Origin of the sequence: Arenibacter certesii DSM 19833 (genome assembly GCF_000429545.1) — a bacterium.
GTDB classification, from domain to species: Bacteria; Bacteroidota; Bacteroidia; order Flavobacteriales; family Flavobacteriaceae; genus Arenibacter; species Arenibacter certesii.
Genome location: NZ_AUCB01000003.1, coordinates 173,015 through 230,685 on the forward strand (window position 1 = coordinate 173,015; position 57,671 = coordinate 230,685).

47 protein-coding genes (2 of these 47 running past the window's edge) are annotated in these 57,671 nt (G+C 38.5%); 20 read left to right on the forward strand and 27 right to left on the reverse strand.

Features of this window, described 5'->3' with window-relative positions; translation table 11 throughout:
- The 13 genes from G466_RS0100710 to G466_RS0100770 form a co-directional block, all read right to left on the reverse strand.
- Positions 1-989, reverse strand: partial view of an efflux RND transporter periplasmic adaptor subunit gene (locus G466_RS0100710; protein ID WP_026811900.1) — the 5' portion only. 121 nt of this gene lie to the left of the window's left edge; only the first 989 of its 1,110 coding nucleotides appear in the window; its start codon is at positions 987-989; the stop codon falls past the left edge of the window.
- Positions 986-1,489: a GbsR/MarR family transcriptional regulator gene (locus tag G466_RS0100715; protein WP_026811901.1), complete on the reverse strand. Its 504-nt coding sequence runs from the start codon at positions 1,487-1,489 to the stop codon at positions 986-988. The genes G466_RS0100710 and G466_RS0100715 overlap by 4 nt, the downstream gene beginning before the upstream one ends.
- A 116-nt stretch (positions 1,490-1,605) precedes the next feature.
- On the reverse strand, positions 1,606-2,001 hold the full coding sequence (locus tag G466_RS0100720; protein WP_026811902.1) for a hypothetical protein: 396 nt from the start codon (positions 1,999-2,001) through the stop codon (positions 1,606-1,608).
- 47 nt (positions 2,002-2,048) lie between these two features.
- A complete protein-coding gene (gene pheS, locus G466_RS0100725) occupies positions 2,049-3,068 on the reverse strand; it encodes a phenylalanine--tRNA ligase subunit alpha (RefSeq protein ID WP_026811903.1) in 1,020 nt (339 codons plus the stop codon).
- A 240-nt stretch (positions 3,069-3,308) separates the two neighbouring features.
- Entirely contained in the window at positions 3,309-3,938 is a 630-nt protein-coding gene (locus G466_RS0100730; RefSeq protein WP_026811904.1) for a carbonic anhydrase, read from the reverse strand.
- Positions 3,939-4,183: 245 nt separating this feature from the next.
- Positions 4,184-4,942 (reverse strand): tetratricopeptide repeat protein, encoded by a 759-nt coding sequence (locus G466_RS0100735; RefSeq protein ID WP_026811905.1) that lies wholly within the window; start codon positions 4,940-4,942, stop codon positions 4,184-4,186.
- Positions 4,943-4,945: 3 nt separating this feature from the next.
- On the reverse strand, positions 4,946-6,697 hold the full coding sequence (locus G466_RS0100740) for a BatD family protein (protein WP_051315474.1): 1,752 nt from the start codon (positions 6,695-6,697) through the stop codon (positions 4,946-4,948).
- Between the two features lie 47 nt (positions 6,698-6,744).
- Positions 6,745-7,599: a tetratricopeptide repeat protein gene (locus G466_RS0100745; RefSeq protein ID WP_026811907.1), complete on the reverse strand. Its 855-nt coding sequence runs from the start codon at positions 7,597-7,599 to the stop codon at positions 6,745-6,747.
- Between the two features lie 10 nt (positions 7,600-7,609).
- Positions 7,610-8,650, reverse strand: coding sequence for a VWA domain-containing protein (locus G466_RS0100750; RefSeq protein ID WP_026811908.1), 1,041 nt, complete (start codon positions 8,648-8,650; stop codon positions 7,610-7,612).
- 53 nt (positions 8,651-8,703) lie between these two features.
- Complete coding sequence (locus tag G466_RS0100755; protein WP_026811909.1) at positions 8,704-9,702, reverse strand: vWA domain-containing protein; 999 nt, start codon at positions 9,700-9,702, stop codon at positions 8,704-8,706.
- A complete protein-coding gene (locus tag G466_RS0100760; RefSeq protein WP_051315475.1) occupies positions 9,703-11,361 on the reverse strand; it encodes a BatD family protein in 1,659 nt (552 codons plus the stop codon). It lies immediately after the preceding gene.
- Positions 11,362-11,366: 5 nt separating this feature from the next.
- The gene (locus G466_RS0100765) at positions 11,367-12,233 is read right to left on the reverse strand and encodes a DUF58 domain-containing protein (protein ID WP_026811911.1); all 867 of its coding nucleotides are present in this window, start codon (positions 12,231-12,233) and stop codon (positions 11,367-11,369) included.
- 71 nt (positions 12,234-12,304) lie between these two features.
- A complete protein-coding gene (locus G466_RS0100770) occupies positions 12,305-13,306 on the reverse strand; it encodes an AAA family ATPase (RefSeq protein WP_026811912.1) in 1,002 nt (333 codons plus the stop codon).
- Between the two features lie 376 nt (positions 13,307-13,682).
- On the opposite strand from G466_RS0100770, the gene G466_RS0100775 reads away from it, so the two are divergent.
- Together G466_RS0100775 and G466_RS0100780 are read left to right on the forward strand one after the other, a co-directional pair.
- Positions 13,683-14,453, forward strand: coding sequence for an SDR family NAD(P)-dependent oxidoreductase (locus G466_RS0100775; RefSeq protein WP_034234307.1), 771 nt, complete (start codon positions 13,683-13,685; stop codon positions 14,451-14,453).
- Positions 14,450-15,586, forward strand: coding sequence for an ATP-binding protein (locus tag G466_RS0100780; RefSeq protein WP_026811914.1), 1,137 nt, complete (start codon positions 14,450-14,452; stop codon positions 15,584-15,586). The genes G466_RS0100775 and G466_RS0100780 overlap by 4 nt, the downstream gene beginning before the upstream one ends.
- 9 nt (positions 15,587-15,595) lie before the next feature.
- Here the strand turns inward: G466_RS0100780 and G466_RS0100785 are convergent, their stop codons facing one another.
- The gene (locus G466_RS0100785; protein WP_026811915.1) at positions 15,596-16,546 is read right to left on the reverse strand and encodes a carbohydrate kinase family protein; all 951 of its coding nucleotides are present in this window, start codon (positions 16,544-16,546) and stop codon (positions 15,596-15,598) included.
- Positions 16,547-16,637: 91 nt separating this feature from the next.
- Positions 16,638-19,190, reverse strand: a complete 2,553-nt coding sequence (locus G466_RS0100790; protein ID WP_026811916.1) for an adenosylcobalamin-dependent ribonucleoside-diphosphate reductase — start codon at positions 19,188-19,190, stop codon at positions 16,638-16,640.
- Between the two features lie 500 nt (positions 19,191-19,690).
- Here G466_RS0100790 and G466_RS0100795 point away from each other — a divergent pair, with 500 nt between their 5' ends.
- Entirely contained in the window at positions 19,691-20,416 is a 726-nt protein-coding gene (locus G466_RS0100795) for a metallophosphoesterase family protein (RefSeq protein WP_026811917.1), read from the forward strand.
- Between the two features lie 67 nt (positions 20,417-20,483).
- Positions 20,484-21,494, forward strand: coding sequence for an acyl-ACP desaturase (locus G466_RS0100800; RefSeq protein WP_026811918.1), 1,011 nt, complete (start codon positions 20,484-20,486; stop codon positions 21,492-21,494).
- Between the two features lie 681 nt (positions 21,495-22,175).
- Here G466_RS0100800 and amaB read toward each other — a convergent pair.
- The 3 genes from amaB to G466_RS0100815 form a co-directional block, all read right to left on the reverse strand.
- On the reverse strand, positions 22,176-23,729 hold the full coding sequence (amaB, locus tag G466_RS0100805; RefSeq protein ID WP_026811919.1) for an L-piperidine-6-carboxylate dehydrogenase: 1,554 nt from the start codon (positions 23,727-23,729) through the stop codon (positions 22,176-22,178).
- A gap of 103 nt (positions 23,730-23,832) precedes the next feature.
- Positions 23,833-24,378: a 3-hydroxyanthranilate 3,4-dioxygenase gene (locus tag G466_RS0100810; RefSeq protein WP_026811920.1), complete on the reverse strand. Its 546-nt coding sequence runs from the start codon at positions 24,376-24,378 to the stop codon at positions 23,833-23,835.
- A gap of 167 nt (positions 24,379-24,545) precedes the next feature.
- Positions 24,546-25,016, reverse strand: coding sequence for a CAP domain-containing protein (locus tag G466_RS0100815; protein WP_026811921.1), 471 nt, complete (start codon positions 25,014-25,016; stop codon positions 24,546-24,548).
- A gap of 335 nt (positions 25,017-25,351) precedes the next feature.
- On the opposite strand from G466_RS0100815, the gene G466_RS0100820 reads away from it, so the two are divergent.
- A complete protein-coding gene (locus G466_RS0100820; RefSeq protein WP_026811922.1) occupies positions 25,352-30,862 on the forward strand; it encodes an alpha-2-macroglobulin family protein in 5,511 nt (1,836 codons plus the stop codon).
- Positions 30,863-30,953: 91 nt separating this feature from the next.
- Entirely contained in the window at positions 30,954-31,499 is a 546-nt protein-coding gene (locus G466_RS21220; RefSeq protein ID WP_051315476.1) for a DUF5004 domain-containing protein, read from the forward strand.
- A 127-nt stretch (positions 31,500-31,626) separates the two neighbouring features.
- Here G466_RS21220 and G466_RS0100830 read toward each other — a convergent pair whose 3' ends face one another.
- A complete protein-coding gene (locus G466_RS0100830; protein ID WP_026811923.1) occupies positions 31,627-32,163 on the reverse strand; it encodes a CvpA family protein in 537 nt (178 codons plus the stop codon).
- A 107-nt stretch (positions 32,164-32,270) separates the two neighbouring features.
- Between G466_RS0100830 and G466_RS0100835 the strand changes: the two genes are divergently transcribed.
- The 3 genes from G466_RS0100835 to G466_RS0100845 all read left to right on the forward strand — a co-directional run bounded on the left by G466_RS0100835 (position 32,271) and on the right by G466_RS0100845 (position 36,908).
- Positions 32,271-32,627, forward strand: a complete 357-nt coding sequence (locus G466_RS0100835) for a hypothetical protein (protein WP_026811924.1) — start codon at positions 32,271-32,273, stop codon at positions 32,625-32,627.
- A 142-nt stretch (positions 32,628-32,769) separates the two neighbouring features.
- Positions 32,770-35,148: a penicillin-binding protein 1C gene (pbpC, locus tag G466_RS0100840; RefSeq protein WP_084418661.1), complete on the forward strand. Its 2,379-nt coding sequence runs from the start codon at positions 32,770-32,772 to the stop codon at positions 35,146-35,148.
- 92 nt (positions 35,149-35,240) lie between these two features.
- Entirely contained in the window at positions 35,241-36,908 is a 1,668-nt protein-coding gene (locus tag G466_RS0100845; protein ID WP_026811926.1) for a glycerol-3-phosphate dehydrogenase/oxidase, read from the forward strand.
- A 51-nt stretch (positions 36,909-36,959) separates the two neighbouring features.
- Here G466_RS0100845 and G466_RS0100850 read toward each other — a convergent pair whose 3' ends face one another.
- Positions 36,960-37,961, reverse strand: a complete 1,002-nt coding sequence (locus G466_RS0100850; RefSeq protein WP_026811927.1) for an NAD(P)H-dependent glycerol-3-phosphate dehydrogenase — start codon at positions 37,959-37,961, stop codon at positions 36,960-36,962.
- A 380-nt stretch (positions 37,962-38,341) separates the two neighbouring features.
- Here G466_RS0100850 and G466_RS0100855 point away from each other — a divergent pair, with 380 nt between their 5' ends.
- From G466_RS0100855 to G466_RS0100865, 3 genes are all read left to right on the forward strand, one after another.
- The gene (locus G466_RS0100855) at positions 38,342-39,265 is read left to right on the forward strand and encodes a hypothetical protein (RefSeq protein ID WP_026811928.1); all 924 of its coding nucleotides are present in this window, start codon (positions 38,342-38,344) and stop codon (positions 39,263-39,265) included.
- 328 nt (positions 39,266-39,593) lie between these two features.
- Positions 39,594-40,562 (forward strand): phytanoyl-CoA dioxygenase family protein, encoded by a 969-nt coding sequence (locus G466_RS0100860; protein ID WP_026811929.1) that lies wholly within the window; start codon positions 39,594-39,596, stop codon positions 40,560-40,562.
- An 82-nt stretch (positions 40,563-40,644) separates the two neighbouring features.
- Positions 40,645-42,180, forward strand: coding sequence for a SulP family inorganic anion transporter (locus tag G466_RS0100865; RefSeq protein ID WP_026811930.1), 1,536 nt, complete (start codon positions 40,645-40,647; stop codon positions 42,178-42,180).
- Positions 42,181-42,699: 519 nt separating this feature from the next.
- Here the strand turns inward: G466_RS0100865 and G466_RS0100870 are convergent.
- The 3 genes from G466_RS0100870 to G466_RS0100880 are packed head-to-tail and all read right to left on the reverse strand — an operon-like array spanning position 42,700 to position 45,168.
- Entirely contained in the window at positions 42,700-43,179 is a 480-nt protein-coding gene (locus G466_RS0100870) for a c-type cytochrome (protein ID WP_026811931.1), read from the reverse strand.
- Positions 43,180-43,222: 43 nt separating this feature from the next.
- Complete coding sequence (locus tag G466_RS0100875) at positions 43,223-44,185, reverse strand: YheT family hydrolase (RefSeq protein WP_026811932.1); 963 nt, start codon at positions 44,183-44,185, stop codon at positions 43,223-43,225.
- Between the two features lie 8 nt (positions 44,186-44,193).
- Positions 44,194-45,168 (reverse strand): NAD(P)H-dependent flavin oxidoreductase, encoded by a 975-nt coding sequence (locus G466_RS0100880; protein WP_026811933.1) that lies wholly within the window; start codon positions 45,166-45,168, stop codon positions 44,194-44,196.
- A gap of 140 nt (positions 45,169-45,308) precedes the next feature.
- On the opposite strand from G466_RS0100880, the gene G466_RS0100885 reads away from it, so the two are divergent.
- Entirely contained in the window at positions 45,309-45,785 is a 477-nt protein-coding gene (locus G466_RS0100885) for an acyl-CoA thioesterase (RefSeq protein WP_026811934.1), read from the forward strand.
- On the opposite strand, the gene G466_RS0100890 is transcribed toward G466_RS0100885, so the two are convergent.
- The gene (locus G466_RS0100890) at positions 45,769-46,662 is read right to left on the reverse strand and encodes a DMT family transporter (protein WP_026811935.1); all 894 of its coding nucleotides are present in this window, start codon (positions 46,660-46,662) and stop codon (positions 45,769-45,771) included. The two genes, G466_RS0100885 and G466_RS0100890, sit on opposite strands and share 17 nt — an antisense overlap.
- On the reverse strand, positions 46,659-47,012 hold the full coding sequence (locus G466_RS0100895) for an arsenate reductase family protein (RefSeq protein ID WP_026811936.1): 354 nt from the start codon (positions 47,010-47,012) through the stop codon (positions 46,659-46,661). The genes G466_RS0100890 and G466_RS0100895 overlap by 4 nt, the downstream gene beginning before the upstream one ends.
- 103 nt (positions 47,013-47,115) lie before the next feature.
- On the opposite strand from G466_RS0100895, the gene G466_RS0100900 reads away from it, so the two are divergent.
- On the forward strand, positions 47,116-47,595 hold the full coding sequence (locus G466_RS0100900; protein ID WP_026811937.1) for a DinB family protein: 480 nt from the start codon (positions 47,116-47,118) through the stop codon (positions 47,593-47,595).
- Here the strand turns inward: G466_RS0100900 and G466_RS0100905 are convergent.
- Positions 47,592-48,335 (reverse strand): DUF3298 and DUF4163 domain-containing protein, encoded by a 744-nt coding sequence (locus tag G466_RS0100905; RefSeq protein WP_026811938.1) that lies wholly within the window; start codon positions 48,333-48,335, stop codon positions 47,592-47,594. The genes G466_RS0100900 and G466_RS0100905 overlap by 4 nt on opposite strands.
- 90 nt (positions 48,336-48,425) lie before the next feature.
- On the opposite strand from G466_RS0100905, the gene G466_RS0100910 reads away from it, so the two are divergent.
- The 4 genes from G466_RS0100910 (at position 48,426) to G466_RS0100925 (ending at position 54,345) form a co-directional block, all read left to right on the forward strand.
- Positions 48,426-49,583 (forward strand): cystathionine gamma-synthase, encoded by a 1,158-nt coding sequence (locus tag G466_RS0100910; protein WP_026811939.1) that lies wholly within the window; start codon positions 48,426-48,428, stop codon positions 49,581-49,583.
- A 104-nt stretch (positions 49,584-49,687) separates the two neighbouring features.
- A complete protein-coding gene (gdhA, locus tag G466_RS0100915; RefSeq protein ID WP_026811940.1) occupies positions 49,688-51,037 on the forward strand; it encodes an NADP-specific glutamate dehydrogenase in 1,350 nt (449 codons plus the stop codon).
- Between the two features lie 178 nt (positions 51,038-51,215).
- Entirely contained in the window at positions 51,216-51,935 is a 720-nt protein-coding gene (gene recO / locus G466_RS0100920) for a DNA repair protein RecO (RefSeq protein ID WP_026811941.1), read from the forward strand.
- Positions 51,919-54,345 carry a TonB-dependent receptor gene (locus G466_RS0100925; protein WP_026811942.1) on the forward strand — a complete coding sequence of 809 codons (2,427 nt, stop codon included), beginning with the start codon at positions 51,919-51,921 and terminating at the stop codon, positions 54,343-54,345. Before recO ends, G466_RS0100925 begins: the two co-directional genes overlap by 17 nt.
- Positions 54,346-54,378: 33 nt before the next feature.
- Here the strand turns inward: G466_RS0100925 and G466_RS21225 are convergent, their stop codons facing one another.
- Positions 54,379-54,720, reverse strand: coding sequence for a hypothetical protein (locus tag G466_RS21225; protein ID WP_034234311.1), 342 nt, complete (start codon positions 54,718-54,720; stop codon positions 54,379-54,381).
- 499 nt (positions 54,721-55,219) lie between these two features.
- On the opposite strand from G466_RS21225, the gene G466_RS0100935 reads away from it, so the two are divergent.
- Complete coding sequence (locus tag G466_RS0100935; RefSeq protein ID WP_026811943.1) at positions 55,220-56,164, forward strand: DUF4382 domain-containing protein; 945 nt, start codon at positions 55,220-55,222, stop codon at positions 56,162-56,164.
- Between the two features lie 249 nt (positions 56,165-56,413).
- Positions 56,414-57,671, forward strand: the 5' portion of a protein-coding gene (gene ileS, locus G466_RS0100945) for an isoleucine--tRNA ligase (protein WP_026811944.1). 2,144 nt of this gene lie beyond the right edge of the window; 1,258 of the gene's 3,402 nt are visible here — the first part of the coding sequence; the start codon lies at positions 56,414-56,416; the stop codon falls past the right edge of the window.

Consider the following 57,671-nt stretch of genomic DNA (forward strand, 5'->3'; position numbering starts at 1 on the left):
AGTCCTTCTATGGCCGATATACCATTTACTGCAGCCGTAAGGGTGATAGACTTTGGTACTAAGGAATCGCCTTGTACTAGGTATACAAATTTTTTCCCTTGTTGTTCATAGGTTGATAAGGTAGGGATCACTAAAACATCGTTCAATTTGTTAGGTAGAATAATGCTACCGCTACTACCGTTTCTTAATAGCCCTTGTGGATTGGGGAAAGTTGCTCTAAATGTTACTGTTCCGGTATTAGTGTTGATCTCACCACTAATAGTCTCTATTTTTCCTTTATGTTCATATATAGAGCCATCTGCAAGAATTAATTGCACGTCCGACATGTTTTTCGCTTTCTCTTCCATAGTATTTCCTTCAACGTCTCTTAGAAAGCTAATAAGGTCTTTTTCGTTCATGGAGAAAAATGCATAAACCCGTTCTATACTAGAAACGGTGGTCAATGGCACAGCATCTTGGGCACTCACCAGATTTCCTTTTCTAAATGGTATTGAACCCACAACTCCATCTACTGGACTTTTTATTTGGGCATAACCAATATTGGCGGCTATACTTTGATAATTACTTTTGGCCTGTTCTAGGTTGGCCTTAGCGGTTTCTAGTTGGACACTGCTAATAATATTTTTTTCTACCAAAGGACGTAATTTATTCAACTCTACCTGAGCAGAATTTATTCTTGCCTTTGCGGCACCAGCATCCTGAGTTAGGGATTGGGTTTCCAAAGTAAACATTAACTGCCCCTTTTTTACCTCCTGTCCTTCGTCTACTAAAACCTCCTGAATATAACCAGCAACCTTGGCGCGAACCTTACTATTTACCATCCCCTCTATACTGGCTGGATATTTGGTGAAATTGTCTACCGATCTTCTTTCTACCTTTATGGTAGGGTAAGGGGCAGCAGAGGCAGCCTGTATAGGTTGTTCCTTTTCTCCACAACCAATAAATAAGGTAATGCTAAGGATTATGGGTGCAATTAATAATTTTTTCATTTGGAATTGGAGTTAACGGTAATTTTTAAATTTTCTTTGAGTTGGTTCAAATTTTCAATAAAATATTCAGCAAGCTTTGCATACGTTTTAGTATAGTGTAGGCCCGGCATATCCTCCTGGGAGTTGGAGTTAATTTTAAGCAGGTTTTTTTTAAATTTATAAACCTTTAGATGCATCTCTTTCTCTGTCTCCCATTGCTCAATTTTCTTGTCTAATTGTTCGAAAATATCATTGGGAGATATTTTAAAATAGCGTTTACGGTCCCCAGGTTTAGTAAAGTAGATAATTCGCCCAGTGGCTTGTAACAGTTGTAAGTTAGTAGAGATAGAACTTTTACTGGCAAAAAGGCCCTCAACAAAGTCATCAAAAGAAATGCCTTCTTGATCGGTAAGAATCAACATAGCGAAGATTCTGGCAGCTAGGGGAGGTAATATTTTGTTGTTTTCAAAATATACGCCAAGCTCCTCAATTAATTGATTTTTCTCTAGGTCGGTTGCCAAACTTGTAAATTCAAAAGTAATTTTACAAACTTAGCATTGGTTCTGAATAAAGAGAACCGCTAAAGCGTTAATTATTAGTTAAAAATGAGGAAGCGTCTCAGGCAAGGTCTTGGAAATTATTTTGCCAGTACGCCATCAACTTCCATTACGGGCAAAGAGGTGAAATTATTTTCTTTTATCGTGTTCTTCTCAAAAACAAACCTTTTTTCGTAAAGTTTATTGTCCGCGAAATAGGTGACAAAAAATTCGTTGTTAAAGGCGAGTATCCCTTCTTGCAACATCTCTATTTTTTTAATCGCTTTAGCAGGGATATCTCCTAAACCATGTCTCATTGTGGAGGTTTTATGATCTCCTTCATAACCTGTAGATACTGCGATTACGGCTTCAATTGAGGTCTCTCGATCGTTTATAATGTATGCATTCCAGTTTTTTACCAAGAATTCTTCATTCCACTCATGTACTACTGCTACGTATACCTTTTTAGAAACTGGAATTTCTATGTCCTTTTTCACTATTAAATGCGTTTTAAATTAGATGATCTCTACGTGAGTCCTTAAAATTAAAGGGCGCTTTTAAATTGCTCCAAAAATCGCAAGTCGTTCTCACTCAATAATCGAATGTCCGAAATTTGGTGCAATAAGAGGGCAATACGGTCTATTCCCATGCCAAAGGCAAATCCGGAGAACTCATTGGCATCTATTCCACAATTAGTAAGGACATTTGGATCTACCATACCACATCCCATAATCTCTAACCAACCTGTACCTTTGGTCATCCTATAATCTGCTTCTGTTTCCAAGCCCCAATAAACATCTACTTCAGCGCTGGGTTCCGTGAAAGGAAAATAGGAGGGACGAAGTCGGATTTCAGATTTTCCAAAGAGTTCCGTGGTAAAGAATTGTAGGGTCTGCTTTAAATCAGCAAAAGAGACGTCCTTGTCTATGTAAAGACCTTCTATCTGATGGAAGAAACAGTGAGATCTTGCCGATATGGCCTCATTTCTATATACTCTACCTGGAGAGATGGTCCTTATTGGAGGTTTGTTGTTCTCCATGTACCTCACCTGTACCGAAGAGGTATGGGTGCGCAACAAAATATCTGGAGCGGTCTGTATAAAAAAGGTGTCCTGCATATCCCTTGCCGGGTGGTATTCCGGAAGGTTCAATGCTGTAAAGTTGTGCCAGTCGTCTTCTATTTCTGGTCCTTCGGAAACATTAAACCCAATTCTGGAAAATATATCAATTATCTGATTTTTAACGATGGAAATGGGGTGTCTAGAGCCTAAATTAAGTGGTTCTCCGGGACGAGTAAGATCGCCATAAACCCCATGGGCTAGCTTTTCATCCTCTAAAGCTTGCTTTAAAGTGGTTACCTTTTCAGTAACTACCGCCTTAAGTTGATTCACAATCTGTCCAAACTCCTTTTTCTGGTCGTTAGGAACATTTTTAAAATCTGAGAAAAAATGATTGAACAGTCCCTTTTTTCCTAAGTATTTTATTCTAAACGACTCAATGGCATCCTTATCGGAGGAAGTGAATTTTTCTACTTCCGAAATATGTTCCTTTATCTGATTTATCATGGCAATGGTATGGCTTGGATTCTCCTCAAAAATTGAACCGCAAATTTAAAACTTTTATACCAAGCCACGAATAGATTTTATCTAAATATATTCTCCGAGGAACCTCGGGGAACATTAAGCACCTATTTAAATAGAAGTACCCAATAGAAATTGGTGGATTAGTTTGACTTTATTTATGGCTAGAGTAGTTTATGCTTTGAAGGGTAAGTCCTTATAATGCCCTTTTTATCAAGTCGATTATTAATCTAGTCGATAGATTTCCATAATGTTATTTAGAATACCCTTAAAATCTATCTTTAAGTCTATCAGTTTCCCCGTTTTTATATCAAAAACCCAACCGTGTACAATTAGATTACGATCTCTATAGGCCCTTTGTACCGCTGCAGTCTTAATAAGGTTAATACATTGCTCCTGTACATTTAACTCCACTAAACGATTGTATTTATCCTCTTCGTTTTCAATAGCGTTCAATTCATTTCTGTGTTGCCTATAAACATCCCTAATATTTCTTAGCCATGGGTTTAGAATACCAAGGTCTGCTGACTGCATAGCCGCTTTAACGCCCCCACAGGCATAATGGCCACAAACAACAATATTGTTGACCTTAAGGTGGTCTACTGCATAGTTTACCACGGACATAACATTGAGGTCTATACTGATTACCATATTGGCAATATTTCTGTGTACAAAGACTTCGCCAGGTCCCAAGCCCATCAATTCCTCGGTAGTCACCCTACTGTCCGAACATCCTATATAAAGAATATCAGGTTTTTGACCTCTTTCCAAATCATTAAAGAATTCTGGGTTGCCTTCCAGTTTATCCTTAATCCATTGTTCGTTGTTTTTGAAGACTTTATCTAGGCTATCCATCTGTTGCTTTTAATACGGAGGTAAAATACCAACTGCGACTAATCGCCAATTGAAAATAGGTATAATCCGATTGCGATTTCTGGATCGCAAGATAATTATAAAATAATAGGGAAATCTACCTTTGTATCCAATTTTCGGTAAAATTTTAATCCATTCGTATTAAAATTTAGATCCATAAGATTAAAAAATCAGTGGTGAATATGGTGATATAAATGCTTAATACGGCTTTTAAGTTTGGATAAGCACTAGAAATCCTTTAGTTCCCTGATCTCTGTGGATAAGACCCAGCCTGTTTTACCGTCTGCTATTTCAATTTTTTTCCATCCGTCTAATTGATCAACTACTTCCACCTTTGTCCCAGCATGTAAATTAAATATTGCCTGACTCCTGTTATTGGGTTCAGATTTAATTGGCGCTTGTTCCACATATATTATGGCAGGTTTTTCAGAATTAAACCTTTTGTACTGAACATAGGCTAGCGTAGCTGCAATGAGGGTGAAAATAAGAAATATAAGGCTACTGATAAATGCGATTCGCTTTTGGGTAGCAAATCTAAAATAATAAAAAGCAATATAAAGACCTACAAATAAGAACATAAACGCAATGCTCAAATATGCCCATTGATCAAAGGTCAGGTAGCCTGTAACTTTATGGTAGAATTTAGCCACCGTTGTTTGGGGTAGAGGTTCAATGGCATCCAAGGTCATGTTTCTGGCAAAAGACAAGTTATTTAAAACGTCTTGGTCCGATGGATTTAACAACAAGGCTTTTTCGTAATAATAAATACTTGGAGCAATATCGTTAAGTTTATAATAGGTGTTGCCCAAATTAAAGTACAAGGCTGCAGAATGCTCTCCGTTTTCTAGAATCTTTAAGTAGTTTTCCCTTGCATCTTCATATTCCCCAGCATTATAAAAAGTGGTGGCCTTTTCAAATAGTTGTTGGTTTTGGGAGTGTCCCAAAACGCCAATTATCAAGAAAAGAACTGCTAATACACGTACCATGACTTAAATTTGTTTGTCTAATTGTGAAATTACCTCACTGGCTTTATCGTAATCTTGTTGCATCTGCACCTCGGAAAAAGGACTGTATCTGGCCATTTCACAATTTTCTAACAGCCCAATAAAGCCGTCATTTGTATGATCATCAACATTTTTTTCTTTTAGTAGCATGGCAATTTTATCCTTGCTAAACTCCGAAGTTTCTATCTTCAGTTTTGCTTTTAGATAATTATGCAGTGCTTTTTCCAAGGCTACGTAAAAAGAATCTTTGGAACCGAGGGCTTTCCTAGAAGCTGAAAGATATTTTCTCGCCAATCTATTGGCTCTTTTTATCCTATTACCTTCTACATCGCTTGCTATAGCTTCACGTTTTTTACCAAAAACAATTGCCAAAGGTATTAGTAGTAAGGGTAGGAGCCACCACAAATAAAATGCCGTAGAACCAAAAAAGTAGTTAGTGCTTATAGCAGTTAAGTTGGAGTTTAATTTGTTAAAAACAAATTGGTCCGCAGTTGCTACAACAAGCTGTTTACTGCTGTCACTACTGGTAGCGCTAGGTCCTATAGCACTTAACGCGCCACTGGTAGGTCCCTCCAAGACATTGATCATAGCCTCTTTGGAATTTAGGGTGTGGTATTTTTCCGTTTTTGGATTAAAATAACTGAATGTTAAGCTGGGGATTGGATATTTCCCCCTATATGTGGGCACTACGGTATAACTGTTTTCTACCTTTCCCTCCATTCCTGAAAGAGTGGTCCGTACGCTTTCTTTATACTCAGGATCATAGACCTCTAAGGAGCTGGGAAGATGAAGTTTTGGAATTTCAAATAATTTTAAATTTCCTTTTCCGTTGATGCTTACTACTGCTTGTAGCGATTCGGAAGCGTTTAAATGGGTTTTACTCGGGGTTACAAAAAAGTCAAACTCCCCTACAGCACCACTAAAGCCTGCTGGCTTGCCTTCTGTAGGAAGGGCTTTTACACGGAGGGTCCTTTTACCTGCGGAAACCGTTTTGTTGGCCGGTGCCATAACTCTCCCCCCAAAAAAATCGCGTTTATTAGTAGGTATTTGAAGGCTTACGTCCAAAGAAAGGGGCTCTAGTTCTAATTCGCCTGTTCTTTGGGGATATAGTACGACTCTCTTTAAAATTACGGACCTATACGGTTTACCATTGTAGGTGGTGTTCTCAATGGTATATTTAGTAACAGGAATGTCTTGACTCCAAAAGTTGTTGTACTTTGGATTGTCTAATGCCCTAAAATTGGTTACGTCTATATTTGGGCTAGCATAAAGTTTGTACACCACAGAAACAGCTTCATTTAAGTAGGGGCTGCTCTTAGAAACTTCTGCCACCAAATGCAGACTTTCATCCGCAACATCATCCACCGTTTTTTCACCATCAGGTCGGTCTACTGCTGCTGTTACCTCTACTTCCTGTGGTAAGGATTTATAAGTGGTTCCCTTTATATCGATGGTAGCCTGATTAATAGTGAATTTCCCCCTTGCTGTGGGTGCCAGGGTATAACTATAGGTCTTGGAGAAGCTCCTTACTCCATTCACCCAAGACGAGCTTATAGACTGCGAAGGTCCCATAAGAATCCTAAATCCGTTAAAATCTGGTGGATTAAAATTATCCCCATCCCTGTTCATAGTAAAATCTACCCGTATCCTTTCGTTAATACCTAGCTTGTCCTTGCTGAGTACCATTTCAAAAGTCACAGATTCATCATCGTTCTGGGCATTAAGTGTAATGGCCATGAACAATAGAACTATAAATGTTATGTATCTTTTTAAATGCACGGTTATTACCAATCTTTTTCGTTCTTAACTTTTGGTCCCTTTATCTTTTGGGCATCTATTTTCTCTTGAACTTTCTTTTCTTCGTTCTGCATGGCCTCTAGTAAACTTCTCACCTGTTGTGGAGATAATTGGTTGGGCCTTGGCTGTTGTTGTTCTTCTTGATCTCCATCTTGGGGCTGCTCATCTTTTTTATCGCCTTCTCCCTCTTTCTCATCTTCTTTCTCTTGATCGCCCTGATCTCCTTCTTCCTGATCTTGATTCTTATTGTCTTCCTGGTCCCCTTTATCCTCTTGGTCTTGTTCGCCTTCCTGCTTGTCTTGGTTCTGATCCTGTTGATCTTGTTTATCCTGGTTGTCCTCTTGGTCCTGGTCGTCCTTATCTGGGTTATTTTTCTGCTCTTCCTGTTGCTTTTTCAGCATCTCTTTGGCCAAAGCAAAATTATACCTGGTCTCCTCATCGGTGGGGTCGTTCCTCAACGCTTCTTTATACGCTTCTACCGCCTTCTCATATTCGTTACTCTTCATAAATACATTTCCTAAATTATGGAATGCCTTATGTTTTTCTGATTTGCTAGTAGCGCTCTCAGCGGACTGCTTATACCTCCCAAAAGCTTCGCTATATGTTTTGTTCTCATAATAAGCGTTCCCCAAATTATAGGGGGCGATGTTGTTATCTGCATTTTCGGAAATTGCTTTTCTATATTTAGCCTCAGCATTCACAAAATCCTGCTCATCCAATTTTTTATTGCCCTCCCAAGTGTAGGTTGCCGACTTTTTTATTGCCTTTTGAGTTTCTTTATCCATTTCTTGGGCATGGCCAAGATAACCGAACAATAATATGATGCATACAATCCTTTTCATTTTCTTAGATTTATTGCTCCTTCTCATTAAATAAGTTCAACTTTTTCAGCCACTTAGTTTTTCGGTCCAGGACAAAGATGTCTAAAAATATAAATAAAAGTCCCGCCCCCAAAAACCATTGGAACTGATCTTTAAATTCTGCGAACTGTTTGGCTTCAAACTCCGTCTTATCTATCCTATTTAACTGATCTCTTATAAACGCAACGGCTTGTTCTGTGTTTTCCCCGTTTATGTATTCCCCGTTTCCATCGTTGGCAATATCTTGCAAGGTCTGTTCGTTCATTTTTGTAATGACTACTTCTCCTTCACGGTCTCTTAAAAAGCTTTCTACAACGCCATTTTTCTTTATTGGGATGGGTCCACCTTTTGTACTTCCAACCCCTATGGTGAAGATCCTAATATTTTCATCGGTTGCCTCTTCTATACTTTGAGAAATATCCCCTTCCGAGTGATCTTCCCCATCGGAAATTATAAAAAGCACCCTATTGGTTTCACCATCATCATAGTAATTAGTGGCCAACTTAACGGCTTGGTCAATTGCAGTCCCTTGTGAGGAAAGCATATCGGTATTCATGTTTTGCAAGAACATTTTTGCCGCTCCATAATCTGTGGTCAATGGCAATTGGGGATACGCCTGCCCAGCATAAGCAATAATCCCAATACGGTCGCTTGCCAGTTGGTTTATGATTTCGGAAACTAGGCGTTTTGCCTTATCAAGTCTATTTGGTGCAATATCCTCTGCCAGCATACTTTTAGAGACGTCTACGGCAAATACAATATCTAGCCCCTCCCTTTTAACCGTTTCTAACTTAGTGCCCATTTTTGGATTAACTAACGCAAGGGTCAAAAAGGTGATTCCCAATAGCAGAAGTACCAATTTTAAGGTGGACTTAAAGGTAGATCTCTCTGGAGTTAATCTTTTTAATAGCGTAAGATCTGAAAATTTTTTTTGCGTTCTCCTTTTCCAGATTTGAAATAAAACAAATAGCACGATCATCACCGGGATGATGAATAACAGGTATAAATATGTTTTCTCGTCTAATTGAATCATTTTAATTTCTTCATTTATTACAGCTAGTAAACTTAGTTTTTTAACTTATGGGGCTATATAAAACTTCTGAACAGGGTGATTCTGGTCAACCATTCTATCAATAGCAATACCCCTGCCAAATAAACCCAAGGCCTAAATTTTTCTTCGTACTTATAATATTTAAATTCTTCTATGTCAGTTTTTTCTAATTTGTTGATTTCATCATAAATCGCCTCTAGCTTTTTGTTGTCAGTAGCTCTAAAATATTTGCCGCCCGTTGTTTCTGCTATCGATTGTAATAGGGCTTCGTCTATTTCCACGGCTTCCATGGCATATCTGAAGGAACCGTCTGCATTATAGGCAACGGGGGATAAAGCGTTACCGTTAGTTCCAATGGCAATGGTGTACGTTTTAATTCCAAACTCTACCGCAAGTTCTGCAGCGGTCTGTGGTTCAATAAAACCTGAATTATTAACTCCGTCGGTTAGTAAAATGATAACCTTACTTAAAGCTTTGCTATCTTTTAGACGGTTTACTGCGGTTGCAAGACCTAATCCTATTGCAGTTCCATCATCCACTTGTCCATAAGTGATTTCCTTTAAAGCATTTTGCACAATGGCCTTGTCACTTGTAATGGGAGTTTTGGTATAGCTTTCTCCAGCATATACTACTAATCCTATTCGGTCATTGGGTCTTTGGTCAATAAACTCTGCAGCTACTTTTTTAAGGGCAACCAGCCTATTGGGTTTAAGGTCCTGGGCCAACATACTGGACGAAACATCTATAGACATTACAATATCTATACCTTGCGTTGTCTTGGTTCTGGTAGAGATATCTTCTGTCTGTGGTCTGGCCATAGCTACAATAATAGCGGCCAATGCCAATAGGCGAAGTGCAAATAACAGTGGTTTTAATTTTGGTAACACGCTCTTTGTAGGGAATCCCTTTATGCTCGATATTCTTAGTGAAGCGACTTCTTCTTTTCTTTTAAAGAAATACCAAAGCATTGCCACTGGCAGTAATACTAAGAGCCAGAAAAACTGTGGGTTCGCAAAGGAAATATTCTCTAACATTTATAAAGTCGTTTTTACTTCAACTGAGTTTAAAATCCTATCTACAATCTTATCGGCATAGGGGTCATCTGCAAGCCAGCTAAGGATAAGGTTTTGTTGAAATCCCTTACCGCCAAAAAAGAGAACCACATAATTCCCTGTAACCAATTCTTCCGATTCTGGTACAGCAAATTTTCCACTCCCATAGAGTTTCACTCCTTTTACCCCCGTAAGAGTAGTAAATTCTTCCTGTTTGGTAGTGATATTCTTGGCGCCTTGGGCCTCAAAATTTTGTAATATTTGTTCTGATGATTTTACATAGTCGGGCTCCTCTGGTTGTGATAATAAGATAGAGGTGGTTGCTATAGTAAACAGTCCTTTATTGCTCCTATAGGCAAAAGCTTGCATTTCTTTGATAGCTGCCTGTGACTCTGGCGGGAGCTTTATGGCCTGACGTAAAAGTACTTCTGGTGTCTGTACACTAACAGGAGGAAATCCGTAATCACTTTGTACCCAATTTCCTTCCAGTAATTTTTTTGTAGGATGTCCCATTACTGTATCCTTAACATAATCAAACCCATAATAACCTACGGCAGCTACCCCAGTAAATAATAGCAGGAGTACGGCGGCCAAGGAGGTGAGCAATATTCTTTTTCTGTAATTTTTCTTTTGAAGCTCCTCCTGATATTCTTCCTGCAACATTAACTCTTCTTCCGTAGGCTCTGGAATAGCTTCTTTTGTTTTAATAACAATTTGCTCTACAGATTTTCTATCTGCTACAGCAACAGACGTCTCGGGTTTGGATTTTGCAAATTTTACTAGGTCAGAGGTTTGCAATACTTTTTTAAACTGCTGTATGGTTTCGTGTTCCAGTTTTAATTTACCTGCATCCTTCATCATTTCCAATTTGTCTATCAACTGGTCCGTAGTACTTTCCAAGGCAGATACATGTGCGTCTTCCTCTAAATAGGAGCGTACAATATCTGTGAGTTCGGAGTAGTACGACTTATAATCGTCTTCGATTAGGTATTTAGAGTTTTCTAGTTGTTTTAATCCTAGAATAGCCCTATCAAAAGGAGGTAATAATGCTACCTTCTCTTCTTCGCTAAGTGGTTTTTTTCTAAATACAAACCAATATAATAGAGCTCCCACAACCAAGAGTATACCTAGGATCCATAAAATTAATATCCAAGGAATAGACCTGCTCTTTTCTATTGTGATAATGGGCTTTATGTCATACATTTTCTGGGCTGTGGTGTCTACAGCTACGTCTGCGACTTTTATAATGAGTGAATCCGTAAAGAAATGCTTCCCATTAATTTCTATCATCTGTGAAGGCAGCGTATAAGTGCCAGAATCAAATTGGGTAAGGGCATATGTTTTCTGAAGGGTTAACCGATCATTTTTCTTTACCGAATCGGTCTTTAGCGCTTCTACTGTTTCTAGAGGTGAAAACGTCTGGCCATCGGGAAAAACAACATGGGATAGGGTATCGGTTTCTACGATAACCTTAAATTTTATCTGCTCCCCAATCTTAATGGCCGTAGTGTCTACAACCGACTTAATTGTTGGTATAGACTGAGAAAACCCCGGTATTGCAGCCAAAAATAGGCAGATAGCCAAGGAACGCAGCAAATGCGAAGCATATTTTTCAAAAATAAATAGCACAGAATTCTTCATTTAAATCAACCTCGTCGCTTAAAATAGCCTAATAATTTTTTCACATAACTTTCGTCTACCCTACAGCTCAATACGCCACAACCCGCTTTGGTAAAAGAGTCTTGGAAATAGGTAACCCTTTCATGATGATATTTTTCATAAGCCCTGCGTACTTGTTTAGATTGGGTATTTACCAACTGTAGCGCCCCTGTCTCAGCGTCCTGCATTTGTACCATCCCTATATTGGGAATACTTTCTTCTCTTTCATCAAAAACCCTAATTCCTGTTAGGTCGTGTTTTTTTCCTGTTATCCGTAAAGTTTGTAGGTAATCATCTGCAATAAAATCGGAAAGCACAAAAACAATGGCCTTCTTTTTCATTACGTTTGTCAGAAATTTTAACGCTGCCCCCACATCGGTTTTCGAGCTTTTTGGGGAAAATTCCAACAACTCCCTTATTATGCGTAGGGCATGACTTCTTCCTTTTTTTGGTGGGATATACAATTCTACTTCATCGGTAAATAGAAGTAGTCCAACCTTATCATTATTTTGTAGCGCGGAAAAGGCCAAAGTGGCTGAAATCTCCGTGATAACTTCCTTTTTAAATTGATTATTGGTACCAAAGAGCTGGGATCCACTAACGTCTATCATTAGCATCATAGTAAGTTCCCTTTCCTCTTCAAAAACTTTTACGTAAGGTTCGTTGTATCTTGCAGTAACGTTCCAATCTATAGACCTTACATCATCCCCAAATTGGTATTGACGGACCTCACTGAAGGTCATCCCCCTTCCTTTAAAGGTCGAGTGGTATTCCCCGCCAAAAATATGATCGGAAAGACGTCTGGTCTTTATTTCAATCTTACGTACTTTTTTTAGTAATTCCTTAGTATCCATTTTTCAGTTTACATTGATAAATATTCAACCATAGCTGAGCCTTTGCTTATGGACTGATAACTGTGGACGGATTAAGGTACTTCAATTTCGTTTACGATCTTATTTATAATTTCTTCCGAAGTAATATTTTCTGCCTCTGCTTCATAGGTTATACCCACTCTGTGACGCAATACATCCAAAACAACCGCCCTAACATCTTCTGGGACTACATAACCTCTTCTTTTTATAAACGCGTAACATTTGGCAGCGGTGGCCAAATTGATACTACCTCGTGGAGAAGCGCCAAAACTAATTAATGGTTTTAGGTTTTCTAGGTTGTATTTTTCTGGGTAACGGGTAGCAAAAACGATATCGAGAATGTATTTTTCAATTTTCTCATCCATGTACACTTCCCTAACTGCTTTTTGCGCTCTAAGGATTTGATCTATGCTTACTACTCGCTGTACCTGGTCAAAGGCACCGTTCAGGTTCTGACGGACAATTAGTTGTTCCTCATGAAGTTTAGGGTAATCTATCACCGTTTTTAACATAAAACGATCCACCTGTGCTTCAGGTAAGGGGTAAGTCCCTTCTTGCTCTATAGGGTTTTGGGTGGCCATTACTAGAAATGGCTTATCTAAAATGAAGGTTTCATCTCCTATGGTTACCTGCTTTTCTTGCATGGCCTCTAAAAGAGCGGATTGTACCTTTGCTGGGGCACGGTTAATCTCATCAGCTAAAACAAAATTGGCGAAAATTGGACCTTTTTTTATGGAAAAGTCGTTTACTTTCATATTGTATATCATGGTCCCTACTACATCGGCAGGCAATAGATCTGGTGTAAACTGAATTCTACTAAAGCTACCGTGTACCGCTTTGGCCAAGGTGTTTATTGCTAAGGTTTTTGCTAATCCTGGTACCCCCTCTAAGAGGATATGACCCTGTCCCAAAAGACCGATAAGCAAACGTTCTACCATGTGCTTTTGACCTACAATCACTTTGTTCATTTCTAAAATAAGTAGGTCGATGAAAGCACTCTCCTGTGCAATTTTTTCGTTTACAGCGCTGATATCCACCGAAGTATTTTGTTCCATATAGCCCTTTGTTTTATTTTGAGTTAAGTTGTAAGTTTCAAAAGTGGATGCAAATTGAAAATTTATTTAGTTATCGGCTGTTAATGTATGGTTAAAAATTTTGCAAACACCTAAGATTTATGAAGTATTTAAGGGATTTATTCATATTTTCACAAACATATGTAAAATTATTGAGCCGATTCAAAATCAGGTTCCTCATATAGCACTGTAGTATAATTTAGCTGCTATTTACTATTTCAAAACTTAAAGAAAGGACGTGAGGTAACGGTTATTTTTATGGATCTACTTTGCCTTGTGGTGAATTGTACATCAAATTTCGCGCAGAGATCTATATGCCTTAAGCACTATATATTAAAATGTAAAACACCAGAATTTAATGCAAATATCAAATAAAAAACTTACAGCATTTATTACCGGAGCAACTAGTGGGATAGGGTTAGAGACGGCTAAGTTGTTTGCTATGAATAAAATTGATCTTATTCTTTGTGGAAGAAGACAATCTGCCTTAGATACTCTAAAGAAACAACTCTCTAGGCATACCAAGGTCCACACCCTTAATTTTGACGTGCGGGATAAAGATGCTGTTTTTGAGGCGATAGATTCTCTTCCCCAAGATTTTTCCGAAATTGATATTCTTATCAATAATGCTGGAAACGCTCACGGGTTGAATAAGTTTGATGAAGGCGATATTGAAGATTGGGACGCAATGCTAGATATTAATGTAAAAGGTCTTCTTTATGTTTCCAAGGCAATAATTCCTACTATGATAAAGAATAGAGCGGGACATATAATTAATATCGGTTCTATTGCAGGGAAAGAAGTATATCCTATGGGAAATGTATATTGTGCTAGCAAATATGCTGTAGATGCCATTAATCAAGGGATGAGGATAGATCTAAATCAACACAATATCCGGGTAGGTGCTGTTAATCCTGGTTTGGTGCAGACGGGCTTCAGTGATGTTCGCTTTAAAGGGGATAAGGAAAGAGCCGCTAAGACTTATGAGGGTTATGAGCCCCTAAAGCCCGAGGATATTGCAGATATTATCCATTTTATGGTTACTAGACCTTACCATGTGAATATTGCAGATTTATTGGTGTTCCCTACCGCACAAGCCAGTGCTACTATTGTGAATAAACAGCTATGATTAATAAGCGCCTTCTTGTAAAAAATCTTTTGGCCCATAATGATGAAAACAGTTTTTATGATAAAAAACGATTTATAGATATTGGGCATAAAGAAGGAAAGGCTAAATTTTTAAAACATGTTTGTGCCCTAGCTAATAGCAATCCCAACAACAATTCCTTTATTGTTATTGGGGTAGAAGATGAGGATAATACGATCTTAGGGGTCGATTTCTTTGATGATAGTAAAATACAAAACCTAGTAAATGCCTATCTGGATAATCCGCCACGGATTTCCTATGAGAATATCCCTTTTCCGCACCTTCCCTTGGGTAAGGTGGTAGGTTTAGTAACGGTTAGATCTAATGGAAAAGTCTGTGCCTTGCGGAAAAATATTTGGAAATATTATGGAGGGATGGTATTTTTTAGGGAAGGCAGTATTAGCTTGCCAAAAGCTTTCGGAATTGAGTTAAAGGATATGAATGCAGAGGCCGTTGCTCGCATTGAACAACATGCCAAAAATAATATTGAGCTTACCCTGGACGGCGTTATCGATTTTTTAAACGAAAGACATAAAGATCTTACCAGTCATTACAAGGTTTTTAAAGAGCAATTTGTGGTATGTTGGGCAGGAGTTAAAAAAAAGGTAAAGGAGGAGACCTATTATTCGCGGGTAGATATTGAACTGATAAACGAACAGGTTAAATTGTTCTATTCAGAATTTGATGAAATTACCATTAGTTATGATGAGGATTCCTTTAGTATAATAGAATATGTGCAATTGGGATTAAGTGATCAGCAGATTTACTATCCTTTGGAAAAGGTAGTTATCAGCTTTTCTGAAAATGGCACCTATACTATTTTGAGCGATTTAATCTTTGAGCCTCCCCGTTATGATAAAAAGATATTGTATCATATTTACAATGCAAATCTTTCCCTATTAAAAAAGATAGAGGCAGGAATTATCTTGACCCGAAATGAGAAAAAAGATCTTTCCTTTCTATCTGATACTTTTTTAATTTGCTATGTCAATGGATTTGAAGAAGCCAAGGAAGTTATGGAAGCAGCGAAGCCCATACTTAAGAAATATGATCTTCCCACCTATCAATCTCTTAAAGAGTCGCTTCGTATTATACGGAAGATGAGCTATAGCTAATTAGGTTTTCTATAGCTTTTCTAATAGATTTTGATCTGGTAAGGATTCAATTGCCCCGTAATTAGTAGTGGTTATTGCTCCCGCCTTATTTGCTAGCATTACCATTTCCTCTAATTGGCTAAAAGAGAGTTGCTGGTGTTCTGTTGGATTATCAGTTTTAGAAATCTGCTGCAACAGGCAGCCGATAAATGCATCTCCTGCTCCTGTGGTATCTACGGACTTAACGGAGATACTAGGGATAGTTTTTTGATTAGTAGGTGTGCTTAAGAGAGTGCCCTCCTTGCCTAAAGTAATGGTAATGATCCCTACTCCTAAGTTGTGTAAAAAAGTACATGCCTCTGCAGGGTCCTGTTTTCCTGAAATTAATAGGGCCTCTTCTAAACTGAATTTTGCCAAATGAGCTTTCTCTATAAAAGGAAGACATTTCTCTACAAAAGTAATTTCATCGCCTTTCCAAAGATCTGTTCTAAAATTAGGGTCAAAGCAGATAAAGGTGTTGTTTAAAATTGCATCTTGTAAATAATTGGAATAGGTTTTTTCCAATTGGCCGCCTAAAAATGAGGTAGCGGCACCAAAATGGATAATCTGATTTTTAAAATGTTCCTTTAATTGGGAATTATAGCTTAACTCCCTGTCTGCACCACGACTAAATACAAAATCGCGTTCGCCATCGGCCGCCAGTGATACAAAAGCTAGTGTGGTAAAGGTTGTTGAGCGTTGTGCTAGGGAGGTGTTTACATTTCCCTGGTCCAGGGTGTTTAATAGGAAGGTGCCAAAGGGGTCTTTCCCAACGCATCCCACAAAATAGCTGTTACCGTTTAATTTGGCAATAGCGGCGGCAACATTAGCGGGTGCTCCTCCGGCTTTCTTGGTGAAATCAGTGGCTTTACTTAAGTCGTTTCCTTGTTTTTTGGCGACAAAATCGATTAATAATTCCCCAATACAGTATACCTTCTTCATTATTTTTTATTGGTAAGTTACCAAAAAAAAATACCATCAACTATGCTCTTGTTTTGTAATAAGAAAATAGTTGATGGCAATTAGTTGTGGGTTATCCACATTTAGACGATCCACAATCTTTACAGGTAAGGCATCCTTCCTGATAAATTAGATTGGTAGAATTACATCCGTCACATTTTTGACCCTTAGCCTCTGTACCATCTTCTACGTAGCGTTTTAGAGCTCTAGCCACACCATTCTTCCAAGTGTTTATAGATTCGCTATCCAGTTGTAAACTATTGATTAAGTCTACCACCTTTTCTATTGGCATGCCATGGCGTAAGGTGCTCGAAATTAGTTTGGCATAATTCCAGTACTCAGGGTTAAACTTATGGCTTAGCCCCTCAATAGTGGTTTTGTAACCTCTTTTGTTTTTGTATTGAAAATCGTATCGGGAAGAGCCATCTTCATTTCTGCTCTTTAGAATTACTCCTCTGTTTACCCAACGCGGAATTAAGATACCGTCCTCATCATCGGATATTCCAGTAAAGATTTCATACGGCTTTCCGTCAATTAACCCAATAAAGGCAATCCACTTTTCTTTATTGTTCTGAAGTCGTACCACATCTGCCTCCAGAACCAAGGGGCGTTTTATTGGGAATGGGGTAAGAGACTCATCATTTTCTTCTTTTTTGGGCTCGTTGGAAATCAGTACTCCAGATCTGGAACCATCACGGTACACAGTAACCCCTTTACAGCCTGCTTTCCATGCCTCTAAATACAATTTGCCTACCAAGTCTTCGGTAGCATCCTGTGGAAGGTTAATGGTAACGCTAATAGAGTGGTCTACCCATTTTTGCACTGCCCCCTGTAAACGTACCTTGCTCAACCAATCAACATCATTTGAGGTAGCTTTATAGTAAGGAGATTTTTTTACAATTTTATTTAGTTCTTCTTGACTGTAATTTTTTTCTGTGTCTATACCGTTAACAGACATCCATTGCTTAAACCTGTGATGGAATACAGTGTATTCTTCCCATGAATCCCCAACCTCGTCTACAAAGTCTATACGGACATCCTTATCGTTAGGGTTAACCTTACGTCTACGCTTATAAACAGGTAAAAATACAGGTTCTATTCCAGAGGTGGTCTGGGTCATAAGGCTAGTTGTTCCAGTTGGGGCAATGGTTAACAGAGCAATATTCCTACGGCCGTACTCTAACATTTCATAATACAGCTTTTCATCTGCTTGCTTTAGGCGAAGGATAAACGGATTATCCTTTTCGCGATCCGCATCAAATATTCCAAAGGCACCTCTCTCTTTAGCGGTATGCACAGAAGCCCTATAAGCTTCTATAGCAATAGTTTTGTGAACTTCAATGGAGAAGTTGTTGGCTTCTTCGCTGCCATAGCGCATTCCCAGTGCTGCAAGCATATCTCCTTCAGCGGTGATTCCAATTCCGGTTCTTCTGCCTTCTTCTGCTTTTTGTTTAATTTTTTCCCAAAGTCTAAGCTCTACCGCTTTAGTCTCGTCCAATTCTGGGTCAGATTTGATCTTGTCTAAAATAACATTGATCTTCTCTAGCTCCAAGTCGATTATATCGTCCATAATTCGCTGTGCAGCAGAAATATGTTGTTTAAATAAATCAAAATTGAATTTGGCCTTGTCGGTAAATGGCTGTTCTACATAAGAGAAAAGATTAATGGCCAAAAGTCGGCAGGAATCATAAGGGCATAAAGGAATCTCCCCACATGGATTTGTAGATACCGTTTGATAGCCAAGATCTGCATAGCAATCTGGAACGGATTCTTTAATAATAGTGTCCCAGAACAAAATACCGGGTTCTGCAGACTGCCAGGCGTTGTGAACAATCTTGCTCCACAATTTGTTGGCGTCTATAGTTTTGGATATTTTAGGATTTGCACTTTGGATTGGGAATTTTTGGGTATAAGGTTGTCCTGTTTCTACCGATCTCATGAAATCATCATCCATTCTAACGGAAACATTGGCTCCTGTAACCTTTCCCTGCTCCATTTTGGCGTCTATAAAGTCCTCGGCATCTGGATGGTTTATAGATACAGAAAGCATTAATGCTCCTCTTCTCCCGTCCTGTGCAACTTCCCTAGTAGTGTTAGAGTAGCGCTCCATAAATGGAACTAGTCCGGTAGAGGTGAGTGCAGAGTTTTTTACGGCAGAACCTTTAGGACGTATGTGAGAAAGATCGTGACCTACTCCACCACGTCTCTTCATCAGTTGTACTTGCTCCTGATCTATTTTTAAAATACCTCCATAAGAATCGGATACGCCTTCATTACCAATAACAAAACAGTTGGAAAGCGAGGCAATTTGGAATGGATTTCCGATACCTGCCATAGGACTACCTTGGGGTACTATATATTTAAAGTCTTTAATTAGGTCAAATACCTGATCCTCATTTAGTGGATTAGGGTATTTTTTTTCTACTCTCGCAATTTCCTGAGCAATACGACGGTGCATATCGTCTGGAGTAAGTTCATAAATGTTGCCTTCAGAATCCTTTAAGGCGTATTTATTTACCCAGACCCTTGCAGCCAGGTCGTCTCCTTTAAAGTAAATTAGGGAGGCATTGAATGCTTCTTCCTGAGTGTAGGTCTTTTTGGTGTCTTGGGCTAATTTTGTTGGCATGGAATAATAGTATTATGTTAACGGGGTTGTGTCTAAGAAAGTGTAAAAGTATTAAATTTTTTGGCATAAACAACAAAGTGCCATTTTGTAAAGTTTACAGGAAAAATAGATTAAAATATTGATAATCAACATATTGAATATTTATTAACATCCAAAAGTTAACAAATAAATATAATTATAATTGCTTTGTGAAATTGTAGATTACTTGTATATTAAGCGGGTTTTAACTCAAAATTTAATGGTTAAATGCTAGGGTTATAAAGCTTTAGGGCTGATTTATGGCTAGTTTTTTTCCGTTTTTATAGCTTTTATTTAGATTTTTATTCCAACATAAATTTAGATTATTTTATTCATTTTGGGGAAAAGTTAATTTCACAAATAGTTAGTTTAAGGTTAAATAGGCTGCCAGTAAGTGTCATTCTTAGTCAGCTAATTGTTGAAATTCTTTTTTTAGCGCTTTTTGTCATTGTTTTGATGGTGTTAATTACGATTTTTGCAGTATGAGAACATTGGTTATAGGTGATGTGCATGCCGGATTAAGGGCATTGGAACAAGTATTGGAGAGGGCCAAGATAGGCCCTAAGGATCATCTTATCTTTTTAGGAGATTATGTGGACGGATGGAGCCAAGCCGTAGAAACAATAGATTTCTTGCTAGACTTACAGAATAGGCAACAGTGCACTTTTATTAGAGGTAATCATGATGCACTTTGCTATGAATGGTTAAAATCCGGAGATCATAATGAGCTTTGGTTGCAACATGGGGGGAGTGTTACCCAAAATTCTTATAAGTTGGTAACGGACAAGGTTAAGGAGGCTCATATGGTATTTTATGATAATTTGAAAGATTATTATATTGACAATGGAAATCGCTTGTTTATTCACGCGGGTTTTACTAATTTAAAGGGTGTAGAGCAAGAGTATGATTCTAAAACGTTCTATTGGGATAGAACACTATGGGAATTGGCACTGGCAATAGACCCAACCTTAGACCATAAAGATGATTTTTTCCCAAAAAGACTAACTCATTACAAAGAGATTTTTATTGGTCATACCCCTGTTACTAGAATAGGAACAACAAGGCCAAAAAAGGCAGTCAATATTTGGAATGTGGATACGGGAGCAGCTTTTAAAGGTCCGCTTACGATGATGGATATTGCTTCAAAAGAATATTGGCAGAGTGATCCGGTACATTTGTTATATCCTACGGAAAATGGTAGGAATTAAAATTAACCGGTAATTTGAAAAAGTTTTCAAGATTAATAAGGATATTTACATAAAATTAGATTGAACAATGTCTACTACTGATAAGAAAAAGAATATTAGAATAGAGGTAATGCAAGAGATCGAGAGCAAGGTAGAAGGGTTTATAGACTCTTATCTTATCCCGATCGAAGAAATTTGGCAGCCCACGGATTTTTTACCTGATTCCCAAAGTGAAGGTTTTTTGGACCATGTAATTCAGATTAGGGAAGAAGCAAAAGAATTAGGATATGATCTATGGGTTACTTTGGTTGCAGATACCATTACAGAGGAGGCCTTACCAACTTACGAATCATGGTTAATGGACGTAGAAGGTATAGATCAACACGGAGAGAATAAGAACGGTTGGTCTAAATGGGTACGCCATTGGACCGCAGAAGAAAATAGACACGGTGATGTCTTAAACAAGTATCTCTATTTATCTGGAAGGGTAAATATGAGGGAAATGGAAATTACCACACAGCATTTATTAGCAGATGGATTTGATATAGGTACCGACAGAGATCCTTATAAAAACTTCGTTTATACCTCCTTTCAGGAATTAGCCACTAATATTTCCCATAAGAGGGTAGGGCAAATGTGTAGAAAAGGCGGAAATACGCTTTTAGGAAAAATGTGTAACATTATTGCAGGTGATGAGATGCGCCACCATTTGGCATATAGAGAATTTGTAAAGTTGATTTTTGAGCACGATCCAAGTCAGATGATGTTGGCCTTTGCCGATATGATGAAGAAAAAAATCGTTATGCCAGCTCACTTTCTAAGGGAGTCTGGAGGTACTATTGGTGCGGCTTTTGAAAGTTTCTCTAACTGTGCACAGCGATTGGGTGTGTATACTGCTCATGATTATATCGATATCCTCAGGAAACTAAACACGTATTGGGAGCTAGATAATATTAGAGCTTTAGATGATGATGCGGAAAGAGCAAGGGACTATCTAATGAAATTACCAGAACGTTTGGAGCGTATAGCGAGTAGAATGAAATTCCCTGAAGACCAATATACGTTTAAGTGGGTAGAGGCCAATGGAAGGATGAGGTAAGCTCTTTTTTTCTATTAAGGTAAAATAGATAACCCATCATGTAGCGAATTTATGTGGCAATCTGTTGTTTCGATCTTTAGACTGAAACTACAGATTGCTTTTTTTTTATGATTTATATTTATTTCAAAGTACGCTATCAATAATTTTTACCATTCCTGTAAGGTAAAAAACTTCCCATTTAAATCTTCTGATGAATTAAAGGTGTGCTTCCTTATAACAGCTGCTTGTTAAAGTTAAAATTAGCGTTCTAATTTGTTTGGATTGCTGTCCTGAAATTTTGACTGGATTTCTAATCATCTCTTTCGAAAGTTACCAACTACACAAATTTTGGGACCATCTATATATATTCATAAGAAGACTTGGAGTTAAAATCTGATATTAGCGTAAAGGAAATTACCTATAAGACCCAATTTTTCCCGATTAAGTTTCGGCATTGAAAATGGGTTCTAAAAAACTTAATATTTAAGTTAGTTTGAGTTAGTTTGGCAAGACCCGCAGCTATTGCGAATTTGTCTATTCGGGGGGAGGAGAAATTTATAGTAGCTTCGGGTTTTTCATTTTCTATACTGTGTATAATAGTTGGGATTTCATGGATATTACACTTATAACTAATCAATAGATAAGCCGTTCAATTTCCATTTGGGCAAGAACGGCTTTAATTATTCTGTCAAAATTTATTGATTACAGGTCAAACTTAATTCCTTGGGCCAAGGGAAGCTCAGTAGTGTAATTAATGGTGTTAGTCTGTCTTCTCATATATACCTTCCAAGCGTCCGAACCAGATTCGCGTCCACCTCCGGTTTCTTTCTCACCTCCAAAAGCACCACCTATTTCAGCACCAGAAGTTCCAATATTAACGTTGGCAATTCCGCAATCGCTTCCGTAAGCAGATAGGAACCGTTCAGCTTCCCTAAGATTGTTGGTCATTATTGCTGATGACAAGCCCTGTACCACTCCATTTTGTATGGCAATGGCATTCTCTACATCCCCAGAATATTTTAAGAGATAAAGCACTGGTCCAAAAGTTTCATGCTGTACAATATCATAACTGTTTTCAGCTTCTGCAATGGCAGGTTTTACATAGCACCCGCTCTCAAATCCTTTGCCTTCCAAAACGCCACCCTCTACAATTACTTTTCCGCCTTCTTCCACTACCTTTTTAAGAGCTTGCTCATAGTTTTTTACGGCATCTGTGTCAATTAGAGGACCTACATGATTTTTTTCATCCAAAGGATTTCCAATGCGCAATTGCTTGTAGGCCGTAGTTACCGCTTCTTTAACCTTGTCATAAATAGATTCGTGAATGATTAATCTTCGGGTAGAAGTACAGCGCTGTCCTGCAGTACCCACAGCTCCAAAAACTGCCCCAATCACGGTCATTTTAATATCCGCATCTGGCGTTACTATAATCGCATTATTACCTCCTAATTCTAGAAGTGATTTTCCTAATCTAGCGGCTACTGCTTGGGCAACAATTTTGCCCATTCGTATAGATCCTGTGGCGGATACTAAAGGAATACGACCATCGTGGGACATAAATTCCCCTACCTTATAATCGCCATTAATTAAACAGGATATACCTTCTGGTAAATTATTATCCTTAAATACCGCTGCAGCAATATTCTGGCAGGCAATACCGCAAAGAGGCGTTTTTTCACTTGGTTTCCAGATGCAAACATCCCCACAGACCCATGCCAAGGCCGTATTCCATGCCCAAACAGCAACTGGGAAATTAAATGCGGAAATAATTCCTACAGGTCCCAAAGGGTGATACTGTTCGTACATTCGATGTCCTGGTCGTTCAGAATGCATGGTAAGTCCGTGTAGTTGTCTGGATAACCCTACTGCAAAATCACAGATATCTATCATTTCTTGCACTTCCCCAAGTCCTTCTTGGTAGCTTTTCCCCATCTCGTAGGAAACCAATTTTCCAAGAGGTTCTTTTAGTTCCCTTAGCTTATTCCCAAACTGTCTAACGATCTCGCCACGTTGCGGTGCAGGCTTTGTTCGCCATGCATTAAAAGCAGAAGTTGCGGTGTCCATAACCTTTTCATAATCTGTTTTGGTGGTGGTTTTAACTTTTGCTATTAAAACACCATCCACCGGGGAAATGGATTCAATAATTTCTCCAGATGAAAAACTTTTGGAACCTGTAGAAGTTCCCTCATTAATATCTTTGATTCCCAATGCGGTCAGGGCATCTTGAATTCCAAATTCTTGCGCGACTTTTGACATTTATAACTTTTTATGTGTTAATTGTGAGATTTATCAAATTTACAAATTAATAAGTGGATATACATAATGTGTACATTGAAGTTTAAGTCGCAAGAGGAATTACTTATTTATCACTATCCAAAATATATCTAGGATCTACGGGCATAACGGTACCGCAGTTATTACAGGTCCTAAGTTCTTCGGAGCTATAAAAAATTTTAAAATGGGCAAGAAAATCTTTTTCAATATCATTTAGGGTAAAGTAGACTTCATACAGTTTATGATTACAATTATCACAGAACCAAAGAAGTCCGTCATCAACATCCATATCCGCTCTTTTACGTTCTATGACGAGCCCTATGGAGCCTTCCTGTCTAACCGGGGAATGGGGAACCTTTGCGGGATGGAGATACATGTCACCAGGCCCTAATTGCATTATTTTCTTTTTCCCATCCTCCTGTATATGTACTTCTATATTTCCTTCTAGCTGATAAAAGAGCTCCTCGGTTTCATTGTAGTGATAGTCTTTTCGTGCATTTGGACCAGCTACAACCATTACGATATAATCCCCAGATTCGGTATATAGGTTTTTATTACCCACTGGGGGCTTTAAGGTTTCACGATTTTCTGAAATCCATTGACCTAAATTAAATGGCTGTTTTATAGACATGCTCTTTCCTTATTTAACAATTAGAATAATGTGAGGGAGTAAATGTTGATGGAAAATCCACTGAAAATCAACAATACACCAATCTAATCTCAAAAATAAGAAAAGTAAGGCCATTCTAGACGTGCTTTCTGGATTTTAGACCTTAATTGTGACTCGAGTTTGTCTTGCTATCTATAAAAGAGATGGGTAAAATATAATTTCCCCTCGCTATTGCGTTTAACACTTGCTGCGCTATGTGTAAATTCGCCTTCTATGGTTTTGCGATGGTCATTACTTGCTAACCATTGTTGAAAAACCTCCAGGGCAGATCCGTAATCTTTAGCGACATTTTCGGATACATAAGTGGCATTTGCTGCTGAGGAAATAGTGGAAGCGCGCACTTTAAAATTGTCATGATTGGCAGTGCCTTTTGCAATCATATAGTCCGTGTGCTTATTGGCGTGTACGTAGGCCAAGTCGCTAAAATCTAATTCGTTAAATCCTAATGAGACTCTATGCTCATTAACAAGTACCAGTAATTGCTGTTCTACTTTTACTGCGTTTTCTGCTTCCCCAAGTGGGTTGGGTTCTATAGTCTCGGAACTACAGGAACCTATTGCACACGCGAACAAAAGCATTAAGAGATAATGCGTTTTCATATAGTGTTCTTTTTGCAAGCAGGTAAGCGGGAAAAATGGGGTATTCTCGTGTTCTTAAAAAAAATGGCTTCTCGTAACCACCGCTGTAATGTTACAAAAAAATGTTTAAATACGCCATATTGTAATTCCAATTTTGCATTATGGCGAATATTTAAACCTTTGGTAGCATTTTCAGCAAAATCCGTCCTCTAAAGCACATCGAAAAAGATAGTCTTTCGTTAGTTTGCCTTAGAAATCTCCCTTAAGTAAATAGCTTATCTTTAATTTGCTAAAAGTGAGGATAGATGGGAAACGCGTAATTCCTTATATATTTACAAGGCTAAAAACATACTCCTATGAAATTATTTTTACGTACCCTTATATTGTTGCTTTTTATAGGATGTAATGATAAACCGAAAGCAGATAGTCTAACTTTCGATAATCTTAACCTTTATCAAGACTACATTACTGAAGTTACACACGGTATTATTTCTGCCCAATCAGATGTACGGGTCGTATTCAAATTTCCAGTGGATGATTGGGTAAGCGGACAGGTGTTGAAGGCGGACCTATTAAAAGTGTCTCCAAAAATTGAAGGTAAAGTAATTGTTTTGGATGCAAGGACCCTTGCTTTTGTCCCCGAAAAATCTTTTAAGCAGGATACCAATTACCAATTTACATTAGACTTGAAAGGTATAGTGGCAGATATTCCAAAAGAATTGCGCAACTTTACCTTTGGCGTGAAGACAATAAAGCAGCAGTTCAATGTCTATACTCAGGCAATACAATCATATTCTAAGGAATATCAATATTTGGAAGGACAGTTGATAACTTCAGATCAATTAACATTAAATGAAGCGAAAACCTTAATAAAGGCAGCTCAGAAAGGCAAGAATATTCCTGTAAAATTTGATCCTTCGGTGAAGGAAGGATTTCAATTTCCGTTTAAAGTAGATAGTATTTCCCGTTATGAAGAAGACACAGATTTGAAAATAATTTGGGATGGTGACCATTTGGGAATTGAAAGTTCTGGTAAGAATTCCGTAAAAATACCGGGGAAGAGCAATTTTATTATTTTAGATGCAGTTGTTGAAAATGTAGGTGGTCAAGTGCTGCTAATCAATTTTTCCGATCCCTTAAAAAAAGGTCAGAACCTTAAAGGATTGGTGCTTTTGGAGAGCGATGAGAATCCTAAATATGCCATTGAGGGGAATGTTTTAAAAGTCTATCCCTCTATAGAGATAAAAGGGACTATGGAACTTTCTATTTTTGAAGGTATACAAAGTGTGGAGGGCAACCGGTTAAAATCCAATTTCACCCAAAAGATAGCTTTTGAGGAGATAAAACCCGAAGTGAGACTACTTTCTAGCGGCACTATTTTACCTTCCTCCAATAATCTAAAAATAAATTTTGAGACGGTAAATCTTAGGTCGGTCCATGTTTCTGTACTGCGGATCTTTGAAGATAACGTACTGCAATTCCTTCAGCAAAACAACGTTAGCGATAGTTATAACCTAACTGCTGTGGCGCGACCTATTGCTACCAAAACAATCGATTTAGGTAACAGTATTGCTGTTCGAAGTGGTAAATGGACTACTCATGCCCTAGATCTTAAAACTTTGATTAGACCAGAAGTTGGAGCAATATACAGAGTAGAGTTAAGTATAAAACCATCGTATAGTCTATACCAATGCGACGTATCGAATTTTAGCGATAAAGAATTGGTAATTTCAGATTACGATGAGGAAGTGGAAATGAAATCCTGGGATGGGGTAGCGGATTATTATGGGACCTACTATGATAATTACGATTGGAACCAGCGGGATAACCCTTGTCATAGCTCCTATTATTATGATAAAACCGTGGGGACTAATGTTTTGGCTTCTGATATAGGAGTTACTATAAAACGGGGAACTAATAATAACTACTTTATAGCGGTTAATAATATTGTTAATACGGCACCTATAGCTGGTGCCAAGGTTACATTTTACAATTACCAACAGCAACCATTGGGGCAGGTAATCACCGAGGAAAATGGGACTTCTAGTTATAATTCCGAACACCTAGCCTTTTTTGCCGTGGTAGAGAGTCAAGGTCAAAAAACATATGTTAAACTAAACGATGGAAATGTACTTTCGGTGAGTAAGTTTAAGGTAGATGGAGAGGTTATTCAGAAAGGGTTAAAAGGATTTATTTATGGAGAACGGGGAGTATGGCGCCCCGGCGATAGAATATTCCTCTCGTTTATGTTGAATGATAACAATAATAAACTTCCTTCACAGCATCCTGTTAAATTAGAACTTTTGGATCCCTATAATAAGTTGGTGCACCGAGAGGTAATTACGCAAGGGCTAAATAACTTCTATAGTTTTCAATATAAGACCGATGAAAATGCGCCTACAGGTAATTGGTTGGCTAAAATAACCATAGGTGGTGCTACGTTTACAAAAACCATAAAAGTAGAGACTATAAAGCCCAACAGGCTAAAGATTAAAACAGAATTTGGTAAAGAGCTACTTAGTAGTACATCCCCAATAAGCGGAAATATGGAAGTTGCCTGGTTGCACGGGGCAGTGGCAAAAAATCTAAAAGCCGATATAACCGCCAAGTTTAAAGTGCAAAACACCAAATTTAATGCATTTCCAAATTATGTGTTCGATGATCCTACCCGCGCTTTTTCGATGGAAGACCAACTGATTTTCAACAATAAAATAGATGGAGAAGGACGAGCCACCTTTACAATGGATCCAAAATTCAGTAGCCCAGCTCCAGGGATGTTGAGTGCTGTTTTCGTGACTAAAGTATATGAGAATGGCGGAGATTTTAGTACAGATGTGTTTTCTAAATCCTACTCGCCCTATTCTACCTATGTGGGATTAAATGTACCCGATGGTGATAAGACTAGTGGAATGCTTCTAACTGATGTGCCTCATAATTTTGGGGTGGTTACAGTAGATGAAAATGGTATTCCAAAGGCTACAGAGAATTTAAAAGTGGCGATTTACAAGATAAATTGGAGGTGGTGGTGGGAGACCTCTCAAGAAAACCTTTCTAATTTTAACAGTGACCAATATCAAGAGAAAATAACTGAGAAGACTATAAGCACCGACTCCAAGGGACGGGGTTCTTTTTATTTTGAAATAAAGTATCCGGATTGGGGTAGATATCTAGTAAGAGTAGAAGATCCCAAAGGGGAACATTCTACCGCAGCTACGGTATATATGGATTGGCCGGGTTGGGCAGGCAAATCCAGGAAGAGTGATCCTTCTGCAGCTACCATGTTGGTGTTCTCAACAGATAAAGATAATTACAAGGTTGGCGAGTCGGCAACGGTTATATTCCCCAGTTCTGAAGGAGGAAGGGCGTTGGTTACCATGGAGAACGGCGTTGAGGTGTTGGAAGCCCATTGGGTGGCAACTACCCAAGGGGAAACTAAATTCCAAATTCCTATTAAAGAAGTACATGCACCCAATGTATTTATCAATATAAGCTTGCTTCAGCCGCATGCAACTACCTTAAATGATAACCCTATAAGACTATATGGAATTGTACCCATAACAGTAGAAAATCCGGCAACAAAATTAGAGCCTTCCATAGATATGCCTAAAGTATTAAGGCCAGAAGAGAAGGTTACTGTAAAAGTGAAGGAAAAACAAGGCAAGGCAATGACCTATAGTATTGCTATGGTAGATGAGGGACTGTTAGATTTAACTCGATTTGCCACTCCAGACCCTTGGAAAACCTTCTATGCAAGAGAGGCATTGGGGGTAAAAAGCTGGGATGTATACGATGATGTTGTTGGTGCGTTTGGAGGTAGAATAGATCAGGTGTTTGCTATAGGTGGTGATGGAGAATTAGCAGGGGCAAAAAATAAAAAGGCAAATCGTTTTGAGCCTATGGTGGTATTTATGGGCCCATTCTCCCTTAAGGCAGGAGAAACCAAAAAGCATGAAATAAATATACCAAAATATGTAGGGTCTGTACGTACTATGGTGGTAGCTGGTAACCCAGAAAAAGTAGCCTATGGAATGGCGGAAGAAACCACTCCCGTACGAAAGCCTTTGATGGTGCTTGCTTCCCTACCCCGAAAAATTACTCCCGGGGAAACGGTAATCCTACCCGTAACCGTATTTGCCATGGAAAATAAGGTGAAAGAAGTAAGTCTAAAGCTAAAGCCAAATCCTTCATTTACAGTATTGGGGAATGCGGTACAAACGGTATCATTTGACAAGCCAGATGAAAAGATGGCGTACTTTCAATTGCAGGTATCCGATTATAATGGGGTAGGTAAGGTAGTTGTAGAAGCTTCGGGGAATGGAGAGAAAGCTTCTTTTGAAATAGAGATAGATGTGGTAAATCCAAATCCGATCAGTACCCAAACGGAAGAACTTGTTTTAGCTCCAAATGAGTCGCATACACTAGAACTTACTACCTTTGGAATAGAAGGGAGTAATACGGCACAACTAGAATTCTCTACCCTACCGGCCATGAATTTTAATGGGCGGATGGAATATTTAATTAATTATCCACACGGGTGTTTGGAACAGATAACTTCTGGCGCGTTCCCTCAATTATTTCTTGCCGATATTTTTGAAATTAACTCCACGAAGAAAAAGCAAATTCAACAGAATGTGGAAGGTGTCATTAAAAGAACTGGGGCCTATCAACTCCCTTCTGGTGGATTTTCCTATTGGCCGGGACAGCATCAAGCCGATGACTGGAGTTCCTCTTTTGTTGGGCATTTTTTATTGGAAGCCGAGAAAAAAGGATACGTGCTGCCCATAGGATTTAAAGCGAGTTGGATAAAATATCAGCAGAATATGGCTAAGGCATGGCGTGGTGGTGCTAATAATTCCGATCTGGCTCAGGCATATCGATTATATACATTGGCTTTTTCAGGACAAGCAGATATAGCATCTATGAATAGGCTTAGAGAAACCGCAGCCTTATCTAATGAAGGTAAATTTAGATTAGCTGCCACCTATGCATTGATCGGACAAGCCAAAGTGGCTGAAGAAATTATAAGAACAGCAAATTACAACCAAGATAATAAGGATAGCTATTATAGGACATATGGGTCCGTAGAGAGAAACAAGGCTATGGCCTTGGAAACATACGTACTCTTAGATGATAAATCGAAATCCCAGGAGCTGGCTAAAACGCTGGCCCAACGGTTATCAGAAGACCAATGGATGAGTACGCAGAGTACGGCTTACAGCTTATTAGCAATGGCCAAATTTGCAGAAATGGTAGGAGGAAAAGGAATAAAGGCCTCTAGTCAGGTCAATAAAAAAATAGCTCAGATAGAAACAGAAAAGACCCTGGGAAATATAGATTTGGAAATAAATAAAGGAAATAACACACTTGTTATGAAGAACGACGGGGATAATACCTTGTTTGTGAGTCTTATAAAAACTGGTGTTTTGCCTGTTGGAGAAGAAAAAGAAATCTCCCGGAATATGGTAGCCAAAGTTATCTATAAAGGTAGGGATGGTGCTGTTATTGACCCTAGCAAATTAACTCAGGGGACAAATTTTGTAGCTGAAGTGTCCTTGACCAATACTAAATCGAAGGATCTTAAAAACATAGCCCTATCTCAAATTTTTCCTAGTGGATGGGAAATTGTAAATACCCGCTTTACAGATTTTGGTGATTTCGCCGAAAACGAAGTCACCTATACAGATCTTAGAGATGATCGGGCCTATTTCTATTTTGATATGAAGGCGAGTTCAACCAAAACCCTGCGGATATTGTTGAATGCCTCTTATTTGGGAAATTATTATTTGCCGGGAATACAAGCAGAAGCTATGTATGATAATGACTTTTTTGTACGTACCAAGGGGCAATGGATAGAAGTGACCCAATAATACAATTGGCATAGATGAAATTTTTTGTTGTTTTTCACGCAACCAAATGCAGGTTTTTGCATTATAAGGGTTGATAACTAAAATTCTATCTATGAAATTAAAAAATGCATTAATGAGTTTGGGTACCGTTGCCCTTGCAATAGGTCTTAACAGTTGTAACCTCTCCGATGACGTGGAATTTGAGTGTCCAGCAGATTATACAGGAGTTCTTTTAGAAAACGAAGATGTAATGTTGGGCAGATGGGAGCTAACCGCAATCGTGGCAGATAAAGAAGTAGATATTTCTAAGGATGGTGAGGACAATCCTAAAAAGGATATTTACGTGCAATATGAAGATTGCAAAAAGGATGTTGACTTTGTTTTTACACAGGATAGAGGGTACACCAATTCTGAGGGGCAGAATGTGGAAAATTGTACCGATAAAGCAAAATATAAAGGGACTTGGAAATTAAAGGAAACGGTTTTAAGCTTGGTAAGCAATTGTTACGTTCAAAATTTGCCTTTAGAGTTTAATGGGAGTAAGACCGCTTTTTCCTATAAGGGTAATTACACAATTAAGGATGTGCACGGGATAAATATTCAAACAGAAATTACCTTTACATATACTAAAGAAGCGAATGATTTACAGCCAGAATAGAAGTTTGTAAGGACTTATACATAAAATGGGCCGGACAGTAAAGTCTGGCCCATTTTATTGGTGTAAATTGTAATTTCAATTTAATATTAATAGGGTGTGCAGAGATATTTTCGTAAATCTCTAGAACTTAGAAATCCAGAAAACTCCCCTCTTGTTCCTTCTCATCGCCATCAAGAAACTGGGTTTCCTTCAATACGCTGCTAAAAACAAAGTCGCCTATTTCTTTTACTGGAGCATATAATTTAGATTCCTCCATATAGTCTGGTTTTATAACGCCAAGCTGACTATTGCCTTTATCGAAAAAAACTAAAAAAGCACCCAATATTACTGCAACTTTCAAGGTGCCAAATACGGCGCCTGCCAATTTGTTTAAAAGCCCCAACATAGCAAAGTCTATTATTTTTGTCAATATCTTACCAATAACGACAACTAGGATTACAATGAGGATAAAAGTGAGAGCGAAAGCGATAGTATTCATATACTGTTCATCCCATTCCATATTTTTAGAAAGATATTCACCAACAATATAAGAAAAATGGATAGCCCCATACAGTCCTGCAATAACGGCGATAAGGGAAGCCAATTCTACAAGGAGGCCATTTTTAATGCCCTTATATAGGCCGTAAATTAAAAGAAGCCCTAAAATGATATCTAAAATTCCCATTCTTAATTCGCTTTTGACAAATATAGAACTTTGATTTGTACCTTTGATAATTCTGAGCAATCCATATTGCGAATTGAAGCGCAGAACAATGATCGGTAAAAAATATCATGTCTAGAGATATACAGTTAAAAGAAAGATGGAAGGTTTTGGTAGAAAAACTTTCTGCCCAGTTTGCGGATAACGATCCGTTAGAGTTGGACGCGATAATTTATTTGGTAGGACTCCAAGAGCTTGGGCAAATCCATAGAAAATACAAAAAGGACGAAAAGCTAAATCTTATGCATATTGCAATCTGTAGGTTATTAGAGCCTTATGGTTACTATGAATTCGATTATTTTGACGAAGATGGTTGGCCACATTATACCATAAAAGAAGAATTGCCCGCCTTAAAAGCTGGGGAGCAATCTGTTTTAATGAAGGAGGCGTTGGTGAGTTATTTCGTGGAAAAGGAATATATTTCCTAAGTATATAGATCCGGAAATACTTTTCTCATTCTTGGTGTATAACTTATATTAGGGTGGCGCTACATCTGGCCTAACTACAAGAGGACTAAATTGGGGGCAAATTGTAATGCCTGCCTAGCCCAATTGGGATACAAATACTTAAATGGATAGAAACGCTATACTATCAAGTCTTCGAAGTTGGACTTTTTCCATCAAGAAAAGAAAACATTTTCTATTACTTTCCATAACTATAGTTCTTTTTCTTGCCTATTATTTTTGTTTGCCAAAGAATCTTTTCAATGTGCCTACAGCCACGGTAGTGGAGACCGATTCTGGGGAGCTTTTAGGAGCTCGTATTGCGGAAGATGGGCAATGGCGCTTCCCTGTAGTAGATAGCGTTCCCTATAAGTTTGAAATGAGTATCCTAAATTTTGAGGACGCCCATTTTTATAAGCACCCTGGTTTTAATCCCATATCCATGGTTAAAGCATTTTGGACAAATTGGAGTTCGGGGAAAACGGTTAGGGGTGGAAGTACCATTACTCAGCAACTTATTCGCTTATCTCGTCATCAGCAAAATAGAACGTATTGGGAAAAGGTAAAGGAATTGGTGCTTGCCACTAGAGTAGAATTACGGTATTCCAAAAAGCATATATTAAAGCAATATGCAAGTCACGCCCCTTTTGGTGGTAATGTAGTGGGCTTGGAAATGGCGGCCTGGCGATATTTTGGGTTGCAGCCCCACCAACTGTCATGGGCAGAAGCTGCTACTTTGGCCGTTTTACCCAATGCGCCCAGTCTTATTTATCCAGGTAAGAATCAAGAAAAATTATTGGAGAAAAGGAATAGACTACTCTACAAGTTATATGAAAACCATTATCTAGACAGTCTTTCCTATCAGTTATCCCTTCTAGAAAAGCTGCCTAAAAAGCCGTTTAACTTGCCCAATAAAGCGCCTCATTTGTTACAGTTTATAGCAAAGAGCAAAAAAGGAGAGCGCATCACTACTACTATAGATCCCTATCTACAGTCCACCGTAAATGCTATAGTGAATAATCATCACAAGTTGCTAAAGCAGAACCAAGTTCACAATGCTGCTGTCCTTGTAATGGAAGTAAATAGTAGAAGAGTACTATCCTATGTAGGAAACACCTTAGCAGGTCCAGATCATGAGGAGGATGTAGATATGGTACATGCCAATCGCAGTACTGGAAGTGTAATAAAGCCACTCCTCTATACCGCTATGTTAGATGCGGGAGAATTGTTGCCTGGAATGTTGGTGCCTGATATCCCAACCTATATTGCGGGCTATGCTCCAGAGAATTTTGATCGTACCTATAGTGGTGCCGTAAGGGCAGACAGGGCCTTGGCAAAGTCTTTGAATATCCCGTCCGTAAGATTATTGCAGGATTATGGATTGCATAAATTTAGGGATCAGTTGGACTTCTTTAAGTTAAGGGGCTTAAATAAGCCTGCAGATTATTATGGACTAACGCTTATCCTTGGTGGCGCCGAAAGTAACCTTTGGGATCTCTGTAAAACCTATGCATCCTTAGCCTCTACCATTAATCATTTTAATAAAACTTCCAGTGAATATTATACTGGGGAGTTTGCCGAACCAGTAATCATTGAGGGTTTTCAGACCGATTTTGGAACGCGATCCACAGAAAGGACCATTTTTGATGCCGCAAGTATATACCTCACTTTTGAGGCCATGAAGGATTTAAATAGACCCGAAGGCAGTGAATCGTGGGAGTTCTATGATTCCTCTAAGAAAATTGCTTGGAAAACGGGGACTAGCTTTGGAAATAAGGATGCTTGGGCAATTGGGATTACCAAAGACCATGTAGTAGGTGTTTGGGTAGGAAATGCAGATGGGGAAGGGAGACCCAATATGATGGGATTGAACACGGCGGCCCCTATCTTATTTGATGTGTTTGATGTTCTTCCAAACGCCTCTTGGTTTTCAGTCCCTGAAGATGAGTTTACTAATATTGAAGTTTGTGCAGACAGCGGATTTTTGGCTTCCACTATTTGCCCTACCACCACCATCCGTATTCCTAATAAAAAGCAGTATGTTAAGGTTTGTGGCTATCATACCCTAATTCATTTAGATCAAAAAGGAGCGCTTCGGGTGAATTCGTCCTGTGAAGATCCCGCCGAAATCCGTACCCAACCCTGGTTTGTACTGCCAACTCTTATGGGGTATTACTACCAAAGAAGTAATCCTACCTACACTATGTTACCGCCCTTTAAAGCTAGCTGTAAACAAACGGGCACGCCAGATATGGCCTTTATTTATCCCAAAGACGGAAGCAGGATTACCCTTACTAAAAATTTTGCGGGGAAAACAGGTGAATTGGTCCTTAAAGTAGCGCATACTAAGCCCCATGCTGAGGTGTATTGGTATCTAAACGATACCTTTCTTGGGGAGACCATTAACTTCCATGAGATAGGAATTGTACCAGAAAAAGGAGAGCACCGGATAACCGTGGTAGATAATATGGGAAATGAAGTTATGGTTAACATTTCCATAGAGTAGCATTTCTCTTTTGATGCTGGACTGTAAACTCATATCTTTATTGGGCTAAGAATCCAATGTACTAATTATAAATCCTGCAAAAAATAGAATTGATGAAAAGTAATATACGTTTTTCCAATTTGGATAGGCAAAAGACTGTTGCCAAATTAAAAGAAGAAACTTTCGACCTGGTCATTATAGGAGGTGGAATTACTGGAGGGGGTATCGCGCTGGACGCTGCCGCCAGAGGTTTAAAAGTGGCGTTGTTGGAAAAGAGCGACTTTGCTTCGGGGACAAGTAGTAAATCTACCAAATTGATTCATGGGGGATTGCGTTATCTAAAACAGTTCGATTTTTGGTTGGTTAAGGAAGTGGGATCGGAACGTGCAATTGTTCATAAGCTGGCGCCTCACTTGGTATTGCCAGAAAAAATGCTGCTGCCCCTAATAGAAAACGGGTCATATGGGAAATGGCTCACCTCAATTGGGCTAAAAGTATACGATATTCTAGCTCAGGTGACCGGAGATGATAAACGGCAAATGCTAAAGAAAAAAGAGGCATTAAAATTGGAGCCACTCTTACCTAAAAAGATTTTGAATGGTGCTGGTTATTATGCAGAGTACCGTACCGATGATGCCCGTTTAACATTGGAAACCATAAAGACTAGCTTACAGTTTGGGGCTACCGCCATTAATTATGCAGAGGTGTCCCAGTTTATTTATGACAATGATAAAGTGGTAGGCGTTAAGGTGATGGATCATATATCGAATAGTGCATTTGATATAAAGTGTAAATATGTGATTAGTGCAGCAGGACCATGGGTAGACGAACTTAGGTCGATCAATAATTCCAAAAAAGGTAAGCGATTACATCTTACAAAAGGAGTTCACTTGGTTTTTCCCTATGATAAGTTGCCGATTAAACAATCGGTATATTTTGATATCCCTGATGGTAGAATGATGTTTGCCATTCCAAGGGGGAAAATTACCTATGTAGGTACCACAGATACCAATTATACTGAAGATAAGGATAGAGTGAAGGTTGATATAACCGACGCGCTTTACTTGATTTCCGCAGTGAACAATATGTTTCCAAAAATTAATTTGGAGCTAGATGATGTAATTTCCTCATGGGCAGGCTTGAGACCCCTGATTCATGAAGAAGGGAAATCCGCTTCAGAACTCTCCCGAAAAGATGAAATTTTTACTTCAGACTCAGGATTGATCAGTATTGCAGGTGGTAAATTAACAGGCTACAGGAAAATGGCCGAAAGAGTGGTGAATAAGGTGGCTAAAAAAATGGAAGAAGAGTATGGCATTGAAATAAAAGATTGTACTACAGATAAAATACCGCTTTGTGGAAACGATTTTAAGAAGTACAAACACGTTAAAAAGTACATTTCCGAAATACACGAAAGATTGGCTCCCGAAGGTTTTACAGAATATGATGCCTGGTATTTGGTGACCAATTATGGGAAACAAACCGAAACCATATTGGCTGAATATGCCAAACAAAAGGATCAGGATCATACTGTTGCTATGGCTAAGGCCGAATTGCGATTTGCAATTAATCAAGAAATGGTAATTACTCCTATGGACTTCTTTATAAGAAGAACGGGTCGCTTATATTTTGATATAGAAAGTATCAATAAATTGATGGAGCCTATTTTAGAAGAGTTCCAACAGATTTATAAACTAGACAAGGATACCATCAACAGTTATAGGAAAACACTGGAAATGGAAATTAAGGAACATTCCAACTTTTCCTTAGATAGGGAATAATGTGTAAACATCCCTAACTATCTAAGTAATCATATTTAGTTAGGGGTGTATTTAATCCAATTTATCGGTCAACTCTTTAAAAACTCGTTTTGGGTTTTTATCTTCGTATAACACGTCGTAAACCGCATTTAGAATTGGGGTTTTCGATTCTTTTTTGTGTTTTGTGATAATTAAATAGGCACTTTTAGTGGCATAGTAGCCCTCGGCTACCATTTTCATTTCCATCATGGCACTTTTTACCGTGTAGCCCTTGCCTATCATATTGCCAAACATACGGTTACGACTAAAAATAGAATACCCGGTAACTAACAAATCGCCCAAATAAGCCGAATTGTTGATATTTCGTTTCATTTTGTGTACCTGCTTAATAAAGCGTTTCATTTCCCGAATGGCGTTGCTCATCAGAACACTCTGAAAATTGTCCCCATACCCTAGACCGTGTGCAATTCCAGCAGCTATCGCATATATATTTTTTAACATGGCAGCATATTCCGTGCCTATAATATCATCGGATATTTTGGTCTTTATATAATCACTGCTTAAATGCTTGGCTACCAATTCTGCCTTTTCAGTATCTGCACAAGCAATGGTTAAATAGGAGAGTCGCTCTAATGCTACCTCCTCTGCATGGCATGGCCCAGTGATTACGCCTATGTTTTCAAAAGGAACCTGATAGTGTTCATTAAAATGCTCTCCTACTATTAAACCAGATTCTGGAACAATTCCCTTGATAGCAGAAAATATAATTTTGTCCTTTAATGAGACAGTTAATTGTTTTAGTTCCGAATTTAAAAAAGCCGAGGGGATCGCAAAAATAAGGACATCCGCATTGGAAATAGCCGTATTTATATCGTCGGTAAGTTTTAATTGTTCCGTTTTAAACTCTACCGAACTTAGGTATTTAGGGTTATGTCTATGATTCTTTATATGGTCAATGGCATCTGTATTGCGCATATACCACTGCACTATATCCGCATTTTCCGTTAGCATTTTTACAATGGCCGTTGCCCAGCTTCCTCCACCTAAAACGGCGAAATTTATATCGTTTTTCATCAGCATAAAGGTATCAATTTTTTACTTTCCCATCTATTGGACTAGCATTAGGGTTCCCCATCTAGTAAACCGGACTCCTCTTAAAACTTCGCTTTTCCCGTGGTAGAGTTAGGTAAAACCTTTGTTTTCCAGCTTCCAAAAAGAAGGGGGAGGCTACTAAAGTCAATAATTGCCCTCTCCATTATTTTATTTGGCCGGCAATGTAGTACGGTTTTTTGAAGTTTCAAAATAGGATAATGTTGCAATGGCTCCCGATTGCTAGTGTTAATATGCCTTCATAGTTCTATATTTAAAAGGCGTAAATCTTTGTATTTCAGATGTTTGAAAAACCGGCATGATGCTTATTTTATTTATTTACAATAACCGATCAAAGGAAATTTATGAGAACTATAAAACTGCTATCCATTATGCTTTTACTGGGAACTTTGGTTACAAGCTGTTATACCGAAGTTATGGTGGAGGACGACTATATACAGGAAGCCGCACCTAATCTAAGAGAGTTGGTGCATTCCTATGAATTGTGGTATGTATACATAAATGCTACTGTGGGAAATGGGGAAGTACCTTTTCTACAGCGTGCATTTACGGTCTCTTTTAAAGGAGGAGAACTATATGCGAACAATAATTTGGCAGGATTTGGAAAGACGGGGAATGGCTATGGAATACCAGTAGGGTTCTTTAATACTATTAATGGAAAGCTCAATATAGATCATGATGTAGATGGATTGTGGGGCTTAGAGGTTTTTGTAGTAAATTATAATACCATAGAACTGTACGATGGTCAAAGTGATACCTCTTATTTTTTAAAGGGATACCAAAGGAACAACTTTAATTATAACAAGATTTTCTACGATAACCTCCACTACTTTCTTCAGGAATATGACCTATGGGAAAAAGTAAAAACCAGTAGTGAGGGCGTAATAAACGAATTTGATGATGAGAACTTCTTGCAGTTTTTTGAGGATGGGAAAGGTAGTGGTTTCCGCTCTTCTTTGGATCCTAGTGAAATTTCTTTAAACAAAATAATTTGGGATTACCAAGGAGGATATGAGGTGTTTAATCTTCCGAATAACAATCTTGTTAAGGCGGTAAACTTGGATTACGATTATATGGGGAGTGATTATTTTGAATTGTATGTATTAAACGATAGCACCGTGGAACTATATCATACTGGAAGTGGTACCGTATATACTATTATGGGAAGAGGATTCATTACCTACCTTAAATCTGGGGCCTCTCAATTGGGTAAAATAAGAGTGAAAAATCAAAATGCGACTAGGAATGCATCTGTAAAAAGGACGTAATTACACGGTAAGAATATTTTGTGTACAGCATGTTACAGGTCTAAATAAAATTTTATTTTGGCGTTTGCCTCCCAATTTCGTTCAGTCGGAGATCCATATAATATCGGTAAAGTACACCTGAAATATGAAGATCATTAAACGCCACTTGCACTTTTTTTAACCTGTTAATAGTGAAATTGACCAACAATCTGTACCTTAACTCTTTGTGAATAATGTATAAAATGGATGGTAGTAAATCGTAGGATTATTTAGATGCAAGGTGACTACTTCATGTACTTCAGTTTATCAAGATATGATATAAATAGAGGAAAAATTAAAATTAGCTGTTATGAAAAAATCAAAAATAGAAATGGCCAATCACTACCATGAGGAAATTCCAGGTAACCCCTCTACGGCTACTTCTAGCAGCGTAAAATTAAACGATAGAAAAAATGATTCACGTTTGCGAGTGCTGAGTGAGTCCGACTGGCAATTTTGGGTACATAATGGGTATGTTATAATTAAAAAGACCATTACAAAAGGTCAAGCTCAAGAAACAGCTCATTTTTTATGGGAATTTGATGAGAAGGACCCTAACAATCCTGAGAGTTGGTATGCGCCCCCAAGAGCTGAAATGAAAATGAAAGAATTAACGGGGACGGGAATGGTAGAAGTTTATAATAATCAAATGCTATGGAACAATAGGCAGGAAGAAAGAGTTTATGATGCTTTTGTAGATATCTGGGGTACTGAGAAATTATGGGTGACCATAGATAGAGCCAACTTAAATTTTCCTAATCGGCCTGGTTATGAGCAAAAAGGGTTTATACATTGGGACTATGATCCAGAGACCAAACCACAAAATGTTCAGGGGGTCTTGGCCTTGTCCGATCAAACAGATGAAAACATGGGTGGCTTTCAATGTATTCCATGGTTATATCGTAATTATGAAACCTGGAAGACTACCCAGCCCGAAGATAGAGACCGCTTTCAGCCAGATGTAAGCAATTTGCAAGATAAAATTGTAAAGGTAAAGCTAGAGGCTGGAGATCTTTTGATCTTTAATAGCACGTTGCCACATGGCATTAGGCCTAATTTTAGTAGAGATAAGGTGCGGATTGCCCAGTATATTTCCATGATGCCCGCAGAAGAGAATAATAAAGCATTGCGAGAATGGAGGATAAATTCCTGGAGAAATAGAGTGGCTCCTGAAGGTTATGCCTTTCCTGGGGATCCACGAAATTGGGAGCAATTGAAATATCCAGTGGCAGAATTAAGTGAGTTGGGAGCAAAACTATTGGGTTTAAAATTGTGGTAATAGCGCAGTAGACTGAATTTTAGACCTATAATACACCTCAAAACAAGTAAAAGCAGTACTTTTGCAGCCTTAAATAAAAAACGTGAAAAAGTATTTAAATCTCTTTGACTTTAAACAAAAAGTAAATTATAAAACTGAAATTTTAGCTGGACTCACGGTGGCTATGACCATGATCCCAGAATCGCTTTCATTCGCTATTTTGGCTGGCTTATCTCCTTTAACAGGACTTTATGCAGCCTTTTTAATGGGGATTGTGACGGCCATTTTCGGTGGTAGGCCAGGGATGGTTTCTGGTGGTGCCGGTGCTACAGTCGTAGTATTAATTGCGCTAGCAGCTACTCATGGAGTAGAATATCTTTTTGCCGCTGTGGCCTTAGCTGGAGTCCTGCAATTACTAGTTGGACTTTTTAAGTTAGGGAAGTTTGTTCGCCTTATTCCGCAACCAGTAATGTTCGGTTTTTTAAATGGACTTGCCGTGATCATATTTATGGCACAGGTAGCCCAGTTTAAAACCATGGATGGTGGCGCTGAGGTTTGGATGGAAGGTTCAGCGCTGTATATAATGGTTGGATTAACCCTATTAACCATCGCAATTGTAGCCTTATGGCCTAAGATTACTAAAGCGGTTCCTCCTTCACTAGTAGCTATATTGGTGGTGTTTGGGATAGTTTTTTTTCTAGATATAGACACCAAAAAAGTGTATGATATTGCTTCGGTAAGTGGATCGTTGCCTACGTTCCATATCCCAAATATTCCCTTTACCCTAGAAACCTTTAAAATTATTTTTCCATATGCATTGGTTATGGCGGGTGTAGGACTTATAGAATCTCTTTTAACACTTAATATGGTAGACGAAATTACCAATACTAGAGGTCAGTCTAATAGGGAAGCAGCTGCACAAGGGATAGCAAATATAACCAATGGATTCTTTGGGGGCATGGGAGGATGTGCCATGGTAGCCCAAACATTAGTGAACGTTGGTTCGGGAGCAAGAGCACGACTTTCTGCTATTATAGGAGCAATGACGATATTGTTAATCATATTGGTTGGCGGACCTGTAATTGAACAAATCCCCATGGCCGCTCTCGTAGGAGTAATGATGGTGGTTGCTATAGGTACATTTGAGTGGGTGAGTTTTAAAGTAATTAATAAGATGCCCAAGCACGATATTTTTGTTTTAATCTTAGTAGCTGTAGTTACTGTTGTGTTCCACAACTTGGCTGTAGCCGTACTGATTGGAGTTGTTATTTCTTCTTTGGTATTCGCCTGGGAAAGCGCTAAACGTATTAGAGCAAGAAAAAGTGTGGATGAAAATGGAGTAAAACATTACGAAATATATGGTCCGCTTTTCTTTGGTTCTACCGCAACCTTTATTGAAAAGTTTGATGTTGAAAACGATCCGGAGGAGGTTATCATCGATTTTAAAGAGAGTAAGGTGGTAGATATGTCGGCCATAGACGCCTTGAATAAAATTACTGCAAAATATCAGAAGCAGGGAAAAAGGCTGCGACTAAGGTATTTAAGTCCTGACTGTCTAAAATTATTGACAAATGCAGAAAGTGTTATTGAGGTAAATATAATTGAAGATCCCACTTATAGGGTAATGCTCAATAAATAAGCGTACAACAACTTAACGAAAGCGGCTACGGCTCTAAATTATAATTTACTTGGTTAGGGATTGCATACGTTCCTAATCGAGTGTGGATTTTGGGCGTTCCCCTGTCGGGTCGCTCTTTCCGCTGTATCTTTTTTAGCAGGCCAAGCCTACTTAAAAAGTATGCCGCTGCAATAGCTAACGCAATTTTCAGTAATAAGTGAACAGGCTCCGATTAGCAGTAATGTTGATCCTTCTGAATAGGGACAATGGTTATATTTTTCAATTTTCACATCTCCAAATAAACACATTATCAAATTATTGTACCATGGTAATGGACAGCGGAGCATCTCTGCGGCAAAGTTAGAGATATAGCTAATTGCCCACCCAACATAGGAGGGAGCACCTAATAAAATAAATGGTTACAGGATAAGATAAAGATAAACTTCTTTGTGTAGTCTCTCTTTTAGAAACAAAAAAAATCGCTGGTCGGGAGCAGGAGCCTCCAACTAGCGATTTATATAATATATTTTTAGCCTTAGCTTAGAGAGTTCTGAAAAATTCAGCAACTGCCCTTGCATCTTCTTCAGATAAATTCTGATTTAACATAATAGCATTGTTGTATTCTTTTAGTAGGGCTTTAGCAATAGGATCTTCTTTTAGCATTCCGTCAGGGTTCATGATCATATTCATTACCCACTCTGGACTTCTTCTGTCATACACTCCTTTAATTGCTGGGCCTATCATTCTTTGGTCTACCATATGGCAAGCCACACATAGGGTGTTAAATGTTTTTTCACCTTTTGCAGCCATTTCGGTATCTATTTCATCCGCAAAAGTCACGGATTTAATAGGGCCTACCCCCTTATTGTCCATGTCTACAGGCACTCCTTCACTCTTGGTAGTCGTCTTAACTTCCTTCTTAGTGCGATTCATTTCGAATCCTGCCTTCTTCTCTTCTTTTTTTTCACCACAGCTCATTAATAATCCCACTATGGCAAAAGGGATCAATAGTTTTTTCATCTTTTTTTTTTAATTAATGCACTAAGATATGAAATAGATTTTTTTATAATTGCTCTTCAATGAAATTTAGTGTTCTTTTTTCGGAATAGGTGATGTTTTTACTGTCATAGAACCCTACATGCCCCCCATAGTTGGGAGATTCAAGAAATAGAACTTCGTTTTGCTGTGCTTCTTCATATGGGAAACACTGTAGCCCTAAAAAGGAATCGTTTTTTGCGTTAAGGATTAAGGTAGGGATGTTTATCGATTTTAGAAATTGTAAGGAACTGCATTGCTCGTAATAATCTAGGGCATCTAAAAAGCCATGGGCCTTACTAGTATAGAGATCATCAAAATCCTTCAGGGTTTTTATTTGTGCAATATCGGTGTCACTCAGACTTTTCGGGAAAAGCAATTTTTTTTCCTGTAGCTTTTCTATCAATCGTTTTTTAAATCGGTTGGCGTAAAGTCGGTTTTTTGGTTTTAATAATTGCTCTAAAGAGCTATGTAGGTGGCAAGGGGCCGAAATGGCTACAGCACCTTTTATTTCTTTTGGGATATCCCGGCCTTCGCCTAAATATTTCAGAGCCATATTGCCACCAAGGCTGAATCCCTTTATAAATATTTGATTGTAGGTATCCTTTTGAAGAATATGGTTTACCACAGACTCCAAATCTTCTGTTGCTCCAGAATGGTAGGATTTAAACAACAGGTTTGTTGTTCCACTACAGCCTCTAAAATTTACAGCGCAGGCATCTATCCCGCTTGCGTTAAGATAGTTAGCGGCTCCTGTGATATAGGGGCGCTGTGCATTTCCTTCCAAGCCGTGTAATAAAATGGCCACCATCCTGGTTGGATTATTGGCGTAACTCCAATCTAAATCCATAAAATCTCCATCTGGAAGGTACATGCGTTCCCTTTTTTGAACTGGTCCCTTCACCTTTCTTACTAACCCAGAGTAAATGGTGGAGAAATGACCATTTTTAAAGGGAAGTGGCGGGTTATAAAGAGAGGGTATTATGGGCATGGGTTTTTTTATTTTGGGTAGGTTTCTAAGAATTTTACCTGTTCTTCAATAGCCATTTTAAACTCCGATTTTAATGTGGTCATAAGTTCGGAGACAGTTAGCACATTGTCTATGGTTGTGACCCCTTGTCCAGCGGACCAAATGGTTTTCCACGCTTTCGCTTCTGTGTTTACTTCCTTTCCAAAATCTATTTTAGTGTCTTTCTTTAAATCTTCTTCGGTAATTCCTGCAGCTTTTAAGCTGGCACCCAAAAAATTGGCATGTACTCCAGATATAGCTGCGGTGTAAACCACGTCATCTACACCAGCATCGATAATCATTTTTCTATACTCCTCCGTGGCGTTACTCTCTTGGGTGTTTATAAATCTTGTTCCCATATATGCCAGGTCTGCGCCCATTTGGAGGGCAGTTGCAATATCTCTTCCAGTGCTTAAGCATCCCGAGAGCAAAATGGTTTTTTTAAAGATTTTTTTTATTTCTGCTACCAAAGAAATAGGGTTAATGGTACCTGCATGTCCTCCAGCTCCAGCAGAAACCAGAATCAATCCATCTACGCCTGCTTCTGCAGCTTTCTCTGCATGTCGCTTCTTAATAATATCATGGAATACCAATCCGCCGTAACTGTGTACAGCATCTACCACTTGAGAAACGGCTCCCAAAGAAGTGATGATTAATGGAACTTGGTGTTTAATGCAAATTTTTAAATCGGCCTCCAATCTTGGATTGGTAGGGTGTACAATAAGGTTAACTCCAAAAGGGACAGTTTTTTTGCCAGTTTCTTCTTCAAAGGCTTTTAAAGCCGTTTTAATCTCTATCACCCATTCCTCAAAACCTTCGGTTGTGCGTTGGTTAAGTGCGGGGAAGGTTCCTACAATTCCGTTTTTGCAACATTCTATTACTAATTGGGGACCCGATATTAGAAACATAGGGGCCGCTACCATGGGTAGGGATAGATCTTTTATAAAAGCTGCTTTGTTGCTCATATGGGTTTATATTTTGCGTTGTAGACTTAATGCCAGTACATGAGATTTATAGATTAAAAAGTGTTATTCTCCAAATTCTGACTACTTTTGAAAGATATTATGCATGCATAACATATTCAAATGTACTAAATATAATAAGGATGTATATAAAAGAATTCGAAATTCGTTGGAGTGATGTTGATGCTAACGGTCATATGGCCAATTCTGCCTATTTGAACTTTATGAGTCATACAAGAATGGCTTTTTTATTGGAACTGGGTTTTAATCAGCAGACTATGGCCTCACATAATATTGGCCCAGTAGTGTTTCACGAACATGTCTATTATTTTAAGGAAGCTTTTTTGGGAAAGCCAGTTAAAGTTTCCTTGGAATTAATGGGACTAAGTGAAGACGGAATGTTTTTCGAATTCCATCACAACTTTTATGATTCTAAGGGTAGGAATTTTGCCCATTGTCAGGTTATGGGGGCTTGGATAGATTTAACAACAAGGAGTCTTACCGGATTGGGTGAAGAGTTTTTAGAAATGTTTAATAAGGTGCCTAAAGGAGTTGGATTTAAATCGCTTACAAGGGAAGATACCCGGAAATTCGCAGTTCGACCTAAAGACTTGGCGTAGTTTTTCTACTTGCCAAATACACTCCCATCAATACAAAAATAATGGCGACCACCTTAACAATGGTAAGGTGATCCTTCCTCATGGCTATTGCGTATATAATCCCAATTAAGGGTTGTAGATACATAAAAACCCCAACGGTAGATGCTTTTAGTTGGGTAAGGGCATAGACATTGAATAAATAGGTTAAAAATGTTGTTCCTATGATAACAAAGGCTATTGCTCCAAGAATAGCTAAGGGTAACTCCTGCCACTCTATTAAGGAATATTCGGGATAAGTGATAGGGAGGGTGATAAGGAATCCAATGGAGAACAACCATTTCATTAGAGTAAAAGGGTGGTACTTTTCCAATAATTTTTTTACAAGGATAAGGTACAGGCCATAAGTAGTGGCATTTATAATAAAAAGTGCATTCCCCAAAGGGATATTGCCGGCATCACTTCTAATTTCGGCGCCAAATAGAATAAGACCCAAAGCGCCTATTAGGCCAATAAACACCCCAGCTCCCCTTTGTAAGGATATTTTTTCTTTTAGTATTAGAGCAGAAAGCAGCACTACTAAGATTGGGGTAATTGTAATTAAAATAGCACTGTTAATTGGGGTGGATAGTGATAATCCCTTAAAAAAAGTGAGCATATTAATGCCCATTCCAAACACGGCGCATACCAATATCCTTCCCCAATCTTCCTTTTTTAGGTTTTCCTTGGGACCAAAGAACGAAATGCCCCAGAACAATAGTGCAGCTCCGAAAAGCCGAAGGAATATAAATCCATAAGGGGGTACATAATGTGGCATTGCCCCTTTGGCAATGGTGTGGTTAATGCCATATATAGTGGCAGCGCCAAATGCAGCCATTATTGCGAGGCCCCGTTTGTTCACGAATTTATTTTTGCCTTGGCAGCGGCAACTTCCGCTTTGCTATTACCAACAAAAATGTGGTTGTCAATTAGGATTACCGGACGTTTTAAAAACGTGTAATGCTCTAAGATTAAATCCTTATAATCTTGCTCTGAAAGACTTTGTTCTTTTAAATTCCGCTCCTTATATAGTCGGGCGCGCTTACTGAACAGCTTTTCATAACTCCCTGCCAATTGGGCCATTTGTGAAAGTTGATCTGGGGTAATGGCATCGGTTTTTATATCCTGAAGTTCAAAATCCATTCCTGGGTCCAATTCTTTTAATATCCGTTTACAAGTATCACATGTGCTGAGATGGTAGATCTTTTTCATTGTTTGGTATTCTTTTGTTATAAAAAATTAGACGTACAAAGAAACCTATTTTCATTGAAATGTACTATTTTTATTGGCAATTGTAAATAGATACGGGCATAGAATGGAAGCTTTAGAAAACGCATTTAATATTAGTCTACAAAATAGAAAAATACTCCATAAATTTTTAAAGGATACTCCAAGGGATTTGTTATTGCGGATTCCAAACGGATACCGTAATAATATTTGGTGGAATATGGCTCACGTAGTAGTGACCCAGCAATTGTTGATCTATAAGTTAGGAGGTCAGCCCATGAGGGTAGATTCCGCCATAGTAGAAAAATTTCAAAAAGGAACGGTACCAGATGGTACAGCTACAGAGGCAGAGATTAATGAAATTACAGACCTATTGCTGGCTACCGTAGAATGGGCGCAACAAGATTATGCCAAGGGGATATTTACGGCATACCAAGAATATACTACCAGTGCTAATGTGACGCTAAAAAAGGTGGAAGATGCTATTCTATTCAACGTATTCCACGAAGGAATACATCTAGGCACCATCCTTTCTTTGCAGAAGGCTTTAAAACTGGCTGAGGCTTAGTTAGCTATATCTAACTTTAAATAAGCTTTTATGTGTTGATAAGGTAGTAACAGCGTTATAGGGCCGTCTGCATAGGAGGCTACCTCGTACTGTTCGTAGATCAACTGTAGACCGTCCTCAGTGTACCCTATATTGTAAGGAAGGTAAAATTGGTCCCCTTCAAACATAAACCCAGTGTAATTGATGGATCTGTTTTCTGGAATATTTTCTTGTTGCCTAAACTGTTTTTCTGCATAATCCGTAAACTCTTGAAGGTCCTTGAATAATTCTTCATTCTCCAATTCAATAGCCTTATTTTTATCAAAATTTAAAAATCGGGTAGAAGAAAAGCCATGGGCCCCACCGGTAAAGGAATACGAGTTTAGTTGTATGCTAAGCACGTTTTTGTCTTCATAAGTAATTATTCCTTCTATTTTGGCTTCCCATCCCACTGGTTCGTCAGGATATAATTCTTTAAGTTCCAAAAAGCCATTGTTGAATGATAAAATAGCCTCCTCAATAGTGCTTGCCGCTATCTCATCGTCATAGATTAGCATAGAAATAACTTCCTCCCTAAGGGCAGTGTTAATCGTAGTGCTCAACGTGTCCTTCTGCAACGCATTTGGAATGCTAATGAAAACTTCGGGGCAACCATCGCAGTTTTCTGAAGTAAATTCCTGAGGCTCAAATGCAAGTCGCTCTTCATCCTTGCAACTCCATACCAAACTTAAAACTAAGACACACAAGAGTATATTTTTCATATTAGAAAGCAGTTTTAGAAAGCTGCAAAGCTACAACATCGTTGTAATCTCGGAAAGATAAAGGTACATTTGTATATATAAATTTTAGTTATGAGCAAGAAAACCCTAAGATTCAATAGTAAAACCATACATGGAGGGCAGTTTCCAGATAAGGCCTACGGAGCTGTAATGCCGCCCATATATCAGACTTCCACCTATGCTCAGACAACACCTGGTGGCCACAAGGGCTATGAATACTCTAGAAGTGCCAACCCCACCAGAACAGCTTTGGAAAATGCTTTAGCTAGTATAGAAAACGGGAATTATGGACTTGCTTTTGGTAGCGGACTCGCTGCCATGGATGCAGTTATGAAGCTATTGAAACCAGGGGATGAGGTGATTTCTACCAATGACCTATACGGCGGTAGTTATCGTCTTTTTAAAAAAATATTTGAGCAATATGGTATTGTGTTTCATTTTGTAGGGATGCAGAATGCTATAGACATTGAAAGGCATATAAATAAGAATACAAAATTGATCTGGGTAGAAACGCCTACCAATCCCATGATGAATATTATAGACATTAAGGCGGTTGCTAAATTGGCAAAAAAGAATCGTATAACGCTGGCAGTAGACAATACTTTTGCTACTCCTTACTTGCAATTGCCGTTAGATCTAGGAGCCGATATAGTAATGCATTCGGCCACAAAATACCTAGGGGGCCATAGCGATGTGGTACTAGGAGCCTTAGTGGTGAAGGAAAAGGAATTGGCAGATAGGCTGTATTTTATCCAGAATGCTAGTGGGGCTGTCTGTGGGCCAATGGATAGCTTTTTGGTGCTAAGAGGTATTAAGACCTTGCATGTACGAATGCAAAGACATTGTGAGAACGGCAAAGCAATTGCCGAGTATTTGTCTAAACACCCAGATATTGAAAAAGTGTATTGGCCAGGGTTTGCCAATCATCCTAATCACCAGGTGGCAAAAGAGCAAATGAAAGATTTTGGGGGCATGATTTCGTTTGTTCCCAAAGGTGCCGACTATGCCACAGCCATTAAAATAGTGGAGAAATTGAACGTCTTTACCTTGGCAGAATCATTGGGGGGTGTAGAAAGTTTAGCAGGACACCCTGCAAGCATGACGCATGCTAGTATCCCCAAAGAAGAGCGGGAGAAAAGTGGGGTAGTAGATTCCTTAATAAGACTTAGTGTGGGCATAGAGGATGTAGACGATTTAATTGAGGATCTAAAGCAGGCGATTCAGCAATGAATTCTGTAAAAATCAATAAAATTGATTGAGAAACAGCATAAATGCCATATTTTTGTCATCAAAATCAATGTTAACTTAAGAATAATAAACTGACAATATTTTTTATGGAAGAGAGAATTAAAGCATTCATGGACGAGGTAAAGGCCCGTAACGGTCATCAGCCAGAGTTCATTCAAGCGGTTCAAGAAGTAGCAGAAACCATTATACCTTTTATTTTCCTGCCCGGGAATGAAGGTTATGGTGGCAAAAATCTACTGCTAAGAATGGTAGAACCGGAACGCTTGATTTATTTTAGGGTGCCTTGGGTAGATGATAAAGGAGAAATTAATGTTAACAGAGGATATAGGGTGCAAATGAACTCAGCCTTAGGACCATATAAAGGTGGCTTAAGGTTTCATCCAACCGTAAACGCAAGTGTTTTAAAATTCCTTGCCTTTGAACAGGTTTTCAAGAATAGTTTAACCACCCTTCCTTTGGGAGGTGGTAAAGGGGGTGCAGATTTTGACCCCAAGGGTAAATCGGATGGAGAAGTTATGCGCTTCTGTCAATCGTTCATGACCGAACTTTGTAGACATATTGGTCCAGATACGGATGTCCCAGCGGGAGATATAGGAGTTGGGGCAAGAGAAGTAGGTTACCTATTTGGAATGTACAAGAAAATAAAAAACGAATTTACTGGGGTGATGACGGGGAAAGGTCTTTCCTATGGAGGTTCTAAAATTCGCCCAGAATCTACAGGTTACGGGACAGTATATTTTGTACAAAGCATGCTGAAGGAAATAGACCAAACCATTAAAGGGAAAACGTTTGTTATTTCTGGATCCGGGAACGTAGCACAATATGCTGCTGAAAAGGCTCTGGAATTGGGAGGTAAAGTAGTAACACTTTCAGATTCTGGTGGATATATCTATGACGGAGATGGCATAGATACAGAGAAGTTAGCATATGTGATGGACTTAAAAAATAACAAAAGGGGAAGAATCTCTGAATATGTAGAGCAGTATCCATCTGCAGTTTATAAAGAAGGTGAAACACCATGGCAAGTAAAATGTGATATCGCATTGCCCTGTGCTACCCAAAATGAACTTGATGGAGAAGATGCGAAAATCCTATTGAAAAATGGATGTATATGTGTAGCAGAAGGTGCTAATATGCCTTCAACCCCAGAGGCCGTAGATCGTTTTCTAGAGGCTAGAATTTTATTTGGACCTGGTAAAGCAGCCAACGCAGGGGGTGTGTCCACTTCTGGTTTGGAGATGTCACAAAATTCATTGCGACTCAGTTGGACTAGAGAAGAAGTGGATAGAAGATTACAAGTGATAATGAGTGATATTCATGCTGCCTGTTTAGAATATGGACGTGAGGAAGACGGATTCTGCAATTATGTAAAAGGAGCCAATATTGCTGGTTTTATGAAAGTTGCCGATGCAATGCTTGCACAGGGTGTAATATAGTATTTGCATAAGTAAAGGGTCAGTAAAAATAGGGACCGGAACCGCGAATTATGGCATTTCCGGTCCTTTTTATATGCATATATGAACTAAGAGTTTGTTTGCCAATGTGTACAATAGAGGAAATAATAAGAACAGTTGAAGGAGTAATTAAACTTTTTTTCAAGAAAATACAGATACCATGCAGGTTACTACAAAGGCAATTGTTCTAAGATCCATAAAGTACGGGGAAACTAGCCTGATCGTTAAGATGTATACCCTTTCTAGTGGGATAAGATCATATATGTTAAAAGGTATCCTTGCCGCTAAAAAAGGAAAAATGAAAGCAGCCTACTTTTTGCCCTTGGCACAATTGGAGGTTGTTGCTTTACATAAGGACAAGGGAGCCTTAGAGCATTTGAAGGAGGTAAGGGTCAGTTATCATTGTCAAAGCATTCATACCCATATAGCTAAGAATGCAATTACGTTCTTCTTAGCTGAAATGATAGCGAATAGCATTCATGAGGAAGAACCTAATAAAGAACTTTTCCATTTTATGGAGGCCTCCCTACAATGGCTAGATGCCCATGAAGACTATGCCAATTTCCACTTGTTATTTCTCTTGACCCTAAGTAAGTTTCTAGGTTTTTATCCAGAGGTGAAGAATGTAGATTTCCCTTACTTTGATCTATTAGAGGGAGAGTTTGTAAAAGAACCTTCTCTAAACCCTTTTCTTGAAGGGAGGGAACTATTTTATTTTAAAAGTATTTTGGGCATAGGTTTTGATGGCATAGAGGAGGTGAAAATCGGTAAAAGTGATCGAAAAAATCTATTAAATAACCTAGTGCTTTTTTATGAATTACAATTGCAAGGGTTTAGAAAACCAAAATCGTTGGCAGTGTTAAATGAAGTGTTTAGTTGATATGCAAAAGACCATATTAATTGTAGTTCTTTTGCTTTGTTATGGAGCTAGAGGCCAGGAAATTATTATATTGGATGAGGAGGATCATCAGCCTTTGGCCAATGTTATAGTCTATAACGTTGATAAATCAAAAACTGCCTTATCAGATTTTGATGGGGTATGCAATCTCTCCCAGTTTGATGATAATGAACGGATTACATTTAGGCATATAGGGTATCAGCTGGCTAGAGCTACAAAAGAAAACGTAGTAAAGAAAGGAATGCTTTATATGGTTCATAACGCCGAGCAATTGGATGAGGTGATTATGTCTATTTCCAAATGGGAACAACAACGGAAAGATATCCCTCAAAAAATAGCGGTGATCAATGCTCCAAGCATTGCTTTTGCAGCACCACAAACTTCGGCAGATTTGCTTAACAATAGCGGGAAGGTTTTTGTTCAGAAAAGTCAATTGGGGGGAGGAAGTCCAATGATACGTGGATTTGCAACAAATAGATTGCTAATTTCCATAGATGGCGTGCGTATGAACAATGCCATTTTTAGGAGTGGGAATGTCCAAAATATAATTTCACTGGATCCGTTTACGGTGAGGAGTACCGAAGTTATTTTTGGTCCTGGTTCTGTTATTTACGGTTCTGACGCTATTGGAGGGGTAATGAATTTTTATACCAAAAAACCACAGTTTTCACAAAGGGATAGCCTGTATATTTCAGGGAATGCAAACTATAGATTCGCCGCTGCGAACAACGAGAATACCCTTCATGTTGATTTTAATCTAGGTAAAAAAAAATGGGCCTTTTTATCCAGTCTTTCCTATAATCACTTTGGTGATCTTAGGATGGGGTCTAACGGTCCTAAATCATATCTAAGGGATATGTATGTAGTTACTAAGAATGGGGAAGACCTGATAGAGCAGAGCAAAAATGCCAAGATACAGCACCCTACAGGATACGAACAAATAAATTTAATGCAAAAGATTGCATATAAGCCCAACAATAATTGGAATGTGGATCTAGGACTTTTTTATTCGGAAACTTCGGACTTTGCGAGATTTGACCGACTCATTAGACCTTCCAAAGATGGGGAGGGATTGCGTTCTGCGGAATGGTATTATGGGCCACAGAAATGGTTTATGGGGAATCTTCAATTTTATCAGAATGGTATTCGCAAATTTTATGACGGACTAAAGATAACTGCGGCCTATCAAAACTTTAAAGAGAGTAGGAGTGATCGTGGATTTCAGGATATAACTATGTACACCACACAAGAAAACGTAGATGCGCTTAGTGTTAACGTGGATTTTGAAAATAAAAGAATGGGCAACTTCCGTCTTTATTATGGAAGCGAGTTTGTATATAATAATATTGGCTCTCAAGGTAGTAAGTTAAACCTTGTTGAGAATCGTATTCTACCATCTGCATCACGATATCCCGATGGATCTACTTGGCAGACTTTGGCGGGCTATATAAGTGGGGAGCTTAAAGCGAAACCCAATTTTACACTTTCTTCGGGGCTGAGGTATAGTCATGTATGGATAGATGCAGATTTTGATAATAACTTTTATGCTTTTCCTTTTCAAAATGCCGATTTAAGTACGGGTGCCTTAACGGGGAGTCTGGGTTTTAGTTGGTTTCCCAAAACCGATCTACAGCTTACCCTTAATGGCTCTACAGGCTTTAGAGCGCCAAATATAGATGATATAGGTAAAATTTTTGACTCCGAACCAGGAGCGGTAGTGGTTCCGAATGCTGATCTAGAGCCTGAATATGCCTATAATATTGAAATGGGCATTCAAAAGAACTTTAAGAATAGAACAACTTTTAAAGGCGCAGCATTTTACACCTATTTGGTAGATGCACTGGTGCGCCGCGATTACCAATTTAATGGGGAAATTGAAATAGACTACAATGGAGAAATGAGTAGGGTGCAGGCCGTTCAGAACGCTGCAATGGCCTATGTGTATGGTTTTGAGTTTGGAGCCGACGTATTTTTGACGGAAAAGCTTTCTTTGGTATCCAATCTAACGGTAACGAAAGGAGAGGAAGAGGAAGATGATGGATCACATTCTCCAGGCAGACACGTGGCGCCAATCTTTGGGGATATCCATATGGTTTGGAAGAACTATAAACTAAAGACCGATCTATTTGTGAATTACAATGGTAGAATTTCCCATGGGGACATGGCTTTTTCTGAGAAAAAGAAAACGTATATATATGCCCAGGATGCCAATGGCAATCCCTATTCGCCGTCATGGTACACGTTAAACCTTCGCTCGCAGTATCAGATTGCCCCTTCGTTAAAAGTAATGCTGCATTTAGAGAACATAACGGATCAACGATACCGTTCTTATTCTTCAGGAATTGTAGCTCCTGGGATTAATCTGATACTGGGCGCAGGTTTTGCATTTTAAAAGCTAAAATGCTCTGTGACTAAAATTCAAGGTTTATTCTTTAATTTTCTCTTTTAATTCTTTGGCCTTGTCAGCGGCTTGGTTAGCTGCATCTTTAGTATCCTCGCCAATTTCCTTCGCCGTTTCCTCAATGCTTTTTGCGGTTCTATCAGCTTTGTCCACTGCCTCTTCACCAGCCTTCTTAATTTCTTTGCCTAATTCTTCGGCGGCTTTCTTAACATTATTTCCTGCTTTTTCTAAATCGCCTTTTACTTCTTTTAGTGCTTCATTGGTTTCTTCAGTGGCAGTTTTGGCTTTCTCATTAGCATCTCTACAGGAGGTAAAAGAAGTACTTAATGCCGCCATTAAAATAAAACTGAATACAATTCTTTTCATGATTTTGGTTTTTGTGCTTTAATTGTTTGTGATTAATGTACGTAAAAACTATCACTATGGATTACGTGATTTTAATTGGGTATAATACGTAATTATAGAAAAGGAATATAAAACGCTTATTTAGAAAATGATATGTCCATTTGGAAGAAAAAATTAGGTTCCAAATGGGAGGTGTAAACTGGCAATAATGATTTTAGTTGATTTCATAAATGAGGTGGGTGTACTATTTCATTTTGCTCTTAGTTTAATTTAGATGCAAAAGACTATTTGATATAGCGCTTACTTAATTGGATTTGGAGGTAGTACTACTCCGTTGTTTCATCCTCTTTGCTGTACCTGTCTTTTCAAGGGAATAATTGGCATAAAATATTTCAATCCTACGCTCTTGATAATGAGTGTGATAGTGATGTTAATTTCATATTTAATAATTTTTTGGTAGGGTAAAGAAGGGATATGGTGTTCTATAGGCAAATACGCAAACTAATTTATTATGAAGATTATGAAGAATTATTTAAAGAATTCAGGTTTGATATTAATAGCTATGATGGCAATGATATCATGTGACAAAAGTGATGATTCGGCCACAGGAGAATCCTATAATACCAGTTTTGAGGTTACGGATGCCCCAATAGATAACGCCGATGTAAAAGCAGTTTTTGTTACCATTGCCAATGTTTCGGTAGATGGAAAGTCTTTGGAAGGTTTTAGAGCTACCACAGTAAATTTGGCAGCTTTGGTAGATGGTAAAACAAAAGTTTTGGGGAATTTGGATTTGCAGGCAAGATCGTATTCCAATATTGTATTTGAATTGGATTTTGAAAAGGATGTATATGGTAATGCTCCTGGATGTTATGTAGAGAAGGCTAACGGGGAAAAGGATGCCTTGGTAGCTGCTTCCAATAAAATTAATATTAATGATGCTTTTGAGGTGATTGCCCAGTCAAAAAATGTTATAGTGGTGGATTTTGATCTTAGAAAAACGATCAAGGAAGAAAAAAGCAACTTCTCTAGTGACTATAATTTTGTGACCATGGCCGAGCTGACTGCTGGAATCAGAGCTATAAACGCAGAGCTTACAGGAAAAATTTCTGGAACTGTGAACGATTCTAAGAATACTTCAGATAAGATTATTGTATATGCTTATAAGAAGGGTAGTTTTAATGCCGATGTAGAAACGAAAGGAAAAGGAGAAAGCGGAGTAACCTTTGCGAATGCAATTACCAGTGCGGAGGTTAAAGGAATAGGTAAATCTTATAGTTTAGATTTCTTGAAGGAGGGAGAATATGAACTGATCTTTGCTTCTTATAAAGAGGATCAAGAAAGCGGACTTCATTTTAACTCCATATTGGAAGTAGAGTCGGTTACAGATTTAAATCTAGGTGCTATTAAGGTTAACTCTATGCTAAAAATTAGCGCCAACGTTATGGTTACAGGGTCTAGATAAAATAATAACTAGCTATTAATTGTTTTAAAGAGGTCGTCCTAATTCACGGCCTCTTTTTTGTTTAATCGCCCTGCAATATAAGTGGTGAAAGTTAATTTAAGGGATTTATGGCTTTTACCTTTAAACTGAATATAGGCGGAAAAGCCGATCAATTGATAAAAGATTTTTTTACCCTGGTTAAGATGGGTAGTAATTTGTTCAGATTTAGTAATTTTGCAAACTTAAATTGAAGCAATAGAAGCTGTTATTATGAAGTTTGCAGAATATAAGGGATTAGATTTACCAAAAGTCGCAGAGGAGATTTTACACTTCTGGAAGGAGAATACTATTTTTGAGAAAAGTGTTACCTCTCGGGAGGGCAAAGAGAGTTTTGTCTTTTACGAAGGCCCCCCTTCTGCAAATGGTTTGCCAGGGATACACCACGTTATGGCTCGTACTATAAAGGATATATTTCCGCGGTACAAGACCATGAAAGGTTTCCAAGTTAAACGAAAGGCTGGTTGGGATACCCACGGTTTGCCAATAGAATTAGGTGTAGAAAAGGAATTAGGTATCACCAAGGAAGATATTGGTAACAAAATTTCTGTTGAGGAGTATAATGCAGCTTGTAAAAAAGCGGTAATGCGCTATACCGATGTTTGGAATTCCATGACCGAAAAAGTAGGGTATTGGGTAGATATGGAAGATCCTTATGTTACGTACAAATCCAAGTATATGGAGTCTGTTTGGTGGTTGCTAAAACAGATTTATGATAAAGATCTTATTTATAAAGGGTACACTATTCAGCCTTATTCCCCAAAGGCAGGGACCGGATTAAGCTCGCATGAGCTCAACCAGCCCGGGACCTATCAGGATGTAACCGATACTACTGTGGTTGCCCAGTTTAAAGTAAAAAAAGAAACCTTAAACGGCGTTTTTGACGGTTTGGATAATGAGATTTTCTTTTTGGCATGGACTACCACGCCATGGACTTTACCCTCCAATACGGCACTGACCGTTGGGCCAAAAATCGATTATGTTGCTGTAAGGACTTTTAATCAATATACTTTTGAACCTATTGTAGTTGTTCTTGCTAAATCTTTGATAGGTAAGCAGTTCAGCGGTAAATTCGTTGCTGCAGGAAGCGAAGAAGACTTTGCCAACTATACTTTAAAAGACAAGAAAATTCCTTACCAAGTAGTGGGAGAGGCCAAAGGAGCCGATCTGGTAGGGATAAGATATGAGCAGTTGTTAGACTACGCACAACCATATCAGAATCCAGAAAATGCCTTTAGGGTAATATCTGGTGATTTCGTGACTACAGAAGATGGTACCGGAATTGTACATACTGCGCCTACATTTGGAGCAGATGATGCGCTGGTTGCCAAGCAAGCAGTTCCAGAAGTACCGCCAATGTTGGTATTGGACGACAACAACAACCCAGTGCCTTTAGTAGATCTACAGGGGAAATTTAGACCAGAATTACAAGAGTTGGCGGGGAAATATGTGAAAAACGAATACTACGAGG

Bases quoted from the DNA above. Each gene is read 5' to 3' on its own strand.
- pheS (WP_026811903.1), bottom strand. From the start codon at position 3,068: ATGATAAATCAGATAAAGGAACATATTTCGGAAGTAGAAAAATTCACT.
- G466_RS0100730 (WP_026811904.1), bottom strand. From the start codon at position 3,938: ATGGATAGCCTAGATAAAGTCTTCAAAAACAACGAACAATGGATTAAG.
- G466_RS0100735 (WP_026811905.1), bottom strand. From the start codon at position 4,942: ATGGTACGTGTATTAGCAGTTCTTTTCTTGATAATTGGCGTTTTGGGA.
- G466_RS0100740 (WP_051315474.1), bottom strand. From the start codon at position 6,697: ATGGCCATTACACTTAATGCCCAGAACGATGATGAATCTGTGACTTTT.
- G466_RS0100745 (WP_026811907.1), bottom strand. From the start codon at position 7,599: ATGAAAAGGATTGTATGCATCATATTATTGTTCGGTTATCTTGGCCAT.
- G466_RS0100750 (WP_026811908.1), bottom strand. From the start codon at position 8,650: ATGATTCAATTAGACGAGAAAACATATTTATACCTGTTATTCATCATC.
- G466_RS0100755 (WP_026811909.1), bottom strand. From the start codon at position 9,702: ATGTTAGAGAATATTTCCTTTGCGAACCCACAGTTTTTCTGGCTCTTA.
- G466_RS0100760 (WP_051315475.1), bottom strand. From the start codon at position 11,361: ATGAAGAATTCTGTGCTATTTATTTTTGAAAAATATGCTTCGCATTTG.
- G466_RS0100765 (WP_026811911.1), bottom strand. From the start codon at position 12,233: ATGGATACTAAGGAATTACTAAAAAAAGTACGTAAGATTGAAATAAAG.
- G466_RS0100770 (WP_026811912.1), bottom strand. From the start codon at position 13,306: ATGGAACAAAATACTTCGGTGGATATCAGCGCTGTAAACGAAAAAATT.
- G466_RS0100775 (WP_034234307.1), top strand. From the start codon at position 13,683: ATGCAAATATCAAATAAAAAACTTACAGCATTTATTACCGGAGCAACT.
- G466_RS0100780 (WP_026811914.1), top strand. From the start codon at position 14,450: ATGATTAATAAGCGCCTTCTTGTAAAAAATCTTTTGGCCCATAATGAT.
- G466_RS0100785 (WP_026811915.1), bottom strand. From the start codon at position 16,546: ATGAAGAAGGTATACTGTATTGGGGAATTATTAATCGATTTTGTCGCC.
- G466_RS0100790 (WP_026811916.1), bottom strand. From the start codon at position 19,190: ATGCCAACAAAATTAGCCCAAGACACCAAAAAGACCTACACTCAGGAA.
- G466_RS0100795 (WP_026811917.1), top strand. From the start codon at position 19,691: ATGAGAACATTGGTTATAGGTGATGTGCATGCCGGATTAAGGGCATTG.
- G466_RS0100800 (WP_026811918.1), top strand. From the start codon at position 20,484: ATGTCTACTACTGATAAGAAAAAGAATATTAGAATAGAGGTAATGCAA.
- amaB (WP_026811919.1), bottom strand. From the start codon at position 23,729: ATGTCAAAAGTCGCGCAAGAATTTGGAATTCAAGATGCCCTGACCGCA.
- G466_RS0100810 (WP_026811920.1), bottom strand. From the start codon at position 24,378: ATGTCTATAAAACAGCCATTTAATTTAGGTCAATGGATTTCAGAAAAT.
- G466_RS0100815 (WP_026811921.1), bottom strand. From the start codon at position 25,016: ATGAAAACGCATTATCTCTTAATGCTTTTGTTCGCGTGTGCAATAGGT.
- G466_RS0100820 (WP_026811922.1), top strand. From the start codon at position 25,352: ATGAAATTATTTTTACGTACCCTTATATTGTTGCTTTTTATAGGATGT.
- G466_RS21220 (WP_051315476.1), top strand. From the start codon at position 30,954: ATGAAATTAAAAAATGCATTAATGAGTTTGGGTACCGTTGCCCTTGCA.
- G466_RS0100830 (WP_026811923.1), bottom strand. From the start codon at position 32,163: ATGGGAATTTTAGATATCATTTTAGGGCTTCTTTTAATTTACGGCCTA.
- G466_RS0100835 (WP_026811924.1), top strand. From the start codon at position 32,271: ATGTCTAGAGATATACAGTTAAAAGAAAGATGGAAGGTTTTGGTAGAA.
- pbpC (WP_084418661.1), top strand. From the start codon at position 32,770: ATGGATAGAAACGCTATACTATCAAGTCTTCGAAGTTGGACTTTTTCC.
- G466_RS0100845 (WP_026811926.1), top strand. From the start codon at position 35,241: ATGAAAAGTAATATACGTTTTTCCAATTTGGATAGGCAAAAGACTGTT.
- G466_RS0100850 (WP_026811927.1), bottom strand. From the start codon at position 37,961: ATGAAAAACGATATAAATTTCGCCGTTTTAGGTGGAGGAAGCTGGGCA.
- G466_RS0100855 (WP_026811928.1), top strand. From the start codon at position 38,342: ATGAGAACTATAAAACTGCTATCCATTATGCTTTTACTGGGAACTTTG.
- G466_RS0100860 (WP_026811929.1), top strand. From the start codon at position 39,594: ATGAAAAAATCAAAAATAGAAATGGCCAATCACTACCATGAGGAAATT.
- G466_RS0100870 (WP_026811931.1), bottom strand. From the start codon at position 43,179: ATGAAAAAACTATTGATCCCTTTTGCCATAGTGGGATTATTAATGAGC.
- G466_RS0100875 (WP_026811932.1), bottom strand. From the start codon at position 44,185: ATGCCCATAATACCCTCTCTTTATAACCCGCCACTTCCCTTTAAAAAT.
- G466_RS0100880 (WP_026811933.1), bottom strand. From the start codon at position 45,168: ATGAGCAACAAAGCAGCTTTTATAAAAGATCTATCCCTACCCATGGTA.
- G466_RS0100885 (WP_026811934.1), top strand. From the start codon at position 45,309: ATGTATATAAAAGAATTCGAAATTCGTTGGAGTGATGTTGATGCTAAC.
- G466_RS0100895 (WP_026811936.1), bottom strand. From the start codon at position 47,012: ATGAAAAAGATCTACCATCTCAGCACATGTGATACTTGTAAACGGATA.
- G466_RS0100900 (WP_026811937.1), top strand. From the start codon at position 47,116: ATGGAAGCTTTAGAAAACGCATTTAATATTAGTCTACAAAATAGAAAA.
- G466_RS0100905 (WP_026811938.1), bottom strand. From the start codon at position 48,335: ATGAAAAATATACTCTTGTGTGTCTTAGTTTTAAGTTTGGTATGGAGT.
- G466_RS0100910 (WP_026811939.1), top strand. From the start codon at position 48,426: ATGAGCAAGAAAACCCTAAGATTCAATAGTAAAACCATACATGGAGGG.
- gdhA (WP_026811940.1), top strand. From the start codon at position 49,688: ATGGAAGAGAGAATTAAAGCATTCATGGACGAGGTAAAGGCCCGTAAC.
- recO (WP_026811941.1), top strand. From the start codon at position 51,216: ATGCAGGTTACTACAAAGGCAATTGTTCTAAGATCCATAAAGTACGGG.
- G466_RS0100925 (WP_026811942.1), top strand. From the start codon at position 51,919: ATGAAGTGTTTAGTTGATATGCAAAAGACCATATTAATTGTAGTTCTT.
- G466_RS21225 (WP_034234311.1), bottom strand. From the start codon at position 54,720: ATGAAAAGAATTGTATTCAGTTTTATTTTAATGGCGGCATTAAGTACT.
- G466_RS0100935 (WP_026811943.1), top strand. From the start codon at position 55,220: ATGAAGAATTATTTAAAGAATTCAGGTTTGATATTAATAGCTATGATG.